Annotated in this window: 64 protein-coding genes and 1 pseudogene (1 of these 65 running past the window's edge); 48 read left to right on the plus strand and 17 right to left on the minus strand. The window is 30.3% G+C overall.

Annotation, left to right across the window (positions count from 1 at the left end; translation table 11 throughout):
* The first annotated feature begins 1,140 nt into the window (after window positions 1-1,140).
* The 7 genes from RR409_RS10910 (at window position 1,141) to RR409_RS10940 (ending at window position 7,218) form a co-directional block, all read left to right on the plus strand.
* A complete protein-coding gene (locus tag RR409_RS10910) occupies window positions 1,141-1,710 on the plus strand; it encodes a rhomboid family intramembrane serine protease (RefSeq protein ID WP_332557784.1) in 570 nt (189 codons plus the stop codon).
* Between the two features lie 505 nt (window positions 1,711-2,215).
* Complete coding sequence (locus tag RR409_RS10915; protein ID WP_332557785.1) at window positions 2,216-2,752, plus strand: hypothetical protein; 537 nt, start codon at window positions 2,216-2,218, stop codon at window positions 2,750-2,752.
* Window positions 2,753-3,007: 255 nt separating this feature from the next.
* Complete coding sequence (locus RR409_RS10920; RefSeq protein ID WP_332557786.1) at window positions 3,008-3,400, plus strand: hypothetical protein; 393 nt, start codon at window positions 3,008-3,010, stop codon at window positions 3,398-3,400.
* A gap of 214 nt (window positions 3,401-3,614) precedes the next feature.
* Entirely contained in the window at window positions 3,615-4,058 is a 444-nt protein-coding gene (locus RR409_RS10925) for a hypothetical protein (protein WP_332557787.1), read from the plus strand.
* 380 nt (window positions 4,059-4,438) lie between these two features.
* A complete protein-coding gene (locus RR409_RS10930; protein ID WP_332557788.1) occupies window positions 4,439-5,923 on the plus strand; it encodes a hypothetical protein in 1,485 nt (494 codons plus the stop codon).
* A 353-nt stretch (window positions 5,924-6,276) separates the two neighbouring features.
* The gene (locus RR409_RS10935) at window positions 6,277-6,489 is read left to right on the plus strand and encodes a hypothetical protein (RefSeq protein WP_332557789.1); all 213 of its coding nucleotides are present in this window, start codon (window positions 6,277-6,279) and stop codon (window positions 6,487-6,489) included.
* Between the two features lie 129 nt (window positions 6,490-6,618).
* Window positions 6,619-7,218: a hypothetical protein gene (locus RR409_RS10940; RefSeq protein ID WP_332557790.1), complete on the plus strand. Its 600-nt coding sequence runs from the start codon at window positions 6,619-6,621 to the stop codon at window positions 7,216-7,218.
* Between the two features lie 286 nt (window positions 7,219-7,504).
* Here the strand turns inward: RR409_RS10940 and RR409_RS10945 are convergent, their stop codons facing one another.
* On the minus strand, window positions 7,505-8,026 hold the full coding sequence (locus tag RR409_RS10945; RefSeq protein WP_332557791.1) for a hypothetical protein: 522 nt from the start codon (window positions 8,024-8,026) through the stop codon (window positions 7,505-7,507).
* Between the two features lie 188 nt (window positions 8,027-8,214).
* Here RR409_RS10945 and RR409_RS10950 point away from each other — a divergent pair, with 188 nt between their 5' ends.
* The 5 genes from RR409_RS10950 (at window position 8,215) to RR409_RS10970 (ending at window position 10,600) form a co-directional block, all read left to right on the plus strand.
* Window positions 8,215-8,553 carry a hypothetical protein gene (locus RR409_RS10950; RefSeq protein WP_332557792.1) on the plus strand — a complete coding sequence of 113 codons (339 nt, stop codon included), beginning with the start codon at window positions 8,215-8,217 and terminating at the stop codon, window positions 8,551-8,553.
* A 32-nt stretch (window positions 8,554-8,585) separates the two neighbouring features.
* Window positions 8,586-8,843 carry a hypothetical protein gene (locus RR409_RS10955; protein ID WP_332557793.1) on the plus strand — a complete coding sequence of 86 codons (258 nt, stop codon included), beginning with the start codon at window positions 8,586-8,588 and terminating at the stop codon, window positions 8,841-8,843.
* A gap of 30 nt (window positions 8,844-8,873) precedes the next feature.
* Window positions 8,874-9,131, plus strand: coding sequence for a hypothetical protein (locus RR409_RS10960; RefSeq protein WP_332557794.1), 258 nt, complete (start codon window positions 8,874-8,876; stop codon window positions 9,129-9,131).
* A gap of 120 nt (window positions 9,132-9,251) precedes the next feature.
* On the plus strand, window positions 9,252-9,794 hold the full coding sequence (locus tag RR409_RS10965) for a DUF4362 domain-containing protein (RefSeq protein WP_332557795.1): 543 nt from the start codon (window positions 9,252-9,254) through the stop codon (window positions 9,792-9,794).
* Window positions 9,795-10,045: 251 nt separating this feature from the next.
* On the plus strand, window positions 10,046-10,600 hold the full coding sequence (locus tag RR409_RS10970) for a DUF4362 domain-containing protein (RefSeq protein ID WP_332557796.1): 555 nt from the start codon (window positions 10,046-10,048) through the stop codon (window positions 10,598-10,600).
* A gap of 62 nt (window positions 10,601-10,662) precedes the next feature.
* On the opposite strand, the gene RR409_RS10975 is transcribed toward RR409_RS10970, so the two are convergent.
* Both RR409_RS10975 and RR409_RS10980 read right to left on the minus strand, forming a co-directional pair.
* Window positions 10,663-10,851, minus strand: a complete 189-nt coding sequence (locus RR409_RS10975; RefSeq protein ID WP_332557797.1) for a YvrJ family protein — start codon at window positions 10,849-10,851, stop codon at window positions 10,663-10,665.
* A gap of 82 nt (window positions 10,852-10,933) precedes the next feature.
* On the minus strand, window positions 10,934-11,434 hold the full coding sequence (locus RR409_RS10980) for a hypothetical protein (protein WP_332557798.1): 501 nt from the start codon (window positions 11,432-11,434) through the stop codon (window positions 10,934-10,936).
* 325 nt (window positions 11,435-11,759) lie between these two features.
* Here RR409_RS10980 and RR409_RS10985 point away from each other — a divergent pair, with 325 nt between their 5' ends.
* From RR409_RS10985 to RR409_RS11060, 16 genes are all read left to right on the plus strand, one after another.
* On the plus strand, window positions 11,760-12,002 hold the full coding sequence (locus RR409_RS10985; RefSeq protein ID WP_332557799.1) for a hypothetical protein: 243 nt from the start codon (window positions 11,760-11,762) through the stop codon (window positions 12,000-12,002).
* 353 nt (window positions 12,003-12,355) lie between these two features.
* Window positions 12,356-13,144 (plus strand): class I SAM-dependent methyltransferase, encoded by a 789-nt coding sequence (locus tag RR409_RS10990; RefSeq protein ID WP_332557800.1) that lies wholly within the window; start codon window positions 12,356-12,358, stop codon window positions 13,142-13,144.
* Between the two features lie 125 nt (window positions 13,145-13,269).
* Window positions 13,270-13,491: a hypothetical protein gene (locus tag RR409_RS10995; protein WP_332557801.1), complete on the plus strand. Its 222-nt coding sequence runs from the start codon at window positions 13,270-13,272 to the stop codon at window positions 13,489-13,491.
* Window positions 13,492-13,545: 54 nt separating this feature from the next.
* A complete protein-coding gene (locus RR409_RS11000; protein ID WP_332557802.1) occupies window positions 13,546-14,172 on the plus strand; it encodes a hypothetical protein in 627 nt (208 codons plus the stop codon).
* A 155-nt stretch (window positions 14,173-14,327) separates the two neighbouring features.
* Entirely contained in the window at window positions 14,328-14,846 is a 519-nt protein-coding gene (locus RR409_RS11005) for a hypothetical protein (protein WP_332557803.1), read from the plus strand.
* 114 nt (window positions 14,847-14,960) lie between these two features.
* A complete protein-coding gene (locus tag RR409_RS11010; protein ID WP_332557804.1) occupies window positions 14,961-15,404 on the plus strand; it encodes a hypothetical protein in 444 nt (147 codons plus the stop codon).
* A 406-nt stretch (window positions 15,405-15,810) separates the two neighbouring features.
* The gene (locus RR409_RS11015; RefSeq protein ID WP_332557805.1) at window positions 15,811-16,350 is read left to right on the plus strand and encodes a hypothetical protein; all 540 of its coding nucleotides are present in this window, start codon (window positions 15,811-15,813) and stop codon (window positions 16,348-16,350) included.
* 112 nt (window positions 16,351-16,462) lie between these two features.
* Window positions 16,463-16,909, plus strand: a complete 447-nt coding sequence (locus tag RR409_RS11020) for a DUF5643 domain-containing protein (protein WP_332557806.1) — start codon at window positions 16,463-16,465, stop codon at window positions 16,907-16,909.
* A complete protein-coding gene (locus RR409_RS11025; protein ID WP_332557807.1) occupies window positions 16,902-17,465 on the plus strand; it encodes a hypothetical protein in 564 nt (187 codons plus the stop codon). Before RR409_RS11020 ends, RR409_RS11025 begins: the two co-directional genes overlap by 8 nt.
* Before the next feature lie 362 nt (window positions 17,466-17,827).
* The gene (locus RR409_RS11030) at window positions 17,828-18,625 is read left to right on the plus strand and encodes a hypothetical protein (RefSeq protein WP_332557808.1); all 798 of its coding nucleotides are present in this window, start codon (window positions 17,828-17,830) and stop codon (window positions 18,623-18,625) included.
* 296 nt (window positions 18,626-18,921) lie between these two features.
* On the plus strand, window positions 18,922-19,596 hold the full coding sequence (locus tag RR409_RS11035; protein WP_332557809.1) for a hypothetical protein: 675 nt from the start codon (window positions 18,922-18,924) through the stop codon (window positions 19,594-19,596).
* Between the two features lie 49 nt (window positions 19,597-19,645).
* On the plus strand, window positions 19,646-19,876 hold the full coding sequence (locus RR409_RS11040; RefSeq protein ID WP_332557810.1) for a hypothetical protein: 231 nt from the start codon (window positions 19,646-19,648) through the stop codon (window positions 19,874-19,876).
* Between the two features lie 56 nt (window positions 19,877-19,932).
* Window positions 19,933-20,964 carry a DUF5700 domain-containing putative Zn-dependent protease gene (locus RR409_RS11045; RefSeq protein WP_332557811.1) on the plus strand — a complete coding sequence of 344 codons (1,032 nt, stop codon included), beginning with the start codon at window positions 19,933-19,935 and terminating at the stop codon, window positions 20,962-20,964.
* An 81-nt stretch (window positions 20,965-21,045) separates the two neighbouring features.
* Complete coding sequence (locus tag RR409_RS11050) at window positions 21,046-21,177, plus strand: hypothetical protein (protein ID WP_332557812.1); 132 nt, start codon at window positions 21,046-21,048, stop codon at window positions 21,175-21,177.
* Window positions 21,178-21,276: 99 nt separating this feature from the next.
* Window positions 21,277-21,558, plus strand: coding sequence for a hypothetical protein (locus RR409_RS11055; RefSeq protein WP_332557813.1), 282 nt, complete (start codon window positions 21,277-21,279; stop codon window positions 21,556-21,558).
* A gap of 61 nt (window positions 21,559-21,619) precedes the next feature.
* Window positions 21,620-21,868 carry a hypothetical protein gene (locus RR409_RS11060; protein ID WP_332557814.1) on the plus strand — a complete coding sequence of 83 codons (249 nt, stop codon included), beginning with the start codon at window positions 21,620-21,622 and terminating at the stop codon, window positions 21,866-21,868.
* Between the two features lie 120 nt (window positions 21,869-21,988).
* On the opposite strand, the gene RR409_RS11065 is transcribed toward RR409_RS11060, so the two are convergent.
* Complete coding sequence (locus RR409_RS11065) at window positions 21,989-22,279, minus strand: hypothetical protein (protein WP_332557815.1); 291 nt, start codon at window positions 22,277-22,279, stop codon at window positions 21,989-21,991.
* Window positions 22,280-22,678: 399 nt separating this feature from the next.
* Here RR409_RS11065 and RR409_RS11070 point away from each other — a divergent pair, with 399 nt between their 5' ends.
* The 8 genes from RR409_RS11070 (at window position 22,679) to RR409_RS11105 (ending at window position 30,835) form a co-directional block, all read left to right on the plus strand.
* On the plus strand, window positions 22,679-23,422 hold the full coding sequence (locus RR409_RS11070; RefSeq protein WP_332557816.1) for an alpha/beta hydrolase: 744 nt from the start codon (window positions 22,679-22,681) through the stop codon (window positions 23,420-23,422).
* A gap of 300 nt (window positions 23,423-23,722) precedes the next feature.
* Window positions 23,723-24,736 (plus strand): aminoglycoside phosphotransferase family protein, encoded by a 1,014-nt coding sequence (locus RR409_RS11075; RefSeq protein WP_332557817.1) that lies wholly within the window; start codon window positions 23,723-23,725, stop codon window positions 24,734-24,736.
* A 468-nt stretch (window positions 24,737-25,204) separates the two neighbouring features.
* Entirely contained in the window at window positions 25,205-25,768 is a 564-nt protein-coding gene (locus tag RR409_RS11080) for a GNAT family N-acetyltransferase (protein ID WP_332557818.1), read from the plus strand.
* A 344-nt stretch (window positions 25,769-26,112) separates the two neighbouring features.
* Window positions 26,113-26,388 (plus strand): nucleotide modification associated domain-containing protein, encoded by a 276-nt coding sequence (locus RR409_RS11085; protein ID WP_332557819.1) that lies wholly within the window; start codon window positions 26,113-26,115, stop codon window positions 26,386-26,388.
* A gap of 244 nt (window positions 26,389-26,632) precedes the next feature.
* Window positions 26,633-27,019, plus strand: a complete 387-nt coding sequence (locus tag RR409_RS11090; RefSeq protein ID WP_332557820.1) for a hypothetical protein — start codon at window positions 26,633-26,635, stop codon at window positions 27,017-27,019.
* A 73-nt stretch (window positions 27,020-27,092) separates the two neighbouring features.
* Entirely contained in the window at window positions 27,093-27,623 is a 531-nt protein-coding gene (locus RR409_RS11095) for a hypothetical protein (RefSeq protein WP_332557821.1), read from the plus strand.
* A 254-nt stretch (window positions 27,624-27,877) separates the two neighbouring features.
* Complete coding sequence (locus RR409_RS11100; RefSeq protein ID WP_332557822.1) at window positions 27,878-29,365, plus strand: hypothetical protein; 1,488 nt, start codon at window positions 27,878-27,880, stop codon at window positions 29,363-29,365.
* A 735-nt stretch (window positions 29,366-30,100) separates the two neighbouring features.
* The gene (locus tag RR409_RS11105) at window positions 30,101-30,835 is read left to right on the plus strand and encodes a hypothetical protein (protein WP_332557823.1); all 735 of its coding nucleotides are present in this window, start codon (window positions 30,101-30,103) and stop codon (window positions 30,833-30,835) included.
* A 1,020-nt stretch (window positions 30,836-31,855) separates the two neighbouring features.
* On the opposite strand, the gene RR409_RS11110 is transcribed toward RR409_RS11105, so the two are convergent.
* From RR409_RS11110 to RR409_RS11140, 7 genes are all read right to left on the minus strand, one after another.
* Window positions 31,856-32,074, minus strand: a complete 219-nt coding sequence (locus RR409_RS11110; RefSeq protein WP_332557824.1) for a DUF2922 domain-containing protein — start codon at window positions 32,072-32,074, stop codon at window positions 31,856-31,858.
* A gap of 64 nt (window positions 32,075-32,138) precedes the next feature.
* A complete protein-coding gene (locus RR409_RS11115; RefSeq protein WP_332557825.1) occupies window positions 32,139-32,366 on the minus strand; it encodes a DUF1659 domain-containing protein in 228 nt (75 codons plus the stop codon).
* Window positions 32,367-32,695: 329 nt separating this feature from the next.
* Window positions 32,696-32,959: an SMI1/KNR4 family protein gene (locus RR409_RS11120; RefSeq protein WP_332557864.1), complete on the minus strand. Its 264-nt coding sequence runs from the start codon at window positions 32,957-32,959 to the stop codon at window positions 32,696-32,698.
* Window positions 32,960-32,970: 11 nt separating this feature from the next.
* Window positions 32,971-33,210, minus strand: coding sequence for an SMI1/KNR4 family protein (locus tag RR409_RS11125; protein WP_332557826.1), 240 nt, complete (start codon window positions 33,208-33,210; stop codon window positions 32,971-32,973).
* Between the two features lie 56 nt (window positions 33,211-33,266).
* Window positions 33,267-33,695, minus strand: a complete 429-nt coding sequence (locus RR409_RS11130; protein ID WP_332557827.1) for a hypothetical protein — start codon at window positions 33,693-33,695, stop codon at window positions 33,267-33,269.
* Between the two features lie 48 nt (window positions 33,696-33,743).
* Complete coding sequence (locus tag RR409_RS11135) at window positions 33,744-33,944, minus strand: hypothetical protein (RefSeq protein ID WP_332557828.1); 201 nt, start codon at window positions 33,942-33,944, stop codon at window positions 33,744-33,746.
* A gap of 186 nt (window positions 33,945-34,130) precedes the next feature.
* On the minus strand, window positions 34,131-34,445 hold the full coding sequence (locus RR409_RS11140) for a hypothetical protein (protein WP_332557829.1): 315 nt from the start codon (window positions 34,443-34,445) through the stop codon (window positions 34,131-34,133).
* Window positions 34,446-35,793: 1,348 nt separating this feature from the next.
* Here RR409_RS11140 and RR409_RS11145 point away from each other — a divergent pair.
* The 5 genes from RR409_RS11145 (at window position 35,794) to RR409_RS11165 (ending at window position 46,434) form a co-directional block, all read left to right on the plus strand.
* On the plus strand, window positions 35,794-42,660 hold the full coding sequence (locus RR409_RS11145) for a DNRLRE domain-containing protein (RefSeq protein WP_332557830.1): 6,867 nt from the start codon (window positions 35,794-35,796) through the stop codon (window positions 42,658-42,660).
* A 50-nt stretch (window positions 42,661-42,710) separates the two neighbouring features.
* Complete coding sequence (locus RR409_RS11150) at window positions 42,711-43,085, plus strand: hypothetical protein (RefSeq protein WP_332557831.1); 375 nt, start codon at window positions 42,711-42,713, stop codon at window positions 43,083-43,085.
* A gap of 628 nt (window positions 43,086-43,713) precedes the next feature.
* A complete protein-coding gene (locus RR409_RS11155) occupies window positions 43,714-44,175 on the plus strand; it encodes a GNAT family N-acetyltransferase (protein ID WP_332557832.1) in 462 nt (153 codons plus the stop codon).
* 71 nt (window positions 44,176-44,246) lie between these two features.
* Entirely contained in the window at window positions 44,247-44,744 is a 498-nt protein-coding gene (locus RR409_RS11160) for a GNAT family N-acetyltransferase (protein ID WP_332557833.1), read from the plus strand.
* A gap of 577 nt (window positions 44,745-45,321) precedes the next feature.
* A complete protein-coding gene (locus tag RR409_RS11165; protein ID WP_332557834.1) occupies window positions 45,322-46,434 on the plus strand; it encodes an ATP-binding protein in 1,113 nt (370 codons plus the stop codon).
* Between the two features lie 93 nt (window positions 46,435-46,527).
* Here the strand turns inward: RR409_RS11165 and RR409_RS11170 are convergent, their stop codons facing one another.
* Complete coding sequence (locus tag RR409_RS11170) at window positions 46,528-47,109, minus strand: sigma-70 family RNA polymerase sigma factor (protein WP_332557835.1); 582 nt, start codon at window positions 47,107-47,109, stop codon at window positions 46,528-46,530.
* Between the two features lie 67 nt (window positions 47,110-47,176).
* Here RR409_RS11170 and RR409_RS11175 point away from each other — a divergent pair, with 67 nt between their 5' ends.
* The 3 genes from RR409_RS11175 (at window position 47,177) to RR409_RS11185 (ending at window position 50,441) form a co-directional block, all read left to right on the plus strand.
* A complete protein-coding gene (locus tag RR409_RS11175) occupies window positions 47,177-47,896 on the plus strand; it encodes an N-acetylmuramoyl-L-alanine amidase (RefSeq protein ID WP_332557836.1) in 720 nt (239 codons plus the stop codon).
* Between the two features lie 816 nt (window positions 47,897-48,712).
* A complete protein-coding gene (locus tag RR409_RS11180; RefSeq protein ID WP_332557837.1) occupies window positions 48,713-49,648 on the plus strand; it encodes a hypothetical protein in 936 nt (311 codons plus the stop codon).
* A 34-nt stretch (window positions 49,649-49,682) separates the two neighbouring features.
* The gene (locus RR409_RS11185) at window positions 49,683-50,441 is read left to right on the plus strand and encodes a hypothetical protein (RefSeq protein WP_332557838.1); all 759 of its coding nucleotides are present in this window, start codon (window positions 49,683-49,685) and stop codon (window positions 50,439-50,441) included.
* Between the two features lie 387 nt (window positions 50,442-50,828).
* Here RR409_RS11185 and RR409_RS11190 read toward each other — a convergent pair whose 3' ends face one another.
* The 5 genes and pseudogenes from RR409_RS11190 to RR409_RS11210 form a co-directional block, all read right to left on the minus strand.
* Window positions 50,829-51,260, minus strand: a complete 432-nt coding sequence (locus tag RR409_RS11190) for a helix-turn-helix transcriptional regulator (RefSeq protein WP_332557865.1) — start codon at window positions 51,258-51,260, stop codon at window positions 50,829-50,831.
* 44 nt (window positions 51,261-51,304) lie between these two features.
* Window positions 51,305-52,297, minus strand: a pseudogene (locus tag RR409_RS11195) (FAD-dependent oxidoreductase); the annotation flags it as partial.
* Window positions 52,298-53,839, minus strand: a complete 1,542-nt coding sequence (locus RR409_RS11200) for a recombinase family protein (RefSeq protein ID WP_332557839.1) — start codon at window positions 53,837-53,839, stop codon at window positions 52,298-52,300.
* A gap of 131 nt (window positions 53,840-53,970) precedes the next feature.
* Window positions 53,971-54,822: a hypothetical protein gene (locus tag RR409_RS11205; RefSeq protein WP_332557840.1), complete on the minus strand. Its 852-nt coding sequence runs from the start codon at window positions 54,820-54,822 to the stop codon at window positions 53,971-53,973.
* A 297-nt stretch (window positions 54,823-55,119) separates the two neighbouring features.
* The gene (locus tag RR409_RS11210; RefSeq protein WP_332557841.1) at window positions 55,120-55,851 is read right to left on the minus strand and encodes a S24 family peptidase; all 732 of its coding nucleotides are present in this window, start codon (window positions 55,849-55,851) and stop codon (window positions 55,120-55,122) included.
* Window positions 55,852-56,005: 154 nt separating this feature from the next.
* On the opposite strand from RR409_RS11210, the gene RR409_RS11215 reads away from it, so the two are divergent.
* The 4 genes from RR409_RS11215 to RR409_RS11230 form a co-directional block, all read left to right on the plus strand.
* Window positions 56,006-56,212: a helix-turn-helix transcriptional regulator gene (locus RR409_RS11215; protein ID WP_332557842.1), complete on the plus strand. Its 207-nt coding sequence runs from the start codon at window positions 56,006-56,008 to the stop codon at window positions 56,210-56,212.
* Window positions 56,213-56,280: 68 nt separating this feature from the next.
* A complete protein-coding gene (locus tag RR409_RS11220) occupies window positions 56,281-56,766 on the plus strand; it encodes a helix-turn-helix transcriptional regulator (RefSeq protein ID WP_332557843.1) in 486 nt (161 codons plus the stop codon).
* Window positions 56,767-56,821: 55 nt separating this feature from the next.
* Window positions 56,822-56,974 carry a hypothetical protein gene (locus RR409_RS11225; RefSeq protein WP_332557844.1) on the plus strand — a complete coding sequence of 51 codons (153 nt, stop codon included), beginning with the start codon at window positions 56,822-56,824 and terminating at the stop codon, window positions 56,972-56,974.
* Window positions 56,975-57,344: 370 nt separating this feature from the next.
* Window positions 57,345-57,671, plus strand: partial view of a replication initiator protein A gene (locus RR409_RS11230; protein ID WP_332557845.1) — the 5' end (the start) only. The gene runs 603 nt beyond the window's last position; the window shows 327 of its 930 coding nt (coding positions 1-327); it begins with the start codon at window positions 57,345-57,347; its stop codon lies off the right edge, out of view.

Genomic DNA, 57,671 nt, shown 5'->3' on the forward strand with positions numbered 1-57,671 from the left:
AGCTTGTCTAAAATTTCCTTTTGAGATATGAAAGTATTTTTAGTGCTGACTGAAATGAAGTGAAACGGAATAAAAGGCAGTGCTATATATACTTTCATATTCTCCCTTTTATTTAATTTCAAAGATTATGTTTTCATTTTCATAATTGTAATGGAATAAGTATTTAATTGAGTTTTAGATTTTACGTGCAACGCACCCCATCGGGTACCCAAAAAAAGGACTAGTCTAATGTTTACAGATACTTAGGAAGTAAAGGGCTTGAAGTAGTGAGAGACCTTTAGGGCCTTAGAAGCTGTTACAGATGACCTGTCCTTTTTTGGGTGATGGAATAGGCGCCAATGAAACTTAAAAAGTAGAGAGGATGTATGTTATGAATTGAAAGAACTACATGGGATTAAAGAGATATAGTATATAGTTGTTAAGTATTTGGGTCTATTCTTTCAGTAAAAGTGTTCTTTTTATAAGCGAAGGGAGAAGCTTAAATAGTTGTAGTTTTACAGGTGGAAAAGAATTACTAAGTGTTTAGGTAGTACACATTTAAGTTAAAAGGAAAGAACTATACTTGCATAGAAGTGAGTTGCAAGATTACTTTTAAGACAGAAGGTTAACATTAGGTACCATGGGATTAAGTTTAATTCAAGGATTATTTTAGACCAATACTGAAGTGTAATGGAAGTTTTGGGCTAAAATAATCTTCCTATTAGTTGCTATCAAAGTATGTTTAGTACTTCCTGGAGCGGAACGAAGTGGAGAGGAAGGAAGGGGTATATATACTTTGATTTGACATGAGTGTATTGATTTAAGGAGCTTCTTGTAAATGAAGTTTAAAAACAATATGATCCAAATTTGGTTGTAATTTATTATTATAAGGATTAATTTTTATATTATTCAGTCAATTTATGGTAAAATGTTGTTAATGGAAGTATTTAGTTCAAATAAGGGGGAAATGTGGGATGGTTAATAGTGTTACTTTTTTATATGCATTAGAAATAATAGAACCATTAATTCGTATATTCACATATATATCAATAATGTGCTTGTCATATTGGGGGATTAGAGCACTTAAAGTATATATCGATAAAAGGTAAAAGTTATATTAATAAGGGGGTATTAATATAATCTATGATAAGTGGCAGGACTATGTTCAATGTTAAGAATTTACCTAAAGTAACTATCATACTTGTTTTAATATACTTGAGTTTATTTATATTTGACAAATCCATATTTCAGGGAAAACTATTTGAATGGGGTTGTGGTAAAAGCTTTAGTAATTTGCAAGGCAATGAATGGTATCGTGTGATTACAGGTTCATTTTTTCATGCAAATATATTTCATCTGTTAGGTAATGCTTTTGCTATCTTTTGCGTTGGTATTATTTTAGAAAACAAAATGGGTAGTTCTTATTTCTTGTCAATTTACTTAATAGGAAATATAGTAGAAAGTATTATTTCAGCTATTAACTCTAATTATATAAGGGGTTGTGGTGCATCACCAGGTATTTATGCAATAATTGCTTGTATTGTTTTTTTATATTTATATAATCCAGGACTTCTAAAACTGAATTTTAACGAATGGTCATGTAATTATACAGTTTGGTATTTTTTCTTAGGCAACTTTATCGGGATACATGGCCTTGTTGCACATTTGATTGGATTTGGATCTGGAATATTTGTTAGTTCAATACTTCTGTTTAGGGGGACACTGAAATAAATAACCATAGGAGTATGTGAGTTATATTTTTTGTTGTTTTGTGAAACGTATCCTTTTTAATAATAGACTAGAAGACAACTTATAATATTCTAATTAAGTGAATTTATAACATTTCATAGGTTTAATAGTTAAAGGAATTTTAATTAAATAAACTAACTTAATAAGCCACTAAGAAAAGATTTCAAGGAGCTAAGCTCCAGGAAACTTTCCAGAGTAGCTTTTATTACATTTATCTTAAAATTTGAACTCATCTAATCTGTAGACAATTTCTAACTAAAGCTTTCACTATGTTCAAGTTTTAGCTGAAAATTGTCTTTTGTTTTTATTTGAAATACAAGAAAGAAGAAACTGCAGGTATATTATTACAGTAATTATATGGTAAAATGTACTTATTATATTGATATAGGAGACTTATTTAAAGTCAGACTAGTAATAAAGTGCGAATTAACCTGATTATATATTATCCCATAATTATCCTATAATAGTAATAAGGAGATGATTTTAAATGCGGAGAATTAGTTGCATATTATTGATTGGCTTCATATTTATGACTTTCAATGGCTGCCAAAATAGTGGGCAGGCCAGCATGCCCTCACAATCTGTGAATAAGGTTGAAAATAGATTAGTTGAAGCAGTTCCAGATGAATCAATGGACACCAAAAGTATGACAAAACTTGATGAATTTTCTTATGATATGGATTTAGATGGTTCAGAAGAAAGGATTGAACTATATACAACAGCAGGACGTGATGGAAAGGGAGAAATGGTGTGGGATGATGGGCAAAACTGGCTATTGGTTGTACGGGATGGAAAAAAGGTTTATCCGCTGTTATCAGAATATGTACAGTTGGGTTCAGTCTACTTTACTGTTTCCAATAACGGTGTTGGTGAAGTTTCAAAGATAAATGTTATTGTAAGTACTGGTGCAGGCTTCAATCTAAAAACCTATATCTTTAATAAGGTTAAGGGTGGATTTGTAGGAGAGACTGTATATAGTTCGAAAGATACTAACTTCGTCCATACTTCAATACCAGGTTATTAATACTTGTTTAAAGAATATTAAGTGGGGTTGATATGCATAATCTTTGGTTGGTTTGTATTAAATAATTCACATTCTTCTTATACTATGTATTAATCACTAAATTATGTTGGATGAACAATAGTAATTAAGGATGAAGAAAATTAGACTTACCAAAAGCTCTAATCGTATTTTAAATATTAAAGGGCTTTTTAAACTATTATGAAATATAGTTGCAAAGGCATAATCATAATTTAATGTGATAGGAGAGTAAATATTTTGAACAGAAATAGGTCATTAATTTTCACAAGAGTTCTTTATATACTATTTGCAATTGAAACTATAATTATAATCTGGATTGCTTATAAAGATATAGACAGTAGCATTGCTTTCAAATTTGGAATTGGATATATATTATTAACTTTATTTTTGCTTTTGTATATTCCTTTAATTGCCATTTTTAATTTAAGAAAGTTTAAATGGGCTGAGATAAAGAAAAGGGTGGCAAAATTTATTGCTTTGTTTATTTTATTTAGCACTATAAATTATATTTCAAGTTATGTTATTAGAGATACAAACAAAGATTTATTAAATGTATTTTCTGGAGCATTGGGTCTAGCTTTTGGTCTTTCTTTTATTGACGTTATTTTGTTAAAAAAGAAAGATAATTAGATTAATATAAGACACAACTTTCTTAAGTTAGGTCATAAAAGTAATTTATTGTGAATCAACACAATGTAATTAATCATTATACAAGAATAATAGATTTTAAAGAAATAGAAACAATATCTGTTTAGTACATACATTTTATTGGATTAATATTATAATTGTTATATACACATCCATTATTTTACATGCAAGTCAAAACTATTTTTTGGAGGGTGCGATGGAAAAGATAAAACTACTATTAATAGCTCTATCACCAATTTTAATAGGTTTTCTATTCAATAATCTCTTAATCTTTCTTCCATTATTTATCAATGTTGCTCCATTTTTAATGATGGCTTATTGGTTTTGGGTGGGAACACAATTTGCAGAGAATGTTAAGAGTCCAGTAAAAGCAATAGTGTTGGCTAACTCTATCGGAATAATATCACTTCTATTATATTACTGGCAATTTGTTATGGTAGCAGATAATCAGAGAAATTTAGTATTAGCAGGTTTTTCTCAAATGTTTACTATTTCTTTAATTTATATAACAGCAAAAATTGGATTGATTTTTCCGCAAACACCTAATGAAATAATTCAAATTACTGGATTGATATTAATGCTAATAGTATTTACCAGTGGGTATTTTTATAAGAAAAAACTTTTAAAACAACATAGTTGATTTGTTTCTTGTAAAATATGATTTTAGGGAAGCCATTATCGGCTACTCTAAAATTCGAGTATTATTCACACTATATTTAAACATATTCTATTTTCAACAAATAAGGATATGTTAATGTAATGATAACTAAGTCACAACGTTCTTAAAGCCTGTCACAAGTGCAATTTACTATTCATTAGCATTATGTCCTAATAGTAGTTTTTGGAGAGATGTTATTTGAAAATCACTGATGATAAGGAGTTGCAATAACTGTAAGAAGAAGATACACAAATTTCACCATATATACAATATTGGAAAAATCATTACATTGAAAGTTATTTTTACCCCTGATAAAATTTACGTAGATTCGTAACAAAAGTTTAAAATTAGGGGGAACCATCGTGCAATCTAAAAAAATAACAGCTTTATTATTATCTCTTTCCATCACTGCTTCACTAGCAACAATACCTAGTTATAAGGTAAGCGCATCAACAGAGAACACTGAAATCATCACAACTTCAGAAGTGGTAGTAGAAAATCCACAAACAGAAGGCCAGCAAGAAAACGTTACCAACACTGAAGAGCAAACAGAAGAAGTACAAGCAGACACTTCTAATGGTGCAGAGCAAGGAACTGTACAAGAGGGAACAGGATCAAGTAATACTGAGGAAACAAATGAAACTAACACAGTACCTCAAAAATATTTTAGTATATTAGATGTTAAAATTGATAAGACTGTAGCAAACCTAGGTGAAAGTGTTAAAGTAGAATTTGATGTTTTTATTCCAGAGGGAAAAGTTGTCTCTGAGTTTAAAGCAAATTATAAGATGCCGTCTGGTACCACTCATACAATAATATTAAACCAAGTGTCACCAAATAAATTTCAAGGAGAAGTGAGTATTCCTTACGGGATTGATTATGTAGGAACTTGGATCCTTGACACTATAAAGTGTGATTTCGTTAATGATATGGGTGATTATGGTGGTGCTTATTTATATCCTAAGTTAGTAAATGGTAACTTTGTAGCTGAGAATCCTGATAAAACTCCACCAGTAATGGAAAACTTTTATATCAGTGATACTGTTCTATTTCTAAATGAAGAATTTGAAATTAGAGCAACGGTAAAGGATAATGTACAAGTTAATAAGGTTATTGTGGTGCTTCAATCTCCAGTTACAAAAGAAAATTATGCTATGGAGTTAGCTCCTTCTGACTTAAATAATGGTGAATTTTTAGCAACATTATATTTTAATGAGGGGTTAGATTATGGAACTTGGAAAGTACTTGGAGTCTACGTAGAGGATGGTGCTGGGAACTATACAGAGTATTTAAACGATGGAAATCAGGTATCCCCACTATTAAAAAATGCTAAACTTGAGCTTGTTAAGGATGTTAAGGCAGGTTGGAATAACATTAATGGAACTTGGTATTTTTATAATGGTAATATAGCTACAGGATTAACACAACATCGTGGTTGGTTAGCTAATGGTGGCAAGTGGTATTATATGAATAATTTTGGCCAAATGCAAACTGGCTGGCTTAATGATAACAATAAGTGGTATTTCATGGATGGAAGCGGTGCTATGAAAACAGGCTGGCTTCAAAATGGTGGCAAATGGTATTTATTAAATAGCTCAGGTGAAAGAAAAATTGGTTGGGTGCAAAATGGTGGTAAGTGGTACTATTTTGCTAACAATGGCCAAATGCATGCAGGTTGGCTATTACTAAATGGACAATGGTATCTACTAGATGGAAGTGGAGCTATGAGAACTGGATGGGTACAATCTAGTGGTAAGTGGTACTATCTTTACGGAAGTGGACAAATGGCTAAGAGTACAACAATTGGTGGTTATAAATTAGATGCAAGCGGTGCTTGGATTAAATAGAAAAACAACAGAAATTCTAAAGAAATTTAATTGAAATTAATAAACCAAGATATGAAGCCATTGGGCAAAAGTATCCAAGTGTAAAGCCTTGGACGCTTTTCTCAATGGCTTTTATTACATTTACTTAGAATTTAAACGCAACTAATCTGTTGACAATTTCTAGCTAGAGCTTTCAGTGTGTTCAAGTCTTAGCTGGGGAATGTCTTTTTATTTTAGCTTGAACTTCAAGTAATTGGGAGCAATAGGCATATAATTACAGTAAATATATGGTATAATTCTATTGATGGAGAAATCCAGAGGATTTAATTAAGTCAAACTAGTAAAATATGCTGAATTAAATGGGGGGGAGTTTAATGGATAAGAAATTGCCAAAACCAAACTTATGGTCTTTGATAAATGTAACACTATGTATTTTAATGTTTCTTACTTTTACAATTGTTGCACTATTTCAAAGAAAATATATTATTGGTATTATGTCGCTGTGCCTTAGTATATTTTTAATAAGAGGATTTATTCGCATTTATAAGGTGTATAACTCTAATAAAAAAGTGGCTTCTAATAAATGACTGCTTGACCATATTCTTTTAAAATACAATCATCCTAGAAATGTGATTAATGAATATTAGTAAATTATTCCGAACTTCTAATAAATTAATTCCTTATTGCTAATACTACATTGCAAAAGGAGTAATTTTATGAAGAAATTAATTATTTTAATGTTAGTAATAAAGTGGTTGGTTCCTAAGAGTGTCTCTTTCAATAATAATATTTATACCATTATTGAGCATGGCACTATTCAGCAAGAATTATATAATAGTGTTCAAACTAGCACTGAAAAAGTAATAAAAGAAGTAAGTAAAGTATTTAATAATTATCAAAATACTGAAGAAGAAGAAAAAAGAGTTAAATTATATATAGCTGTCATGAGAGATGCATTCAAAATGCAAAATGGTGGAAATAGGTTTATTGCGATAAAAAAAGATTCACTGGTAGGTCTTGATGAAAAATCAAAGGAAAAAGTATTAGACGGATTTAAAGATTTATCACCAAATCTATATTGGTTTGAAGACGTTAAGGACAACAAGTCATTTTTTATCCTTGATAAACATGGTCTGTTAGGAAAAACAATTAAAGGAACATTTCTTTATATAAATCTAATAGAATTTAAGGATAATGAAGCAGTAATTGAAGCAACTTCTTGGTATGGTAATTTAGGGGGAGTTATACCAATGTACAAAGCTGTATACAAAAATGGGCAATGGGAATTAAGAAATATAGGTACAGGTATAGCATAAAAACTAAACAGAAATTGGAAAGAAACTATAAGTAAAATGATTTTGTAATTGTCGTAATGTTCTTAAAGTGCGGCCTTTTGATAAGATTCTCTTAAATAAAAACATACTTGTAAATAGATAAATGTCTATAAACTCAAGTGAACAAAGTTAGTAATTTAATAATCATAAAGAAGGTTGTACTAAGATTATATTTTATCTTAGTGCAACCTTTTAAAATTAGTTTTATAATTATATATTTCTCTTATAAAGAGCCTCATTAACAACTAACTAGAATCTAACTGCCATATTAAGCCACATACAGTAATTTTGAATTTTTCAGTTGCCACTTTTCATCTTTAAATATTATTGTACTTATAAATCCTTTCCCAGCTATAGGGGTTTCATAGCAGTCCCCTTGTATCTGAACTTCATTTTCCGAGATAAAAGATACCTTCCATATACGTAATATCAATCCGCGTTTAACAACAGTTTCATTTTGACTCACATTTACATTTCCATAATTATCGGCTAAGCCTTTCTGCTTTAACCCTTCAAGGGAATCTGTCACAAGTGTTTTCCCATACTTTTTAAGACTGCCTAGTATTTCTTCTCTGCCATTAATAGAAATATTGTCATAATACTGTGTGCTCATATCCACTGATATATAACTTATATGGTCTAAAGTATATTGGTCCAGTATAAAGGAGTTCAGTGCTATGGAATATATTTCAGTAAGATCCTTCTCGGTTATAGTTTCGCTCACATAACCTAAAACAGGTATTGTTGATATCTGTATTATTAATAATATTAGCACTATAAACTTTCTCATAGATATAACCTCTCTTCAGTAATAAATCCGCTGAGATTATTTTGTTTCAAAGTAAATCTAATATACTTTTATCCCGGCTTTATGCACTCTTGTATTAACAAAATCGCCAACTATTGACATTATATAGATTTTTGATAAAATAAAAATATGCGAACATATGTTTGAGAATGCTGAAATGAGGGATAATAATGGAGGAGAAAATTTATAAAAAGGCTATAGATCTAGTATTTGATCCAGAAGGTTTTAAGGATTTAAGAAACCTTAATGATAATATCGTTGCTTATGGTGAGTTAGAACAACTTCATGGGCGGTATATAGGAAAGCTTAATAAATTAGGTAACTTGTGCAATGAAGAGGATGACTCAAGGGGACTTATAGAGCTTAAGGAAGAGTTGAAAAAACATTTTTCAAAGGACTCAACTGAAGAATTAAGCTTATCTTTAAAGACATGGTTAGTGGGCTTGCTTATAGTCTTAGTTCACAATGATAATAAGAAAAATAACAAATATGGTATCAATATTTCATAAGATTCTTTTATTATTATTTGGGTGGTGTAATTATGAAGGTTATTGCAAAACCAGTTTCTATGGTGGCTTGGTTTGACTCTAAAGGTGTGCCACATCCAGTGAGATTTAGAATTGAGGAAGAAGAGGAAGTGGTGATTAAGGTTGGTAGGGTTATAACACAGGATAAGGAGAAGATCGCAGGAAATCCTATGCTGATTTTTAATTGTCAGAGCATTATTAATGGAGTGGAGAAACCTTATCAATTGAAGTATGAGCTAAGCACCTGTAAGTGGATTTTGTTTAAGATTTAGAATTTAAGTTAAGTTTAAGGGGGCAAGTTTATGGGGAGTAAAGGGGATACTAAGAGAAGAGCATGTAAACCAGAGGGAATTCATAGAAGAAGAAACATTATGAAAGCAATAAATGATTACATAGATAGAAAAGGATATCCACCTTCTTTAAGTGAGATTGGAGAAAGTGTAAATCTTTCATCAAAATCATCTATACATGCACATATGCAAAGATTAATAGAAAAGGGTTATATTTCTATGGAGAAGGGAATTCCTAGAAGTATTAAAGTTTTAAAGGATTTTGATTAGTGGATGAAAGGTAAAATGTTATGGTGAGGATATAAGCTATATTTAATAAGAATGATAAATCATAATTGTATAAAGAATAGGTCAAAATACGCATATAATAATGTGTTGGAGGATGAAACAATGAGAAAAGTTGTTGCTATTCTTATAATTTTCACTATTTCATTTTTACCTTTAGGATTTTCTTTTAAAACATCTAGTATAGTAAAAGTAAAGCCAACGGAAGCTATTGAAAACAGTGAAAAGCCTATATCAAATCTTTATTTAGATTTAGATAAGTTACCAGAGGATTACAATCATGAGTTAGCAATTAAGAATGGAGATGTAGTAGGTCTTCATGGTCTGGGTTATAATGTTTACAAGCTCGATGATTTCATAGAAGGATTTAAAAACAACACATTAACACTTGGTGATATGGTAAGAGTCACAAGATATACAATAGAAGGTGACCCAGTAATATTTGATTTAATTATTAGTGATGATGGTTCAAGTTTAGTAATTGACCATACAAGGGGGAAATTCATAAGTCCCGCAGATAAAAAAAGGGTCTATTATAAGGTAAAGGACATATTCATTAAAAGGGAGAATAAGCGTACATATTATAAAATAATCACTGATACAGGTGAAGAACTACCTATAGCTACATTCAAGGATGGTTATTTTTAGTTTATTCCTGAAACTTATGAATTTAAAATGATCATAAATCACTTTAAATTTAATCTATACATGCACATATGCAAAGATTAATAGAAAAGGGGATTCCTAGAAGTATTAGAGTGCTGAAGGATTTTGATTAGTGGATGAAAAGTAAAATACTATAGTGTGGATATAAGCTATATTTAATAAAAATGATAAATCATAATTGTATAAAGAATAGGGCAAAATACGCATATAATAATGTGTCGGAGGATGAAACAATGAGAAAAATTGCTGCTATTCTTATAATTTTCACTATTTCATTTTTTACTTCAGGATTTTCCTTTACAGCATCTAACATAGTAAAAGTAAAGGCAAAACCAACAGAAGCTATTGAAAATAGTGAAAACCCAATAACGAATTCTTATATAGATTTAGATAAGTTACCAGAGGATTATAGTTATGAGTTAGCTATCAAGAATGGAGATGTTGTAAATTTTTTTCATAAAAACTATAATGTTGAAAAGTTTATTGAATTTATGGCAGCCTTTGAAAGTAAAAAGTTAAACCCTGGTGATATGATAAGAATTACTTTCTATACAGTTGAGGGAGATGCTATAATAAGTGATTTGATTTTTACTGAGGATGGAATAAAATTAGTAAGAGATAATACAAGGGATAAATATGCAAGCCAAGCAAATAGAAAAAGAACAACTTATAATGTTGTAGATATTCGCACTATAAAAGCAGAGGATCGGACCTTCTACAGAGCAATTACGGATACAGGGGAAGAAATACCCATATTTGCTTTTAAAAATGATTACCTTGAGCATTAAATAAGCTGTTTCAAAAGTAATTCAATACTTTTGAAACAGCTCTTTTAATAAGTAAATCTTGGTTATGCAACCTTATTGTCATTACCATTTTCTATAACAACTCCAAGCTTAGTGGAAATTATAGTATTAAGTTTATTTATAGATAAAGTTAAACCAGCTATGTTCTTTTCTAATCTTATTAAAATATAAGCACTTATAGCCACCGGAAAACCAACGTTACCAAATAAATTAACAAGTTCATTTACTTCCATAGAAATCACCTCCTTTTCATAAAAGATATATGCTTAAGGAAGTGATTTTTCTGTTATTATCATAAATTTTGTTGAAGAAATCTTACTGTTGGGTAGAACCATCATCTTTTAAGGTAAGATTGTAGTAATAAGTTATAGCTGCATCAAGTATTGTACTTAAATAAACATTAACATCAGGATGAGCTGCTTTTAATTCATTAAGCTTTCTAATAGTAGATTTACGTAGAGCATAGGTTCTTTTTATATCAAAGGGCTCTCCATCTATTGGTGGTGTAACGCCATTGGGTGTTGGTTTACCTATTCGGTTATCCATGAGTTCATTAGAAGTATTAACTTTCCATTGAGGTGCAGCTTGAGAATTTAATTGATGAATGTGAGGTTGATTTTTATTAACTGGGTTAGGTGCAGTTGAAGTTATAAAGTCAGTTGATCCTTGGATAATTTCATCTTCAGTTTTGATACCAAAGCTGAAACTTGCTACTGGTGTACCCACTATGACCTCATCAAAACTATCTTCTTCAACTCCATAATCATAAGAAATTTCATCTATATTCATAGCTTTTTTAGAATTTTTTTTTGCCATTTAAAGATCTCCTTTTAAGTTTATTTCATAAAATTTATTTCATTATAAATATATGGGATTGCAAGGAGTTTTTAGTGTGGAGAAATGAGTTATTTTTAGTGGAAACCTCTGAAAACCGCATGGATACTATATATTGTTATATTTTTTTATTTTTATAAATATAACAACATAACAATATGTATTCTTGTAAATATATATTTATCCTTTTGAAAGGGCTTTATAAAAAGTTGTAGTCACCGTAATTATTTTCTTTGAGCATATATATTTATTGTTGGATCCTGAGTTTAAGGGATGGACCAATAAATATAATAAATGAGGTGTTTACATGATTAGTGATAAGATTATGAAATCAAGCAATGAAAATGAAAATTTTGATAAGATGCAAATAGCTCTTGCTTTAAGGAATTCTACCTTGGAGGATGGTTTAAACTGCTCCTTATTAGACAGTAATATTATTGATTGCTGCAATGTGTGTAATTTAGAATGTATTTGTGAGAAGTTGAAAGCCATAGCTGAGGAATATATTCATAGTAAAACTACTGTAATTAATACATTTAGCTTTAAATAAAAATAAGATACTAGAAATAAGTGCACGCTGAGATAATAAGAAAACAAACTGCCACTAAGAAATTTATCCAAGGAGCAATTAAGCTCTGGGCAATTTCTCAGTGGCTTTAATTATATTTCTCATAAAATTAAAAATCAACTAAGGGATAGACAATTTCCAGCTATAGCTTTCACTATGTTCAAGTATTAGCTGGAAATTGTCTTTTATTTTATCATTTATTACAAGCAATAAGAAGTTTCGATTATATCACAATGTAATTATATGGTAGAATGGAGTTATAAGGGAATTTCAGAAGTTTTGTTTAAAGACAAATTAGTAATTTATTGCGAAGTAAAAGGGGGTTGAGAAAAGTTATGGATGAACTTAAATTTTTGACTGAGTATTATAATAATTATGATGAAGAGGGGCGTCTTACATCAAAACATGGCCAGGTGGAATTTCTTACTACGATGAGGTATATAAAAAAGTTTCTGAAAAAAGGAATGCGTGTTTTAGAAGTAGGTGCAGGGACAGGCAGATATTCACTTACAATTGCAGAAAAAGGATTTCAAGTTGATGCAGTTGAACTTATACAACATAATATTGATATTCTCAAAAGCAAGATTACAGAAAATTGCAATATAGATGTCAGACAAGGCAATGCGATAGACTTGTCATGTTATGAGGATGAAACTTTTGATATTACGTTAGTTCTTGGACCTTTATACCATTTGTTCAATGATGATGATAAAAAACAAGCCATCAGTGAAGCTATCAGAGTTACAAAAAAAGGCGGGGTTGTGTTTGTTTCGTATTGTATGAACGAGGCAACAATTGTAAGTTGGGGTTTCCAGAAAGGTAATATACTTGAGGGGATTCAAAATGGTATTGTTGACGGAGATACATTTAAATGTCTGTCAAATCCATCCTTACTGTTTGAAATGTATAGGAAAGACGAAATCGATGAATTAATGGAAAGATATAATATTGAACGCCTTCATTTTGTTGCTACTGACTTGTTGACAAATCATATGCGTAATACAATTGATGAAATGGATGAAAAAATGTTTGAAGCTTACTTAAAATATCATTTTTTTATATGTGAACGTACTGATTTGGTCGGAATAACGCATCACAGTTTAGATGTTTTTAGAAAAAAGTAATTTATATTAAGTAAACAATCTTCTAAAAGGTTGCATTAATCGCAAGTATATGATTAATGCATAACTGAAAAAAAGTGTGTAACATGAGTTGAAACAGATAGATAGTAGTTTGAGGGAGGAAGATGATGAAGAAAAAGCTAATCAGAACAGCCATTATTATTATAGCTTTGATTTTGCTGTTTCCAATTCCATTACGCTTTAAAGACGGTGGAACTGTTAAATATCAAGCAGTCTTGTACAGCATAACAGATTATCATGCGCTTAGAGCAGTAGATGGTTACGATACAGGGATTGAAATAAAGATTCTTGGTATAACAGTATACGAAAATACGACATTTGGGCTGTAAATTAAAATTTGTAAAAGATGATGGTATCTATAAGGAAGAGAGGTGCTTAATAATATGATAAATCTACATAATCTAATAAGTTTATTAAAGAATAGTAGAAGCCTATTCCATTCAGAGGCTGACTTCCAATTTGCATTGGCATGGGAGATACAGAAATTATATCCAAAAGCAAATATACGGTTAGAATATTGTCCAGCAAAATTTCCTAATATGCATCTTGATATTCTTGTTGAATTAGAAGGTAAGTTTTTTCCAATTGAACTAAAATATAAGACTTTGAAGATGAATACAGAAATTGGTGGGGAGTATTTTAATCTTAAAAACCATGGTGCTCAAGATTTAGGAAGATATGATTTCTGGGTTGATGTTTCCCGTATAGAGCAATTAAAACAAACCATTGATAATTATGAGAAAGGCTTTGTAATTATGTTATCTAACGATCCGTCCTACTGGGTTAATCCTAGAAGTAATAAAGAAACTGTCTGCGACTTTTTCAGAATTCATGATGGCAGTAATAATAGTGGTATTTTGTCTTGGATAGGCAGCCCCAGTGAAGGAACAATAAAAAATAGGGAAAAATCAATTGAGTTAAATAGCGGTTACATATTAAAATGGGATACTTTCAGTACCTTATCTGATGCAAGAAATGGTACATTTAAGTACTTGCTGCTGGAAATATAGACAACATGGATGGAATAAAAAATGAATAATAAGATTTCGTATAAAAATATATATCATGGAGAATATGTAAAATTGGCAAAAATTATGACTTCCGCGTTTAATAAAGATACATAATTGTAATTTAACGCGAAATAAAAATTGATTCGAGGTTTATTATGGGAAAACAGATTGAGTATTATATGGAATTAGAATCATATAAATTACTTGTTAAAAAAGCATTTGATTTTGGTTTCAAGGTAATAGAAGGACAAAATAATTCAAGAATATGTTGTTGCTTTGAAGAAGTAACATTTTCACAACATGGAATGTACTTTTACTTGGAAGAATTAGGGCAACCTATAGTTAAAGAAAATGGCTACATAGATTTATTAAGAAGTCCATTGGTAGAGTCTGGTTTTTCTTATATTAATGAAAGGAAAAAGGAAATTTCAAACTCTCGTCTATGGGTTTCAACTGGATTTTGGAACAATAGTGAAGAATTTATTCATATAGATGAAATATTAGATAAAAAATATTCATCACTTATGAGATTTGTTAAAAAGTTAGCTATTTATACGGAAGTTGGAGTAAAAGCACAAAATCCAATGTATGATGGCAAGAAATTTATCAGAAAAGTATATATAACACCATTCTTACTAAAAAAAATAGAAACAGGCGAATACGATTGCATTTAAAAATAAATATAAACTGGTGAAGAAAATAGAGAAATGCTTAGGTAGATTAGTTCGGAATCTTCTTAAGTTGTGTCCTAAGAGTAAAGTAAAACAAATTAATGTGGGAGGGGTACTATGTTGAAAAAGCTATCACTAACACTTATTTCACTTGTGTTTTTAACTTCTCTATTAATTGGATGCACTGGATCAGAGTACAAGGAACAAAAAATAAATGAAGTTGCAATTATTAAGTATAATGAAATAACAAAAATAACATTTTCAGATGGCAGAGGGGGCATAAATAAGCCATTTACTATTGATGATAAGCAGAAAATAAGCGAGTTTCTGGGACTTTTAGATAAGTATGTTATAAAGAAAGAGAAGAAACATGAGGATTTTGTTGGTTGGATACACATGGCAAATTTCTATAATGGAGAGAAAAAGTTAATGAGAATTACATTTACCAATCCGCTACAGATTGATGAAACATACTACGATATAGTTAAAGGTGAATTAAGTACTAAAGATATTGACAATTTTATAAAATCAGTAAATCCTACTTGGAAAACACCACAGTAATACTTTATTATGAAGAGAATTAATTACCAACTTCAATATTTGTTCTTTAATTAATTTAGTTAAAAACTGAGCCACTAAGAAAATTCCCCAAGGAGCTGCAGCTCTGGATGAATTTTCTCAGTGGCTTTTATTACGTTCGTCTTAGAATTTAAAAACAACTAATCGGTAGGCAATTTCTAGCTAAAGCTTTCACTATGTTCAAGTATTAGCTGGAAATTGTCTTTTATTACTGCTTGAAGCTCAGGTAAATGGAAGTTATAGGTATATTATTGCAGTAATTATATGGTAAAATAGTATTAATGGGGAAATACTGAGGATTTACTTAAGGTCAAACTAGTAATTTATTGTGACAAAATCTGAAAAACATGAATCAACATGTTTTCATAGAAAGGGTAGGGTTACTGTAGTGAATATGATATCTTTTAGAAAGTTTATGAACAATATTATGAAAAATAAAAGATTAACTGTTATAATTATTGCTTTATTATTATCTATTATTTACATGGCAACATTTGTAACCCCAAATGTATACATTACAACACAAATACAAGATATAACAGATAAGGGCTATGATGCATTTGTTAAGAATAGCAAAGTTCCTTTAGAAAAGAAGACTCGGGATAACTGCAGGTTTATATCTATAAATATGAAGGTAACAAAACCAATTTTATTCATAAAAAATGTAAAAATTGAAAAAGTCACTCTTAATGAATATTTAGATGAAATACAGTATTTTAATAATGAAACTAATGAATTTAAACATCTAGGAAGTCATTTTTCAAGTAGTAACAATAAATTTTTTGATGGAATTGATGTTTATTCCGATGGTATTACTGATGAGAAATTAAAAGATTTCTTTAAAGATTATAAAGTTGAAATTACATGGACTAATGTTTTAACTGGTAAGAACAAAGAAGTTTACTATTTAAAAGATTATTTTCAATAAAACCTTTTGATTACAATCTTTCTATGTTGTGGCATAACAGTAATTAAGACGCATTAAAATATTAATTAATGGGGGAGTGATTTAAATAAAAAAGTTAAGAAGAGCAATAATAATGATTTGTTTACTCTTACTGGCTTTTAGTGGGTTCCTTAGTTTACCAGAAAGTAAGTACTATAGCGAAGAGCTTAAGGGATTAGTTAAGTCTAAGGAAGCACAAGTGATTGAAGTAGGAAAAAGTATGAAAATAGATAATGATACTTTATATATTAAGAGAATAATTAATACTCAGGATGAAACCTTTATAAGATACGTTTTACTCAGGTTTGAACAAGGGTGGTCTTTTTCAGAAGGTGCTTTAAAGATATCTGATGATAGCGGTAGGGAATATCAGAGTATAGGAGGGGGTTCCTCAGGCAAATCATGGGGACAAGAAGGTTTAATTAAGCTTGATAGGATAAATAAAGATTCAAAACAAATAACTCTGAAACTTGATTGGTATGATAGGAAAGGTGAATTAACAATTTCTCTTAAGAAAGATGGTGAAATTAATGATGATTAGAGAGAAGTATAGAGGTATTATAGAGTGGATTGTAGCCATAGTACTCATAGTGGTATCACTTAAGTTTTCTATTTTATCCTATGGGAGCTTCTCTCCAGTAAAAGCTCATGAACAGTCAGAGAGAACTTATCATTATGGTCCTTCTAAGATAATAAAAACCATAGACTTGGATGGAGAAAAAATATACTTATGCAGATATAAGGACTGGTTTTCAGCAAATACAGTAAAAAAAGGAGTAATTAAATGGTATCCTGGCAATCAGGTAGCTGGGTATCCTATTGATTATTCCAAGCAAGTGTCATTCACTTGGAGCGGTTCAACTAATAAAAAAGGTGTATCTATAACGAAGATCTATGGATACGTAGAGGATTCTGAAATAACTACAATACTGTTAGTAGATGAGAATGAGGAAAATGTATTCAAATATGCTTTAGATGAAAATAGATTATTTATTTTTCATTGGACACAAGGTGAAGATAACTACAAACCAATATATTTAAAAGGTTTAAATAAAAACGGAGAAACTATCTACAAAGAGCAGGCTTTTTACTATTAATATTTCAACGAGTGGGCCTAAGCTTCCTGATAAAGGATGTTATTTGGTTTTGAAAGCTTCTCAAGGAAAGTACATTATATGTCATGAAAATAGAGCATCAAGTTCCTAATGATGTAGAAGCTTTATTCGAAGATAAAGTTACTCTCAAAAGGAAATTAATAGATATTATAAATAGAAGTTTGACAACCAAAAATAATTAGAAAATAAATATACTTTACAAGTAAAATTGTAGAAATATATATTTGATAGGAGTGCCTTTATTATTACTTTGGGACATACCTGTAAAATAATATGAACCAGTGGTTCATATAGGGAACGATATATTATTAGAATCTAAATAGGGCAAAATTGGGGGAATATAAGTGCATAAAGAAGAAAAAAAGCAATTTATAGAAAATCAAATAATTTCATTAAGGAAGATTAATGAATTGCAGAAACAACTAAATGACATTGATGATTCATTAGCAAAGCTTTATCCAGTAGCAATTGTTAAAGATGATGTTTTCTTTATTTTTGACTTGGATTCCACTGGTGAAAAATATGAATTTAAATTAGAATATCCAACACCAATGCATTTTGGGAAGAAAATTTTAGCAGCTTTCCCATTGGAGTTTTATAATATGAAAGCATCTGCAATAGTGACAGAGGACGTATTTGATAGTCTAGAGGGGTATGCTTTTATTTTTCATGAATTTGTACACTGTTTTCAATGGGAAACCAGTGAGAGTGAAATAAGAAAAATCTTGGAAATCGAAAAAAAATCAAAAGAAAGCAATAATTTTATGTGGGAAATAACTCATCCTTTTCCTTATGAGAATTCTATTTTTATACAGAAAACAATAGAGTTAAGAAATTACCTTAACTTAAGGGACTACTTAAGTGTTTCAAATTATTATAAGGAGATTAAGGAATGCTTAAAGGAAATTGATTATGAATATATGATATGGCAGGAATGGAAAGAGGGATTTGCAAGATATATTGAAAATTTAGTGAGACATAGGTTAGGTATCAGTAAACATTCCGATAACTTACGCCCATCTTTTGATAGGGTATGTTTTTATGAAATAGGAAGTAAATATATAGATTTATTAATAGAGAAGGATAAAAGTTTGAAATATAACTTAAAGGAACTATATTTTAGAATGTTTAACCCAATATAACAAAGGTAGATTGCTACACCATCTTCCTTAGTGTGTCATATAGGAGCGTAATTTTTGATAGATAAATTAAAACTAGGCAAGGAAAAGAAAATTATTACACTGATTATCCTGATGTTGGTTTTAGTTTTTGCTTTTAATAGACGTTATAAAAACTATAGGTTTTATAAAAACGCGCTTAATTGGACAACCTATTCTACTATTAATTCCTAGAGGACAACAAGTATTGAATTTTATTTAGTTAAACTATAATGGAATATTAAGTTCTGAGAATACCAAGGGAGTAAGGAGGTAGAAATGTGAGAAAAGTTTATAAGATTATGCTTATTATATTTATTACTTTAATCATATTACTTGGACTATATTATGTACAGTATCCAATAAGGGTAGACAGAGTAAGTTTAGAAATGGAAATACAAGATTTTGAACCAGAGAAAGATATAACTGTACAAAATGTGAAAATAATAGACAATAAAATATTAGCTTTATATACATATAGCGATGGAATGGGATATGCAACATTTAATAAAGGATTTAATGGGAGATGTTTACTTGTCTCTACGAATAATATCAACGGCAATTCTTTTTTAATTGGATTTATTGATACAAATAAAGATAATTATAAGATTTTTGCTGGTAAAAATTATGATAATAAGATTAAATCAGTAGAGTTTATTGCTGCAAAGGAAAAAAACTTTGTAGCAGATATCTCAAAGGAAAATTATTATATATTACCTATAAGTGATCCTACTGGAGAATTTTCCTTTTTAGATTTTGCCTTATATGATGAAAATGGTAAAAATATAAAACAAGAGATTGTTTCAAAATATTTTAGTAAAAATTCAGGGGAATATGCAAAGTCTAAGGTTGAACTTGCGTTCTTTAATTTATGGTATGTGCTTGTAACTTTAGTTAGTGGAAACGCTATTTATTTTGAATGCAGAACAAATAAAAAGAATAGTATAGAAATGTAAGAACTAAGTCAGTATTGCTTAAACTTTTTGGGGAGATAAAATGTATACTATGTCAAGTTTTATACAGATTTTATTTTATTTAATTGTTATTTCACTTATAGTAGCTGGTATTTTATCAAAGGTGAGGACTACAACTGTAAAGATTATGTTATTTGGTATAGCATTGATAGTTTTTTCAAACTCGGTTTTTAAAGGGGCAATTGAGTATGGTATGGATGATTTAATTTCTATAATTGGGTTAAGTTTTTGCATTGTTGGATTCCTAAAAAGGGATAATTAACTCGGTAGTTTAGTACGAAATAGTAAATTAATGCGAAATAAATGGGGGGAAGTATTATGGGTTTTTCAATTCGATTTTCAAGTATAAATAATATGCTTGAACTTTGCAAAAGTCTTATAAATGGAGATGTTAAAAAAATAGATATAGAGAACCTAATAGACCATGAAGATTATAAATTTGAATTTGAACGTTATAAAGGCAGAATATCAAAGGATGAGTATGTTGATTACTTATTTCAGTTAAACAATATAAATGAAACCGATATTACAAATAATGATTTAAAGATTCACCACATGTACTATAAAGATTTAATAAATAATCTGGATTTATATGTAGAAAAGTTTCATGAATTAGAAAGAGCATTAACACCAAATCTATTTGAAGAACAAATTTCAGTTGCATTAAGAGGATTGCCAGATGATATTATACTTCCAGATATAAATTTTATTTTTACGATTGGTATAGGACAAAGTTTTGGATATGCTTATCAAAATGGTACACATTTTGATTTTTTGCAATTAGCAAGAGATAAATCTATTAATGATTTCTGTTCAACTATTGCTCACGAAGTACATCATGTTGGGATAAATGCAATTCATGAACAAATTGATTTAGAACACATATCTATTGAAGCATTATTTTATCTCTATTTTTCTGGAGAAGGACTGGCGGTAAAGTATTGTAACAATGCTGAAGGTGTATTATCAAAGAGTATATACAATAGTGCGAAAAATAAGGGTTTGGATGGCTTTACATGGAAGTATCTAAATAATGATTTCTATGATACAATGGCACATTTTAGAAAAACTATAAGTGATATAAGAAATAAAAATATTAAATCTGTTGATGAATTAGACAAGCATGTACGGGAATATTGGATGAATCCATATACTGAAGAGCAGGATAAAAGTCAAATTCCAAAACTAAAACATTTTAGGTTATACAGTTTTGGAAATGATATTTGGGGAGTAATACACGACTGTTTTGGGGAAAATTCGGTTTTTGAAACATTAAGGAATCCAGAAAGTTTTCCTGTAATATTTAATAAATGTTTAGATAAAATTGGATACGGGCAATTTAAAATTTAATTCGTACTCTTCTTAAGTTGTGTCTCTAGTGTAAAAAAATATGAAACAGTAAATTATAGGGAATTAAAGATGGGAAAATTAATGAAACGTGTTTTAATGATAAATGATGAATTGAAAACAAAAATATTGAACTTTCTTTATGAAGATGAATTGTTCAATGTGTTTCTAATTCATTTTGTTGAAAATCAAATTAAAGATGTAGGTTCGGTTTAATCAATATAATATTTACTAATAGGTCCTTTGAACAAGACAATACTTGGATAAATGTGTATCTTAAGAGTGAAGGGAATAGATTAAAAAGGTGGAGAGTTCATGTTTGAAAAATTAATGGAAAATGCAGTAAAAACTTTACTCATCATTTGGAATCTATTGTTAGCTCTTTGTTTTTACGGTATTGTTGCTTTTCTGGGTTCAAAAGTAACTGACTATTTTTTAAAAAATTTAATATTTTTAGTTTTGTTTTTGTCATTTAATAAATTTATTTTGAATAAAGAACACAATAATAACTCGATTAAAAATCATGTATACCTAATAAAATATGTACCTTTCTTACTTATATCTTTAGGATATATTTTAATAAGAATAGCCAATTAAAATAGATTGCAAAGTGACAGAACAGTAAAATGTTACGAACTAATGTATAGGGGGAATGAATTTGAGGGATATATTAAGAGAATTTCCTGTTATATCACCAATACTAAGGGTACTTACTTCTTGTATAATACTTTGGGGATTGACAATAAAGGTTATGGAAAGGTTAAAAAAGCTGAAGAATCATGATGACACAGAAATAGTTAATAAGAAAACTTTAGACAAACTTAAGACAGCAAATATATTAATTGCAATTGGGTTTATTGTACAATTAGTTTTCGGAATAATTGAGGTATTAATTAGCATTGAATAATTTGAAAACTTATAAAGTATATATTTCACAACTTTCTAAACTTACGACAATATATTAAAACCTTTAATGAGTGATGAATATTTTTATATTATCAAGGTATAAGATGGACATAAATTAAAGTTAATTAAAAATTGGAGTGGTTATATTGAGAAAAAAATACGGATTACTGTCTATAGTAGTTTTAATTATTCTTCTTCTATTGTTCGCATTAAGATTTATGGGATTTATGGATATGAGTAATCCCCCTTTATTTGCATTCACCAGCATTGCATCTTTAATTGGTATTTTGGGTGCTTGGAATAGACTCTCGCCTAAACAAGCTGCAATTATTATAGTTGCATTTTCAGCTTTTCTAATTTTTGTTTTTTTATGGACATTTAATATAATTCCAAGAGTTTTCAATCCAATCATATTGCTTGTATTTCTTTCACTTGTACTAATAGCTACTGTCTCAATTCTTGCTTTTAAAATTATAAAAAACCTACTTATTTATTGCAAAAAAAGATAAAGTGGAAGAGTGGTAAAGTAAAATAATAAAATATCTGCATAGTAACAGGAGAGACATGCCACATGGATGCCTGTCTTAAAGAGTGAAGGAAAAGTATTGAAATTATAGAGTTAAAAAATGAGAGTATACTTGATATAAGTTAGGTCGTATCTTTCTTATTTTATGTCCCAAAAGGTAAATAAGAACGAGGTACTTCTTAACTAATGAATTTAAAAGTCTCAACAAAAATCTTTGGCTACTTAATGATATGTATAAATTGATACTAATGCACAACATGGATAAAATGTATAAAGGGGGATTCAATGTTTATAGAAATAGAAATAGAAAAAGAGAAATCACTGAAGGTATATACAAGTTGTTATGGAGAAGGTGAGGCAACTGTGGTATTTGAATCAGGTCTAGGTTGTACTCATGATGACTGGAAGGTTATACAAGATGAAATTTCAAAACAAACAAGAACATTTTCTTATGATAGATTAGGCCTTGGAAATAGTGATAAAGCTGACTTATCAAGAACTAGCTTAGACCAAGTTCATGAGTTACATACTGTTTTAAATGGGGCAAATGTTAAAGCACCATACATTATAGTGGCTCATTCAATCGGAGGCTATAATGCAAGATTATTCGCAGGTACATATCCAGAAGATGTATACGGTATTATATTTGTTGATTGTTCACATGAAAATCAATTTGAAGATAGGGTGAAACGTTCTTCTTCAAAAGAAATAGAAATTGTGAAAAGCCAATTGATTGATGAAGAGCAAACTTTCGATGAATTATTAGCCAGTGGTAATCAAGTAAAGAAACTAAGAAAAAAGGATGCATTAAGAGATATACCAATAATTATCCTAACTGCTGACCATAAAGGTGAAGAATCTGCTGCAATTACACAAGAAACCTGGTTAAACTATCAAAGAGACTTAGTAACATTATCAGATTATAGCAGGCACATTATTGTTGAGGATTGCAGTCATTATATACAGAAGGATAAGCCACAGGTAGTAATTGATTCAATCAAAGAGATAGTTAGTGGAATTAGTAAATAGGTTGAGTAGTAGAAAAGATCAATAATTTTTTAAAACACCTCATTATTCAGACGTAAATTTTTATGATAGGTAAAATACATAAGTGATATAAACAACATATGGATTTATAAAATAAAGGTGAAGCTTACGACATTCGTTTAGTAAACATAGTGTTGTTTGAAATTTTAGGGCTATAGAAGTTTAAGTTTACGCAGTTAGTAGATTTATTAAAAATAATATAAAAAATAAGCAAAAATGATAGTATAAGGTGAGAAATTGAAGTTTTATATAATTCATATAAAACTTTAAGAGGGTAAAAAAATGAGTGAAATACTGTATAACTTTCAATTTAGCAAATTATGCAATACTTTGAAACTTGGTGAGCTAGTAGGTGTGCCTGAAGCGATATCGGGAGGGTTTTTACACAGAATGTATGCTATTGAAACCACACAAGGGAAATATGCAATTAAAGCATTAAACCCTCAGATAATGCTTAGGCCTGTGGCAATGCAGCATTTTATCGATTCAGAACGAATTGCCAATATTGCATTTAACAATATACCTGCTCTTCCAGCAAAGAAATTTAATGGCACTTCTGTACAAGAAATAGACAAGCAATTTTATCTTGTGTTTGATTGGATAGATGGTGAAAGTCTGAGGCCTAATGAGACTACTATAGTTCATTGTGAAAAAATAGGTGCTATTTTAGCGGATCTACATAGGATGGATTTTTCAAAGTTAGGAATAATTAATCATTGGTCAGATAATGAACAGTTAACAGATTGGAATTACTATTTGCAAAAGGGGCGAGAAAATAATACAGTGTGGTTTAAACTTCTGCTTGAAATCATTGATAAGCTTTATGACTGGAATGTTCAGGCAAATGATGCTGCGACACATCTTGCATTAGATATGGTTATTGGACACAGGGATTTAGATTCTAAAAATGTTATGTGGAATCAAAACAATCCAATTATTATTGATTGGGAGTCAGCAGGCTATACAAATCCTATGCAGGAATTAATAGAAACAGCTATTTATTGGTCTGAAAATAAACTTGGAGACATTGACAAAGAAAGATTTTTGACCTTTATAAATGGATATAAAAAGAAATATGGAACACTAAAAGCAAACTGGAGAATGGTGTTAGAAAATGGTTTTTCAAGCAAATTAGGCTGGCTAGAATATAATTTGAAGCGATCTTTATGGATTGAATGTACAGATGAAGCGGAACAGCAAATTGGTACTGTTCAAGTAACAGAAACAATAAACGCCATTAGACGTTATGCCGATATGATTTTTGAATTAGAAAAGTGGCTATATAGTGATATTTAATTACAACGGTAAGAGAGTTAGTCAAAATAGGGTTAATCTGCCATAGAAAACAAAAGACCAGAAACGTAAAGTAATACTACACCCAAGTCCAATTTGGTGAACTGTGGTGAATACTAAGACGAAGGCAAACCACATTCCTTAACCAAGAAAATTTGGCTAGGTTAAGAAACGTTTTGAGTCCGAGATGTAAAAATATTATGAAATTCTCTAATTAAGTGACTCTATAACATTTTATAGACATAAAAATTAAAGGCCTTTAATCAAAGTAAATAAAATAAATCAAAGAAAGATACTATAAAGAGCAAAAACCTATAGGTCTAATCTCATACATCTCATATTGATTGAAAATTAAAGGATTTTAAAGTTAGAGAAGCAATTTACGTGTAATTGTGCTAAATATTTGAAATTATAAAAAAATATGCTATATAATTATATGAAAGTTATATATAAAGATGGGGGTATCCAATAATGAGTAATATTAATCCATTTGATAAGTGTCCAGTTTATGAAACCAATAACTTAATATTTACAAAAGTTAAAGAGGAAGACTCAATAGACTTATTTGAGTGCTATTCTGATCCCATTACTAAAAACCGAATGAATAATGATAATTGTGGCGGTGTATGGGATACACGGAATATTGACGCTGTAGTAAAGGGTATTAAGGGATGGGAGCAAGAATTTGACGATAGATTTTATATCAGATGGAGTATTAATGATAAGCAGACAAATAAGATAGTAGGAACTATCGAAATAGCACCTATTCCTAATACAACAAGATTTTGGGACGGTGCTTGTCAGACTGGTATATTAAGAATAGACATCATTTCATCCCTTGAAAATAAAATAGTTTTATCTGAAATTTTAAGAATGGTTTCTGATAATTTCTATACAGATTTTGATATTAAAAACATCATCATTAAAGCAACAAAAGACGATGAAGAAAGAGTTGTAGCCTTGGAGAATAATAGTTTTGACAAATTAGAGAACAACACCTTTCCTTATAGTGATTATTTTATAAAAAGAAAATAATATATAATGGCTTATATATACTTCATCTAATAACACAAAATTTTAAGAGATAAATATAGGGAAATAATTCAAAAATTCCCTAAAATATATATCATTATCACCACTTTTCTTGAACATATCCTTAAATTAAAATTTAACTAATCGTTAGACAATTTAAAGCTAAAGCTTTCACTGTGTTCAAGTCTTAGCTTTAGATTGTCTTTTGGTTTTTCTAATATGAATAGAAAGTTACAGGTATATTATTACAGTAATAATATGGTAAAATAAATTTATTAGAATAAGTATGGGATTAGTCTAAAGTGAACTAGTAAAAAATGACGAATCAAACGAAAGGAGTATTTTATATGGAAAAAATTGAACGACATAAGGAAATATGTGAAGAATTAAATAAGATATATACCGCAAAGAATAAAGATTATGGAGATAGTTTTAGCGAGGGATATCAAGAGTATGGTCTTATTATGCCTGCAATTAGATTAGAAGATAAATTGCGAAGATATAAGCAATTAATTAAGCAGGCTGCTGAAGTAAAAGACGAGAGCATTATAGACACGCTATTAGATTTAGCCAATTACTCTATCATGACTATTATTGAAATAGAAAATAGAGATAAAGAGTAATAATCAACAATACTCAAAAATCATGAAATCAATAAATTTTAAATAGTTTATTCATAATACCATATTATTCAACGATAATATGTGGTATTTTTTATATCACAATTCAAATAAAAGTTAGCTTAAATATATGGTAAATCAATGTAATAAAGTGGTAATAGTTATACGCTTTTCTTATAAGTTAAGACATAGTTGTCATATATGGCGAATAAGTTAAGTTAAAATTTGCATAACTAGGAGGAAAGTTATGTTACATAAAAAGGACATAATTAAAATACTTAGGGATATGAATTTGCCTTTGGGTGAATATTGGATAACCTCTGGTGCTGCATTGGTGATTCATGGAGTTAAAGAAACTACAAGAGATATTGATTTGGGATGTACAACAAATTTAGTTGAACAATATTTAAGAAAAGGTTGTAAATATATAGTAGCTGATGATGACACAAAAATAGTAGAAGTAAGCGACAAAATTGAAATGCTGGAAAACTGGTTTGTAGATGAAATTGAATTCATAGATGGATTACCCGTAGGTAGTCTAGAAAGTATTAAAAAGCAAAAATCAGAACTTGGAAGAGAGAAGGACATTAACGATATCAAGCTTATAGATGAATATATTAAAAATAAAAAGTAATTCGCAATCTGCTAAAGATGTGTCGCAAGAGTAAATTAATACAAACCCAAAAATATAATCTGGGAGGGTTAAAATGAATAAAAAAAATGTTATTTGCTTATTTTTGCTAATCTTAGTAGGGCTGCTTACTTCATGTATTAGTGAAGAGTCGAGCTTAAAGTATTCTGCTCCATCTAAATCACAAGTAAGCGAATTCATTTCTAAAAACTATATAAATGCACTATCAATTAAAGAAACAAGTGATTTTACTATTGTTCTATTTGAAAATGGACAAGAAAGCGGACATTACATTTTGTATAAAGACCAAAATAACAAATTATATAGTTCTTGGGTAAAAGGAATTAGTGACCCAAAAGAAAGCCCAATTTTTTTAGGTGGAGTTGCTTCTGGGAAAATACCTTTTGTTACAGTTATTATTAATGATGCCGACATATTACAAAGAGCAAAAGAAATAGATGTGACTTTTTCAGATGGAGGCGTAGCGAAAGAAATAGTTACTGGCAAAGGAACAATAATCACGTATAAAAACGAAAAAAATGAGAAACCAATATTATACTCTAAATTAGTAATCTACGATAAGGAAATGAAAAAGTTATATGAATAGTAATTCGCAATCTTCTTAAATCCCGTCACAAGTGCAATATACTATTCATTAGCATTATGTACTTAATAGTAATTTTGGGAGGGCTGTTATTTGAAAATCATTGATGATATGGAGTTGCAATAACTGTATGAAGAAGATACACAGATTTCATCATATATACAATATTGGAAAAATCATTACATTGAAAGTTATTTTTACCCCTGATAAAATTTACGTAGATTCGTAACAAAAGTTTAAAATTAGGGGGAACCATCGTGCAATCTAAAAAAATAACAGCTTTATTATTATCTCTTTCCATCACTGCTTCACTAGCAACAATACCTAGTTATAAGGTAAGTGCATCAACAGAGAACACTGAAATCACCTCAACTTCAGAAGCGGTAGTAGAAAATCCAGAAACAGAAGGCCAACAAGAAAACGTTACCAACACTGAAGAGCAAACAGAAGAAGTACAAGCAGATACTTCTAATGACATAGAACAAGGAACGGTACAAGAGGGAACAGGGTCAAGTAATACAGGGGAAACAGAAGTTAAAGAAGTGACTAATAATGAACAAAAAACTTATGATGTAGTTAATATAAGTCTTGATAAAAATGTAGTAAGTTTAGGAGATACTTTAAAAATAGAGATAGAAATTGCTGCTCCTGAGGGAGAAGTTGATAAACTGGAGCTTATCTATATAAAACCAGGTGGTTTCCGTGAACATATAATGTTAAAAAAGGTGTCAGAGAATAAGTTTCAAGGAGAGCTAAAAGTTGGTGGCGACACAAATTTAATAGGGGACTGGTTGGTAAATTTACTAGTGTTTAGAAAGGCTGATGGAGGCCCTATTACAAGTGGCTATTCTGGTGAGTTTCCAGTATTAGAATTTGGCAATTTCGAAGTGGAAAATGATAATGTATCCCCAGTGATGGATAACTTTTATATCAGTGACACAGTTCTCTTTCATAATGAAGAGTTTGAGGTCAGAGCTAAAGTAAGAGATAATCTGCAAGTTAGCAAGGTTATTGTGGTGTTTCAATCTCCAGTTACAAAACAAAATTATGCTATGGAGTTAGCTCCTTCTGACTTAAATAATGGTGAATTTTTAGCAACATTATATTTTAATGAGGGGTTAGATTATGGAACTTGGAAAGTACTTGGAGTCTACGTAGAGGATGGTGCTGGGAACTATACAGAGTATTTAAACGATGGAAATCAGGTATCCCCACTATTAAAAAATGCTAAACTTGAGCTTGTTAAGGATGTTAAGGCAGGTTGGAATAATATTAATGGAACTTGGTATTTTTATAATGGTAATATCGCTATAGGATTAACACAACACCGTGGTTGGTTAGCTAATGGTGGCAAGTGGTATTATATGAATAATTTTGGACAAATGCAAACTGGCTGGGTTAATGATAACAACAAGTGGTACTTTATGGATGGAAGCGGTGCTATGAAAACAGGCTGGCTTCAAAATGGTGGCAAGTGGTATTTATTAAATAGCTCAGGTGAAAGAAAAATTGGTTGGGTGCAAAATGGTGGTAAGTGGTACTATTTTGCTAACAATGGCCAAATGCATGCAGGTTGGCTATTACTAAATGGACAATGGTATCTACTAGATGGAAGTGGAGCTATGAGAACTGGATGGGTACAATCTAGTGGTAAGTGGTACTATCTTTACGGAAGTGGACAAATGGCTAAGAGTACAACAATTGGTGGTTATAAATTAGATGCAAGTGGTGCTTGGATCAAATAGACAGACAAGAGAAATTCTAAAGAAATTTAATTAAAGTTAATAAACTAAGATGATATAAAACCATTGGGCAAAAGTATCCAAGTGTAAAGCTTTGGGTACTTTTCTCAATGGCTTTTATTACATTCGTCATAAAATTTAAACTCAGCTAATCTGTAGTCAATTTAAAACTATAGCTTTCACTAATTTTGGGGGAATATTTCAAGCTATAGTATGGTTAGATGGAATATGGTGGTACATGAAATAAAATACTTTCTAAGATGTTAATCATATAAGTTTATATAAATCACGGTTACATGATTAGTTCAGTCTTTTAAAATTTAAAATATTTAAAAAGAAGAAAGAATTAAATGTATACAATAAAAAGAAATTCTTCTTTTAAAAGCAAATAGTGTAATTATAAGATACTTTTAAAAATTTTCTTTACAAATACTTTACAACGTACTATAAATTCGTAAGCGAATGTGACCTTTAAAAGATTAAAAATATGTGATGTATCCATCCTGCTTATTGTAAATTACAATAAGCAGTTTATTTAAACTCTATTGCTATATACAGTGGTTGTATTATGGATTTAATGTTCTTACTGTAGTTTTGAAGAGCAGTTGCTCATGAATCTGATTCTTATGGGAAAATAATCTACTATTATCGCTATAAATAAGTTGTTATAATGAATAAACAAGGTTATTAAATTAACTGAGGAATAAAAGTGCAATATACAAAAAAGGGGTGTGAAATTTGTTTAGACAAATTTATGAAAGGGAGCTTAGCATCAGTGAATTTTTTTCAGCTGCTTGGAAGTTTTATACTAAGCATTTCAACAATATTTTACCTATAATTCTTTTAATCTATATTCCAGCAAATATCTTGTTATATTTTATTTCAGGCTCAGCTATAATTGCAGAAGACTTTGATTCTTATACGGATATTATTAACATAATTGAAACCCTATGGGGGACAATTGCCACTATTGGTATAATATTTTTAGTTGAAAAAGGCACATTTGAGCAGGAGTTTGAAGAAGCAAATTGGCGTGAGGGGTTAAGTAGAGCTTTTTCACGATGGGGCAGTTCCATTGGAACAAGCATCTTAGCCGGGTTAATAATTCTAGGCATGACTTTATTATTAATTGTTCCAGGGGTTATCTGGTCAGTGTATTATTCATTTTTTATATATGTAGTTGCAATCAGAAATCTTGGCGGTAAAAAAGCCTTAAACTACAGTAAGTCACTTGTAAAAGGACAATGGTGGAAGGTCTTTGGAGTATTGTTTTTATTCAACATTATAAACATAATCATAGGCTTTATCCTTGGCTTTATTTCAGGATTCTTGCCTGAAATCATTGGAATCTTTACAAATACATTGATAGACCTTGTAGGAGCGTACTTCACAGTATTAACAGCCATGTTCTTCTTAAATCTTGATTTTTTAAAGAGAAGAGATGAGATTCCAGAACTATCAACTGATTTTTAGATGAATAGGTTTAAAGTAAAAGATTACTAACAATACTAAGTTGGCAAAAGTATAATAAATATGTAGAATACCAAATAAAAGCGAGGATATCCCTTGCTTTTATTTGATAGAAGGTTTTTCAGAAAATAAACTTTGATATCGAGTGACACAAAAGTTATTGCATAAGAGAATTGGATTCAAAGGAATGTTCAGTCCAAAAGTAATTAGAAATGCTAGAAATTCCAATGAAAGATAAAAATTAATTAACTTACTTATTTTTGTAAAGTTACACACAGTCACTAAATAAAAGTATCAAAGGAGCTAAGCTCTGGTGCACCTTTCTCAGTGGCTTTCATTGTATTCGTCATAAAATTTAAACTCAGCTAATCTGTAGACTATTTTGGATTAAAGCTTTCACCACCTTCAAGTATTAATCCAAAATAGTCTCTTAATTTATTTAAGCCTTTGATATAAGCATTTTCTTAAAAATAAAAAAGGCTTTGCAAACTCCATCTTCTTTTAAACTTCATCTTAAAATCTAATAGAACATAAACTTATCATAGTTACTCCAGTTGGAGAAATCAAAGTATATATACCCATTCCTTTCTTTTTGCTGTGCTGCATTCCAGGAATGGATAAACATACTTTGATAATCCATAAGGAAATTTTAGACAAGCAGTTCAACTGAAGCCACCTAATCTTAAGGATACAATTAAAATCAGTTCAAAAGCTTGTCTAAAATCTTTAATTGCATAGACTCCCCAAGAGATTATAGTTAATCTTTGGTATTATAGATTTCACATTTCTTTACAGTGTTATTCCTTCAATAAATATAAGATGTATAATATTTTAAGGACATCCATAGCTCCTCCTCGATATTTTTCTTGCCGCCCACCCACCCCTAGGAAAAATACCGATGGTAGCATACTAAAGATTTTCTATAATTAAAATAACGGTAGTATAGAATCAATATAATAAACTAATTAATACATTAAAAAAATTCCAAACATATAAAAAGAGGTGCCAAAGCACCTCTCTATATTAAAGATCTTCATATTTAGTTTTAGTTGTTTCAACTAAAGTTGCATATTCTTTCTTTTGAAGTACACTATTCTTTCCATAGAATAACTGTGATGCTATGATTGTATCCATAAGACCAGTAACTTCTTCTTGAGTTATAACTTCCTTTACATTTTTAAGTATCAAGTTGGATTTTTCACCAACTATATCTGAAAATGTCATAACCAAATCCTTTACCATATTAATACCTCCTTTTTATTATTTAATTTAAAATTCAGTGGATATTTGCAGCTTTCTAAATTAGCTAAGCTACTTCTACTATGCTGAAATCATCAATCTTTCTTAGATCATCTAAAGTGTAATCTAAAAGACTTTCCATTGCAGTTCCAACAGTATGAAGTTGCTCAATTGTAGCATCATTATTAATCTTAGAAAACTTTTGGGATACAAACACATCCTTACCCTCTTGGTTCACCCCAATTTTATAAGTTATTACTAATGCTGTTGAGTTTTTTACTGAACTGATTGCCATACTATCAACTCCTTTCATATAGTAAATATGCTTTGGAGTGAATTATTTAGGATGCATCTTGTTAACAAATTGTTAACAATAAATAGTGGGATTTTCAGAATATGTAACTGGGATTGAAGGATTAATTTGAATTAGAGTAATTAATTGTTCAAGAGGGAAGATAGAACCACTATTCAACTTTGTTAATTACAATTCTTTAAGTTTGAAAATATTGAATTAATTTTAAGGGTGGAATGTTTAAATGTAATATTAAAATTTACGTAAATTAAGAGGGTGATTTATTATCACCCTCTAAGTCGCTTATTGAGAATACTGTGAAGAAATTATATTTAATTTAGCCAAAACTTTGCACCTTCATTCAGTACAAGCAGTTCTAACCACTTATCAAAGTCCTCTGATATTACTGACCATGATTGAGGCAATTCTTCATGAAAACAATCCAATACCTTGTATTTATTATTTCTTCTGTCAAATCCCAAGTAATTTCCTTCTCCTATAAGTTCACAGAATATCAAAATGTCATTTATCCAGTACTCTTCATAACCACTGGCTACCTCTTTATTAATTAGTTTTATATCTTTAGTTCCAAGCAGTTTAAAGCCATCTAGACCTTATAATCATATATTCTTCCACCATCAAAATTTAGTAGGAATTCTCTATATGAATATGGAAACTTAAATTGCATTTCTTTTTCAACTTTAAGTATTTTCTCTTCTGAAGCAGGTTTATTCATCTCAAATTCAACTATTATTTCATTTCGTGTACCATCTTGCTTAAACAGTGAATTATCATTGAGATTACAGATTAAATCTATTAATATTTCTAAGCCAGTTAAATTCACCATCTCATCTCCTTTAATATATATCAGAGTTACACTTAATTACAGTTACGAAATATCATTTATTTGATTTCTTTAGGAATGTCCATGGTATATCTTCTTAGTAATCCTTTTAAAAAGTTCTTTTCTTCCATTGTCATAGGATAAGAGTAGTATAAATATAAATTCATTCCATATCCTTTTACTTCTATGTATGAAGGCATTGTATAAATAGCATTAAAAAACATATTTTCATCTGTTCCATTATAAAAAGTAGGACTTTTACCTAAATTCATCTCTCTAATATCCACACTTACTCTCTGATTGTTTAACTCTTTTTCCTTATTGAAATTGATTAATAAATCCTCAATCAATAGATATGCTTTTTCCATTGGGCTACATTCTGTCCATTCATCACTAAAGCAATTATCAGGTTCAGAATATCTATATATTTCTTGTGGTACTGAAAAGATAATTTTACTGACCTCATCTAACATTTCAGATTTATCCAATTAATTCACCTCCAATTATTTTAGCTTATATTTATTCCCATTGGGAATTCATTCAGAAATTTGAAATCCAGTTTTCAATGCTTCTTCTTTATTGTAAAATAAAACAATTCCTACATCTTTCTTACTAATTTTCTGACTTGAAAATCCGCCTCCCTTATTGTGAGGAATAAATTTACGTTTAGCAGTGTATCCTGCCAATAAAACATCTTCATCTAAAAGCCAAGCTTCTCTTTTATAAACTTTTTTCATAGTTTAAATGTCTCCTTAGTATTTTAATACCATTGTTCATCCATCTTAAATCCAGGATAAATACATATTATATGAACATTTTGTACTATACTAAATAAATACTATACAGAATTTTTGACTTTTTTAGGTAACAAACCTTTACTCGACTCCTCAACTTGATATTAATCTCTAATGTGCTTTTCAATGCTAACTTTTTTCCTTTTTAAGGATAAATTCTATCTCATGATAATTTTTCGATCCTAACCAATCAAATTTTCGTGGATACAATCCAAATAACTCTAATTCCTCACACTTATTGTCTTGCTTAACCAAGTCTATAACTATCAATATTATTCCTTTGAAACTGTATATTAGAACTATTGGAAGTAGTATAGCGTAAAATACCCCCAAAAACTTCATGTATATGGGAAATAATATAAACACTATACCCAAAGTAAACCATCCTAAATCCTCAATAAGAAACGGTTTAATTGTTTTTAATTGAAATCTTTCATCAACCATAAATTTATCCTCTCAAAGTATACTTTCTTGTATAGCAAATTTTTACAACTACATACTATCTATAACTGTATTCTTGTTCACATTATATTATATAATGTATAACTTTATTTCAAATTATCAAAATAATAACAAAGCCTAATGCAGTTAATATACAATATTATTTTAACTTTATTTCACAACGGAATTCTATAAATTAATATCTCATGCTAAATCAAAGTATATATAGCCCTTCCTTTCCCTCCACTTCGTTTCACTCCAGGAAGCTCTAAACATACTTTGATAGGTATTAATAGGTAGATTATTTTAAACCAAAACTTTCATTTCATTGCAGTATTGGTCTAAAATAATCCTTGTAATTTAGCAAATCCCTTTTTAATTTAAACTTGCTTGAATTTAACTAAATAAATGCACTTTGAGAGAAATTAACCTTTTAAAGGCTACATTATCTAAATACAACAAGCTTTGACTGATAATAAAAAATTCTTACAAAAAACTTCTAAGAAGAACCTTCTAAAACCTTAAAGTACAAGTACCTTCTTCTAAAATCATACCTAAAGCTATTCAACTAATATTACCCTGTAAGTTTCCATTATGGCATTTTTTTAATTGGGCACCTATTCCATCACCCAAAAAAGAACAGGCCATCAGTAACAGATTCTAAGGCTATAAAGGTCTTTCAATTCTTCAAGCCCTTTATAACCCAAGAATCTGTAAACATTAGGCTAATCCTTTCTTTGGGTACCCGATGGGGTGCATATCCATAAAATCCAAAACTCATAGATTGTTTTTTCCATTACAATTAAGAAATAAGAAAAATAATCTTTGAAATAGAGTGATAGGGAGATATAAAAGTATATATAGCATTGCTCTAAACCTCCATTCCACTTCGCTTCATGTCACTTCAGGCAGCACTAAAAATACTTTCATATCTCAAAAAGGAAATTTTAGACAAGCTGTTCAGCTGCAGATATCTTAACTTAAAGATAGCCATTTAAAGGCAGCACAAAAGCTTGTCTAAAATAGTTTATTTTATTAATAGTACCCTTTGGTATGTATTGGTACAACTGAGAATAAAGCTTTCATGAAAGTACAATTAGAATTTTAGCACTATGTAGAAGATTATAAGCCATAATATGCTGAATAGTCTTTATCAATTTATTCCTATGAACTCAAGTTAGGTATTACAAATTTACAATCATAATGTTCCTTTATCCCCTAAACTTTACTAACCTACATATAACTTCCTATATTCCCACTAACCCCTCACTATCAATTCATACAATATCTATTTAAAATTAACATTGTAAAACAACTATTAACAAATAAAATTATTTTTAAGAGGTGGATTATGCGGAAATACAAAAGATTTATTGCACTTGTTTTAACTATCTTATTTTTAAGCACCACAATCCCAAAAGAGGTCTTAGCAGAAAGCTTACACTTTTCCCTCGAAGCTATAAATGAAAACACATCTACTAATGAGCTAGGCCCACACACCCAAGGAAATGAAGAAAATAAAAAAGATCCGTTAATTATTAGTGAAATTAAGGAGAAGCGTGATAGGAATGTAAAATACTTTTTAAAAGAGGATTTTTCCTATGAAATGGCTATTTATCCAGAGGATGTTCACTACTATGAAGATGGACAGTGGAAGGATATTGATAATAGCTTAGAAGAAGCCACTGTAACAGAACAAGACGAAACTGGAAAAACCAATATAGAAGAAGTTATAAAAAATAAAAATAATGACTTTAAAGTGAAATTAGCAAAACACAGTGATTCAAAGAATTTAGTTAGGGTGTCTAAGGGAAAATATGAAATCTCCTGGAGCTTTAATAATCTAAATAAAGTTAAAGGTGAACAAAAGGCCTTAGAAACACCAAATCTACAAGGGCTTTCAGAAAATGAAGCAAAACAGATAGTTAAAAATACAGCATCTCAAGTAAACTTTTACAATGCCTATGAAAATATTGATTTACAGTACAACATAATAGGACAGAAGTTAAAAGAGAATTTTATAATCAATAAGAAAACTACAGTTCCAGAAATTCAATTCCAAGTTGAAATGAAGAACTTGACCTATAAGTTAAATGAAAATAATAGTATTACCTTTTTTGATGAGGTAAGCAATGAAAAGGTTTTCCAAATAGATCCACCAATAATGTATGATGCTGCTGGAGAAGTGAGTACAGATGTTAAATTTGCTGTAACAGAAGGTGAAATTAATAATTCAACAACAAATAATACACAAACATCACAAGACGCTGTCACAGAAAATACTGAAGCTAATAACACCAATGATAATGTTATCAATGATGAAGTTACCAATATTACCGACATTAATAATAACAATGAAAATAAAGAAGTAATTACTGAAAGCGATGCTACAGTAGATAGCAATGATATACAAGATGATTCAGAAGAAGAAAACAAAACAGTTGACACTCAAACTACTGACCTTGAGCCTAAGGCTACTGAAGGCATAGATGCAAGTAAAGTTGAAGAAAGTGAAATAAATGACTCAACAAATGTGCAAAGCAGTAATAACAACAGTAAAAAGAAGAACACTCTTAATATTGCTATGAAACTTAATAGTGACTGGATTAATAGTGAATCAAGGGTCTATCCAATTACTATAGATCCAACTATAGGGACTTCTATTGATACAAATAAGATACAAGATACTTTTGTTTTGCAAAATAGTCCCACAGCTAACAGATGGAATACAGAGTTTTTAGCTACAGGTAATGGAGCTACTTCTGGAATAAACAGAAGTTTATTAAAATTTGATTTACCAGCATTAACTTCTTCTGACATGGTGGTTGGAGCAAGTTTAAATATTCCATTATGGGAAAGTGACAGCACTGTAACTCAGGTAAATGTTCACAAAATAACAAAATGGTGGGATCCATTAAACACAACTTGGAGTAATCAGCCATCCTTTGATCCTGTTATTGAAGATTACGATATGGTTACTGGAAATTATTTTACCTATCATCAGTGGGATATAACGAAAACAGTAAAGGAATGGTATACTACAGGGTTAAATTATGGAATAATGTTAAAAAATAATAACGAAGGAGAAACCTATAATGCTTTCGTTTCTTCAGATTCTGCACCAGCATATGCAGGATATAGGCCAATAATTGGAATTCAGTATGTGAGTAATTCTGGTCTTGAAAGTTACTGGACTTACCACTCTCAATCGGTAGGAAGAGCTGGTAATGGCTACGTAAATGATTATAACGGAAATGTAGTTCACATTCATAATGATATAGCAATGACAGGTAGCAGGAATCCAATAAACATTAACCACGTTTATAACAGTAATAATCTTGGCTATGATCCAGCTAAGCCTTGGATGGGAAGAGGTTGGAATCTTAATGTTTATCAATGGCTAGTTAGTGAAAAGATAAGTGGACAGTGGTACTATAAGTATACTGACAGTGACGGGACAAATATTTACTTCAAAGATAACGGAACTAGTGAAATTAAAGATGATTTAAATCAGGGATATACTCTAACCATAGAAAGTGGAGGATATTGGAAAAATATTAAAGATAAAAATGATAACAAAATAAGATTTTTTGGAGATGTTACTGGTTCTGTTGAGAGCTTTACAGATAGAAATGGTAATAAAACCACTGTAAAATGGGAACAGTCCACTGGAAATAATGTATGGATGATTACTGCTTTAACAGATGCAGCAAGCAGAACAGTAAAGCTTCGCTACAACAGTAGTGGATATCTTACAGAAATGGAAGACGCCAGCGGCTTAATTACTAAGTTTATCCTTGACCCAGCAAGTAATTATAATAACTTAACTCAAATTACTTATCCTGATGGGAAGTCTTCTAAGTTTAATTATTATCCAAACTATAATCTTCACGGAGTAACAAATATAGATAATTTCTCTATTTGGTACGAGTACACTTCCAGTGCTCCGTATAGAGCGAAAAGAGTCTATGAATGGAATAATAATCTCTATGGAAATGAAATTACTATGGAATATGGAAATAATACCACAACCTTTACAGATACAAAGGGAAGAAAAGAAATTTATCAATTTGATAATAGTGGACAAACCATAAGCATAAAGGATTCAGAGGATAAAGCGCAGCATTATAAGTACAATCAGAGCGACAATAAAAGTAAATTAAATCAAAGTTCAAAACTTCAAAGCACAGTGGTAAACCAATTAGTTAATCATAATGCAGAACTAACTGGAGGATGGACACCGTTAAATGCATCAGCAACAGTTACCACAGAAGATAAATATTTAGGAAGCAAAGCCTTAAAACTATATAATGCAGCTCAATCTTACACATATTTTTCACAGTATATAAAGCTCACGAAGGGAAAAACCTATACTCTCTCTGGTTATGTAAAAACTAAAGGAGTTACCAGCGGTGAGAATCTAGGGGCAACCCTTGCCATATCCTACAAAGATGCTGCAGGTCAGTGGCAATATGTAAGAGAATATATTAATGGTACTACTGATTGGACAAGATATGAAAAAAGTTTTACCCTGCCAAGTAATATTTCTGATGAAAATATATGGATTGCAGTAGAGATGCTTAATGCTACTGGAACTGCATACTTTGATAGTCTTCAACTGGAAGAAGGACAATTTGCAAATAGATATAATCTTATAGAAAACTCAGACTTTACACTATGGGATAATACTACTTGGAAACCGCTGTATTGGACTTCTAATACTGGAATTGATGCTACTGACTATGTAGCTTACGATAATAGCACCCACCCTATGGGAATGAATACTTTGTCCATGAGGATAAATGGAAATGCCAAAGTTAACAAAGGAATATATCAAAATGTTAATATTGCTGGTAAAAAAGATGATGTTTACGTATTAGGAGGATGGGCTAAAGTAGATTCTTCCCCTATAAAAGAGTCTAGACTATTTCAAATGGATATTGGGTTTGTGAAATATGATGGAACAATTTTATGGAAGACTATAACCTTTAATGATGATGTTTCTCAGTGGCAGTATGCTTCTGGAGAAGTAATAGCACCTGAGGATTATAAAAGCCTTCAAGTTTACATTAGCTACTATCAAAATACAAGCACTGTGAACTTTGATGGAATACAGCTGTATAAAGAGGAATTTGGTACAAGTTATCAATATGACTCTAAAGGTAATGTAGTTTCCACTCAGGACCTTGCAAAGCAAAATTCTAATTTTCAGTATGATGGAAACAATGACTTAATAAATAGTGTTGATCCAAAGGGAAATAGTTTTGTATATGAATATGATAAGGGGGATATTACAGCAAAGAAGCATAACCTTACAAAGGCAACTTCAGCAGAAAACGTAGTTTACTCCTTTGACTACGACGACAGCGGAAACCCTACCATGGCTATGGTAGAAGGAGATGGATTGTTTATAAAATCCACTGCTAAATACACTTCCAGTGGAAACTACATCGACAACATTACGGACTCTTTAGGCAATGTGGTAGATTACGAAATTGATGAAATAAAGGGGAATGTAAACAAGGTCACTGATGCAAAGGGTCACGTTACAAGCTATAGTTATGATGATAAGTTAAATTATTTAAAAGACGTTTCAAAAGTGACAGATGGACAAACTATAAAAAATAGTTATAGCTATACAAATGACAGAATCAGTGCTATAAATCATAATAATTTTAGTTACGACTTCCAATATGACGAGTTTGGGAATAATAAATCTGTAAATGTTCAGGGAGTAAATTCTTCAGGGCAGCAAGAGTCAAAAAACTTGATAACAAATACCTATGAAACTAGAAATGGCAATCTAAAAGAATCTGCCTATGGTAACGAACAAAAAGTGACCAATATATATGATGCTTTTGATAGAGTAGTAGGCAAAAAGTTTGGTGCAGAAGAAAGGTTCAGATACCAATATGATGGTAATAGCAATCTAGCCCTCCAGGAGGATCTAGTTAACAAGAAAAATTATAGATACACTTATGATTTAGCTGATAGGTTAAATAAAATTACAGAAATTGATAGAAATACATCAAAAACTTCAAGTGAAATAAAATATAGTTTTGACTTAAACAATAACGTAGCTGAAATAAATGAAAAGATAAAAGACAATAATTACAAAACAAGTTATGGTTATAATAAAGATAATAAAAATACAACTACCATTTATGGCAGGAATTATACTAATAAAATTGCTGTAGATTATAGAATAGAAAAAATCTTTGACAAACTTGGAAGAGTAAAAGAGTCAAAAATAAATGAGAACTATAACACTCAGTATCAATATAAGGCTGGGTTTGAAGCAAACAGTACCACAAGCCAAATTGAGAAAATAATAAACAGTGGCAAGGAAATAGCCTACACCTACGATAAAAATGGAAACATTGAAACTATTGTAGAAAATGGCAAAACCATAAAGTATTATTATAATGAGCTTAATGAAGTTATTAGAGAGGATAACGGAATTTTAGGTAAAACTATAGTCTATAGTTATGACGCAGGTGGGAATATTCTAAACAAAAAAGAGTATGAGCCTATAGAGGGTGAAGTTACTGCAGTTCACTCCCCTACAAAAGTAACTAATTATACTTATGAGGATGCAATTTGGAAGGACAAATTAAGCTCCTATAATGGGAAAGCTATAACTTATGACCAAATAGGTAATCCACTAACCTACGATGGATACAATTTCACCTGGGAAATGGGAAGACAGCTAAAGAACATTAATGGAAACGGGAAAAATATATCTTACAAGTATAACGATAGTGGTATAAGAACAGAAAAAACAGTAGATGGAGTTACCACAAATTATCATCTTGTAGGAGATAAGGTAACCTTTGAAGGAAGTGGCAGTGATAAGATATACTATACTTATGATGCTAGCGGTAAGCTAGTAAGCATGAGCTTAAATTCTATTGAGACTGTTAATGAAGTTGAAGGTAAGAGTGAAATAGGTATATTTGAAGGTTCCACTAACAAAAGCGGTATGGAATATGTAAATGCTACAATCCCAGGCACAGAAAATACAGTAAGAGCTATAAAGCTAAACAAAGGTCAAAGCATTCCAAATATCTGGTCACCGCTAATTGCACTAAAACCTAGCACTAACTACGTGTTGGAGTTTGACTACTGGTCGGAGGAACAAGAGGTACAATTCAATGTAGACTTATTCCCAGATACGCTGCCAGAAAGATACCCAGTAGCAAAAACTACTGTTCAAAAGTTTAAAGAAACAATAAGTTCTGCTTCACCAGACATGACAGCATCAAGCTTAAGATTCTTTAATAACTTAAGTAATCCAAATCCAGCTAATATTTATATAACAAACATAAGGGTATATGAAGAAGGAAAAACAAGTGAAGTAAACAAAGAATACTTCTATGTAAGAAATGCTCAAGGGGATATAATATCCTTAGTAGATAAATATGGCCATGAAGTTGTAAACTATACTTATGACACTTGGGGTAAACTTATATCCATAGAAGGTACTCTTAAAGATTCTCTTGGAGTTAAAAATCCATACAGATATAGAGGGTATAGGTATGATACCGAGACTGGGTTGTATTATCTACAATCAAGGTATTATAATCCTGAATGGGGAAGGTTTATTAATGCAGATGCTATCGCAGGTAGCTTGGGAGAATTATTAGGGCATAACATTTTTGCGTACACTAAAAATAATCCTATAATGGCAAAAGACCCATCAGGTTTTAGATCTGTATATACGATGGATGAAGAAACTGATGAAATGAGAGAAGCTTCTTATGCTGCTATGAATAATGCAAAAAGAAATCAACCTGCATATAAAGAACCAACGGCTTTGGGTATTGATACATCGCAAGGTAAAGCATTATCGAAAGGGTTGCTAGTATCTTTTGTAGATGAACTTGCTGAAATGCATATTCTTGATAATATTTCTAATCAAGTGCTGGTAGTCTTTAATAGAGCACAAGCAAGACATTCTTATCCATTAATGATTCCAGCACCTACATCAGTGAAATATCTAAAAGGAGGACTAAAGGCACTTGGGGTTATTGGAATTTTTATGACAGTTGGAGGAGTTATAGATAACTATAAAGAATATGGATTTGGTGAGGCAACAGCTAGGTCAGGAATAGATTTAGTAGCAGCAGTAGGGGGAATTTTGGGTGGCCCGGTAGGTGGTGTTGCAGCAAGTTATGGAGCAGAATTGTTTAAGAACTATTTATTTAAAAGAGAATAAAAATATAAGTTTAAGTATATAGAGAAATAAAACAGGCAAGGAGGACGTTTATGGGTAAAAAAGAACTACTAATAAGTTCTTCAGGAATTATTGCAGTAGTATTAACTAGAAAGATTCTCGAGTTTGTAGGGTTGGATAACATTGATTTGCAAACAAAGATATTTTTATTTATTACTATACTAGTGATATATGTGATAAAGTCTATAAGAGAGAAGGATAAAGATGTAAGGAAATATTCTATAATCTCAAGCATAATATTCTTTATATTTGGTATTTTTTTATCTATAGGAATGGTTTTAAAAGAAGGGTTTCCACAAGTAGATAATGTTGTTAGAAAACCACTAGGTGTAGTTTTATTTATTTTGTTTGCATCAAATTTGATACCGTTGTATGCAGCATACAATGCTAGAAAACAACAAAGTTGATATTTTAAAACAATTGATGCTATAGCTTGTAGAAATAATTTAGAATTAGTTGAAAAATATTTAAAAAGTTACTCAATATATATATAATTAATAAAATAAAATATAATATAAATGAGTAAACAGATAGAGTAGAACTAATTAGTTAGAATAACCATAATAGTTAACATAAGACTATATTAAATCAAATAAATACCATATAAAATTTATAAATTTTATGGGAATTGAAATATTTTGCAAAAACTACCCTTAAATCCTACTTATATAGTGTATGAGTAAAAATATGATTATTAATTCTTTAAATTATTTGAGAGAGCAGAGATTATCTGCTCTTTTTTTGTTGGCTTTAATTCAAAATTATTGAACAAAAGAAATTTTTAGTCAAGCTATTCAGCTGTAGGATTCTTAACTTTAAGAAATCAATAAAGGAAGCACAAAAGCTTGTCTAAAATAATGTATTATAATAATACACATTGTTAAGCAATGCTTCATATAAAACATGACTTTCAGGATAATACGTTTAAATACCTTTAGCTCTATGAATCAGGTCATAAAGGATGACATACCTGGAATATATATACACTAAGTAAACCACGGATTATATATAAATTTTTACTTTGTGAGGTTAAATATGAGTATACATTTCAATCCCATTACACCAGATAATTGGCGAGTTTTTAACTCTTTAAAGGTTAAAGAACATCAGAAAAAGTTTGTTGCTTCAAACGTCACAATACTAGCAAAGGCATATGCATATAGAAATTACAACAGTAGGGTACATGGTATTTATAGCCATGATGTGCCAATAGGGATGATTATGCAGCGAGAATTTGTAAAGAATGAAAAGCTATACTGTGTCCTTGATCAATTTATGATTGATGAGGAATATCAAGGAAAGGGTTATGGGAAGACAGCTATGGAGCTTTGGCTATCAATGATAAAGAAGGAAGAAAAATATGAATCAATATTCCTTTGTTATATAGAAGGGGATGAGCCAGCACGGAATTTATATCTCAACATGGGATTTCACCATACAGGTGAAGTAGATGAAGATGAAATAACTATGGAGTATAAACTGAAAAATATAGGGTAGTTAGTGCTTAAACCACGTAGGTATTTATATATGTGTTAGGGAAAGTGAGATGGAATTCAATAGGAGGAATTATGAGTTTAATATCTATTAGGAGAATTAGAGTAGAAGATATAAGTAAAAATTTAATGGAGCAATTATCTACAGTTTTAACATATGAGGAACCTCAAAACTTTGGGAATTGTTTTAAATGGTGGGAAACATGGTTTTCTCACGAGATTCCTGGAGATAAGATTACAATTATTGCTGAAAAAGAAGATAGTATTGTAGGGGTTGTTAGGTTTTGGAGAACGCCCTTTTGCAATAATAAATGGTTAATTGAGGGTTTGGAAGTAATTTCACCTGAGAGAAAAAAAGGAATAGGCAAATCAATGGTTTTAGAAGGCATTGACATGTTAAGAAATACAACCAATGAGGAGATATTTGTGCATATCGCAAATAAAAACACAGCATCAATAAAGCTTCATGAAAGCATAGGTTTTAAGAAAGTAAGTACTGGATCAATTAATAGCTATGGGTATTTTAGGGCACATGTAGATGAATATTTACTTGAGACTTTCGCACAAACCTAAAGTATCCATATGTAACTTATTAAAAGATTCTATATTCGAATAATGAAGATATTTAAGTAAATTGTTAAGTAAATATATATTAAAGAAATTAAGAGGATAACGGCATGTTATCCTCTTAATTTTTTCTATTTAAGGTATTTAATGATGGTAGAGAAAACTAAGGGTAAAACCAAAGCGTATATAAGTAATTCTTCATTTGCTTTCACTACATTTTTAGAATGATTAAATGACTTAGCTGCTATAATGAAATTCAGCTGCAGGTTTCTTAACTTCAAGAATTTCATTAAAGGCAGCATAAAAGCTTGTCCCCAAAATTATCTTATCAGATCCAGTAAAACTAAGAATTTGAAATAATTGAGTTCTACTTTACAAATCCTTTTCGATACCTTTCGTTCCGCCCACCCAACCCCTTCGAAAGCTAACGAAAAGGGGATCACACCTGGGCTCGATATTTTTCGAACCACCCACCCTATCCCCTACGAAAAACAACGACCCCAGGTAAATTTAAACATATAGTTGCATATTGGTACTTTGTATTAAATATAATAGTATGAAAGTAATTTATTTGAGTGGAAGTATGACAAATAAAAAAGTATCAGCAGGACCAACTAAACTTTATATTATTAACACGATCACTGGAGATATAAGAGTTGAAGCTGCAATATTTGATTTAATAGATAATTCTATTAATGCAGCCGAAACTAGCAAATACCCGAAAAGATTAAGCGAGTTCTATGTTAATTTAAGAATTGATAAATCTACATTTGCGATCACAGATAATTGTGGAGGAATATCAAAAGAAAAGGCATTGGGAGATGCATTTAAGATTGGGTCTTCACTGGAAGATGAAGGAGGACATGGCATAGGTCTTAAGAGGGCATTTCTAAAGTTTGGTAAAGATATAAAAATTTCTTCTAATAGAAATGATTATTCCTTCAGTGTAACAATGGATGTAGAACGATGGGGAAAAGAAAATAATTGGGATTTACTTATTAATGAAGTAAAGTATAATGAGGTTAGTGCAAATGGTGTGACGATTTCAGTTAAACATTTTTATGATAATATATCTAGAGATTTTTCGAGAGCTGGTTTTATAGAAAATCTTAAAAATGAAATTGCGGTTAGATATAGATTTAAATTGAAATCAGGATTTGTTATCAAAGTAAATGATGAGGAAATAAAACCAATATTTGTAGAAGGGGATAAAGTAGCAGAGTCACCTACCTATATTAAGAATGGCATGAATATTAAAGTAATACTTTATAACAACGTAGATACAAAGGCTAATGGATGGGATATTATTATTAATGGTAGAGTAATACTTCATAGAGATAAGAGTCAGAAAACCTTATGGAGAAAGAAATTAATAAAAACAGGTTGTAGCTACGAAAGCTTTGTTGGAGAAGTCTTAATTAACAGTGATAATATCAAGAATTTACCTGTTTTATCTACCAAGGATGATATAGTTACAAGTTCAAAAGCTTATAGTGATATATTAGACTGCATGTATTCCTTTATAGATAAACATAGGGATAAATTTAAAAAATCAGAAGTTACTATACAATATAGTCGCCCTTGGGATAAAGTTGAAAAGTTAAAGGATCTATTTAATGTGGATACTGCAAAGGAAACTGGTGAACGTAGTTTTGACAATATGGTTATTTATATGGTGAAGGATAAGGAAAAATAAAAAATGGACAAGAATAAGTGATATTAAATTGGCAGTTCTAAAGTTTTATTTAAAACTCTACGAACTGCCTTTTAGTATTAAAGAGAGCTAATTTTACATAAGATAATCTTCTCTTTTCATATTTCTCTTCATTTTATTAAGCACATTAAACTTCATTGTAATAGCTCTGTTATAGGAAATCCCCGTAAAAGTTGCATAACCCTTCAAAGTATAACCCTTAAAAAATACATAAACTATAAGTTGTTGTTCATCATTGGTAAGTTGGTTAATTGCAGTTATTAGATTTCTATTAAATGCAGTTTTACATAGCTTGTCATCAATAAAATCCATATCACAGAAAAGCACATGCTCTAGTGTATCATCTAAGGTTAAAGTCTTTGGTCCTTCACTATCATCTCGTCTAATAGATACTCTTATTAAATGATTTATATTATTTTTAATTGCATTGGTAGCATAGGCAACAAATCTATGTCTGTCTGGATTATAAAGTTGTACGCATTTAAAGAGAGTCTTGTAACATTCATTTTTTAGGTCTTCAAACTCAAAGCCATTTACATAAGACTTTTTTGATAGATTTAAGATAAATGGAGTAAAGGCTCCGACTAATTCTTCCTTGGCTTCTGTGTCACCTTTCTTTGATAGAATTACTAAGTTTTCGATTTTACTAAAATTCATAAAATTACTCCTTTCAACACGAATTAATGCTGTAATGGCATATATCTTTGCTGAGGAGGTTGATCACATGAGTAACATAATAAAATTGGCTATTGATATAGGCCATAATGTTAAATTTGATAGTGGAGCTGTAGGAATAAAAAGAGAAGATTCCTTAAACTTTGAGGTGGGCTCAAAGCTTATGAAAAAATGCAGCTCTGTAGGAATAATAGTTATAGACTGTACACCCAAAAATCCTATAAGTCACGGAGATTCTTTGAGTAAGAGGGTTTTAGCTGCTAATAATGGTGGTGCTGATTATTTCATATCTATTCATCACAATGCATGCTCAGGGGGATATGGTACCGAGATACTTTGTTATCCTGAAGAAAGAGCAGAAAACTTTGCGAAGACGATTCTACCTGAAATTGTGAAGCTTGGTTTTAGAAATAGGGGAGTGAAGTTTCGACGCGACTTGTATGTGCTTAATAAAACAAAAATGCCAGCCATATTAATTGAATGTGCTTTCTGTGATAGTGAAATTGATATGAAAAACTATAATATGAAAAGCATGGCAGAGGCTATATTTGTTGGGATTTGTAAAGCCTTAAATATTAAGGTTACATCTGAGGTAACTGTAGCTAAAGAAGAAGTTGCAGATAATGGTATATATCATACTGTGGTGGCAGGGGATACCATATGGGCTTTAACTAGAAAGTATGGGGTTACACTCCACAGGATTATTGAGTTAAATAACATTAAGGATCCAAACATTATTTATCCAGGGCAAAGGCTAAGAGTGAAGTAGTAATTACAAATTAATACCTAGTGTAATTATTAGGCGTTATTATTAAATAGGGGTTTGGGAGGGAGTTTAAGCAAATTCAAAAAACTAAGTAAGATGGAATGGGCTTATATTTAGTAGGAGTTATATATAGCGAGTTTATAGCAGAAGGAGTTTAAAAGAAAGAAAAAATTTCATTGGTAAAATCACATAAATATATACCAATAAATAACTTCATAAAAAAGCTTTCTTTAAAGTCAATGGAGGGTAGCTCTAGGGTGCGAGCATATTGACTTTAAAGAATTTCCCCTATAGGTAGGCAATCGGCGATGGAAGAAATAGTTTAAATTAAACTTTCTTCATCGCCTTATTTATTTTATAGGGGAAAACGCTATATTGCCTTGGGTGATAGGCTCCTGAAGAAATAAATATGGAATGTGGAATAAGATTTTCGATGGAAAAGCTAATTATTTTCTATACTTATAATTATAAAGTAAAAACATGGAAAATACAAACAAAGGTTTGTATTTTTGTGAGCTTTTATTGATGTTTCTTTTAATATTTCTGTTGTAAAGTGTATATTTGCAATTAGAAGTAGAAGGGTTTTTCAATTAATTTCTTTCGGTTGCTTAACCACGCCTTGAGGCAAGAGGTTGTTCAAGGTGGACTTGCCCTGGGCATGTCCAAGTGGCTTCATTTAATGTTTCTAGTAATTCTGTTGTAAAAGAAGGAATATGTAAAATATTGTAGAATTATAATTTGTATATTTTGTTTTTAATTAATATCAAGATATTAATATTTTAAGGGTTTATTTTGATAGTTACGAGGGGATGAAAAAGATTGAATGAGAAACAAGTTAGTTTAGCTAATTTCAATTGTACTTTTGGCGTTAAAGAAGAACCTATGCTTAATTATTTAGAGGAATTTGTATTACCAGCTTTTACGAGTGGCATTGTTCGTGAAATTAGCGAGGATACAGAGTTTTTTCTTGAGAACGTAAAATTAATTGAGTTTGAGCCAGAGAAGTTTGCATTAGCTGGTTTAATTGTTAAAAGCACAGTTCTAGAAGTGAAATCAAAGCGTGAAGACGGAAAATTAAAATTAACTGATTTTAAATACCCAGCAGATCCTTTTTCTATTTTTATAATATTTCTAGAAAATCACAGAATGGTTTTGGTTAAAAATCAAAAGGGGAGTCCTGATCTAAGAAGTTTTAGTGCAACAGTAAAGTATATTATGAGAAAATATCAAGTTACCGAGAATGGACAAAGAGAAAAAGAAAATAAATTACCCTTTGCGCGACTTAATGTAGTAGATTTACCATCCTTAGACTCAATCGCTAAAAAACTAGAAGATGTTAAAAAAATTAAAAGGCTTATTATGAAAATTTATCCAACTAATGGTGATTTTGATTTCAATGATACAATTGATGGGTTACTTGAACAGTTGGAAAATGTAGGGGGAAATACAAGTAGTTATATTATAAATTCACCAACTCAGATTAATAATGTTGGACAATTAATCAGTGATACTCAAGGAATAGTTAAATCTAAGTTGGAGGTAGTCTATAAGAGTGGTAGTACTGGTAACATAACTAACAAAGGATTTAGTGATAATTTTAAAATGAAGTTTGAACTGGAAAATAATATTGAGAAAGACTCTTCAAAAATAATTGAATTAGTGAAGTTTAAGGACCAGTTATTTAAAGTAAGTCCAGATAATAGTGGAAATTATAAAAGGAAAATACCGTTTTTAAAACAGTTTATAAATAAATAGAGCATTTTATTATTTAGAATGAGGGAGGAAGTTTATGTCCAAAGTAAAATCTATTAAAGAAGGTTGTAGTGAACTTGGTAAAGAAAAAAAGTTTAAGGACATATTAAAATTAATTGTTAAGCCTTCTGTCCCTTCAGCCAGTATGATTATTATATTAGTAATAACATATTGTGCCTTTTTAATTTTTTTCAATAATATTATGATTGCTGAGAACTCCTGCGAAATTACTAAAGAATTATTGGAATTTACATTAAATATAACTTTAGCATTATTTGGAATAGTTTTTACTGGGTATGCACTTTTTCAAGCTTTAACTAGCAAGGAAATGGTTACAATTTTACTTACCAATAAAACAAATGACATTTCATTGTTTAAAGCTTATAATTTACATTTTTTAAAGCTTTCATTAGTTTACTTGAGTATAATAATTAGTAGTTTTATATTTACGATTGTTATAAAAAGTAACTTTGTTATTTTTTTGAAACAATTGGAAGTTGGTGTAAAAGTATTGCTTATTAGTACATACTTTTTAATAGTTTTTTATTCATATATAGAAATTAAAAGTTTTCTTTTTAATATATATCAATGCTTTTCAGTATATGGAATATCAATGGGAATTGAAACTATTAATGAAATTAAGAAAAAAGAAGAAGAAAAGGAAAAATGTGAATTAAACGATAGGAAGGATAGAATTACTGTCGAAATAGAATGCGGGTGTTGTCATGGAAGTAGCTCTACTTCATCAGTAACAAATGATTTAAATAAAAGGTGGTTCTTTGAAGACGGTATATAAGTAATTTGCAAATTAATATTATAAGTTCTCTAAATAAAAATTTATAATATTGATATTGATTCGAAATATTAGCTAAAAAAGACTGGCAAATTTTCATATTGTCAGTTCGGTGCCAATCTACATAAAAACACTACTTTTTATGTATATTAAAATGGTTAACCATATGATTGAGTATAAAGATTTGAACGGGTTTATATATGCTTTGTCAAATACAGAACTCGGCTTATAGGGTTGCCCATTTGAAAAGATTAGATTGCGACTAGATTTTTTAATTTTTCATAAAATTCAAAGGCTAAATTCATTTTACCGTTAAAATACCTTCCAATAGATTCCTCCTTATTTGTATTAGATTTATTCTGGAGCAATTCATGATATTTAAAAGGCAGGTTAATCCCTGCCTTTTATAATTTCATTCAATTTATCTCTAATTTTATAATATGTTTTTCTACTAATATTATATGTAGAGCTTTCCCAAGACTGATAACTACTTTGATCTACACCAAGAATTCTAGCTGCAGCCCTTAGACTTAAATTATTTTCACTTCTCCATTTTTTTAATTTACTAACATAATCGGATAGTAAAAATTCAATATACTCATCATTACTAATGATAAAGTTTTTATCTACTATATTAAGAAGCTTTTTCAAAATATCTTTAGAAGGTTCGCAAGTATTTCTTTCATAATTATTTATAGCACTTTCAGTTGTACCAATTATATTAGATAAGGATTTCTGACTATAACATAATCTAAGTCTTTCTGATTTAATTCTTCCACCTAGAGTAGTATAATCTATGGCTTTTGGGGTATATTTAGAAATGGAAGTTGAAAAACTTCTATTTAATGTTGCACTTTGATTTGACGAGCTTCAGTGTGTCCTACAAATAGGCCACTCTTCTCTCCTGCGCAGAATAAGTTATCTAGTCCGAGAACTCTCAAATCATCTGTTCTAGGTGCAACTGAAAGATATCTAATGGAGTTTCCTTTCCCTCCAGCATAAGGATCTACAAATTTTGCATCTTCAAGTCCAGAAATTTTTCTTAATTTTTCCAATGGGTAATATGAGGTCATAAGTTTAGCGTGGCCTGTATCTAATAGAACAATATTTTCAGCAAATTCTTTTAGAGCATACTGTTGGCAAACTTTTTGTTTTAATTTATCTAAATTTATATCCTCAATTGGAACTTTAAGAACAACAACTCCAGTGTCATTTAATTGCATGGCAAGGTCATCAGAGAGAGTTTCTTTTGCTAACTTACAGGAACCGCTAAAAGCTCCATATATGTCTTCATCTCTTTCTCCTTTAATATCTTCGATACCTGCTCTATAACTAACACTTATTCTTGGACCAAAGGAAGGACATCTTAGCACACACATTGAGCAACCATTTCCATACCTCAAGCAATTGCCCATAGGACCAGTGGAACCTGTGGTCTCGATAAAAACATCCCCTTCAACGAAAGATCCATCTGATAAGTAGATTCCTTTTAATTTATTTCCTTCTCTTTCTACATCAACCACCCTTGTTACCATTTGCAAATTTATACCTAGGTTAACTAGATGTCTCCTCACTGCAGGTTCTATCTTATTTACATCATATAACCATGCATGCTCATGCCCTGGAAAATCAACATTTTTATGTCTTGTATTCGAATCTGTAATATTAATTAAATCTCCTGCACCTAAAGCAATTAATTCTTCAGATGCAGTATATCTACCATTGTTTCTCATTATTCCACCAACGTTACCTAGTCCTAATAATAAATCTGTTTTTTCTATAAGCTCTACCTGTGCACCAGCCTTTTTAGCTGTAATGGCAGCAGCACAAGCGGTACAGTTAGAGTTACTGCACTTAATTTAAGTGAGTAACTCTACTTTCAATTCTTCTGTATCACTATCCCAAATCATTGATTTTACTATGGTTTTAAGGGTTTTCTTCTTGTCTTCAAAATCCATATCGGAGTAGAGAAAGTGATTAATATTTTCATGTAAAATATTAATATTATCTGAATCTCTTTGCTCAAAGAGCTTTTCTCTTTCAAAATTTAAAAGTTCTTCCTTAAGTTTATTGTTCTTAATTGAAAGGTCCTCAATCTTTTTAGTTACAGCTGAAGCTGCAGCATCGATGGTTATTAAGGTGAGTCTATCTATAAGGTTATTAATTCCTTGGTCATTAGTTTGAATTTGTTTGTTAATTTCTTTAATTTGTTTTGAAACATCCTTAACATCAGAATTGGTATCAACATATTTATTTAAATTATCAATATCAGAAAACATTTCTAAAAATTTATAGATACCTGCCTCAGCATCTTTAACATTTAGGAACTTACTATAACATTCACTTCCTTTAGTTCTTCTACTGATACATCTAAAATAATTACTACGAGTACCATCTTTTCTTAAATGCCCTTGATTAACGCACATAGAGGCCCCACACTTACATTTTATGAGTCCAGAGAGATAAGTTACCTCACTAGCTCTATCTTTAATATAATCCTTATTACGCGCATTTAAAACCTCTTGTACTCTTACCCAAAGAGGAAGGTCAATAATACCTTCATGTTTTGATACCCCAACAAACTTACTCTTATCATTCCAGCTCTTTGAACTTTTAGTTCTCGGTCTGCGATTGTAGGGGAGATAGCCATTCCCATTAGTCTCACCAAAAACAGTGTAGCCCATAGAGTTTAGATATCTAGATGCTTCACCAGAGGAAATTAAGTAAGTAGGGTTTAAGATAATATTATAAATAGTTTTCTCAGGGTAGATAATATTATATTTCTCTTTTAAATACTTACTAATAGCATAGGTAGATAAACCCTCAGCATATTTTCTGAAGCATTCCTTAACATAATAGGCCTCAGTATCAACTAACTTTAAGTAGGTAACTTTCTTACCATTTTCAATAACCTTTTCTGTGATATATCCTTTGGGTGGAGTACCGCCACTCCATCTTCCCATTTTAGCAAGTTCCTTCATGTTATCCTTAACACGCTGAGCAATGTTCATTCTCTCCATTTCAGCAAAAGAGGCGAGAAGGAGCATCATCATTCTACCAGCAGGAGTTGAAGGATCAAAACCTTCAGTAATACTAACTAGCTGCACATTGAAGTTCTCAAGTTCATCAAAGATATTTACAAAGTCAACTATGTTACGAGCTATTCTATCTATTTTATAAACTGCAACTACATCGAATTGCTTAAGTTTAATTAATTCCATCATACGCTTAAAAGAAGGTCTCTCAATGTTACCACCACTGAAACCTTCATCTTCAAATATCTCGAATCTACATTCTCCATGACGCTGAAAGTATTCCTTACAAAATTTAATTTGATTCTTTATACTTTCTCCAGTATCTGTTTCCACAGACTTACGAGAATAAATAGCAATTCTTTTCATGTAATCACCTCATTTAAATTCTCCTACAATATTAAAGTGAATATTAATATATAGCAATAATTTTTTTTATCGAGTTGTTCTTTTTAGATTGTTAACAATACATATTGAACAATTGAATTTATTGAAATAGTCTATAATAGTTGAATTGAGTTAATTATTGCAGTATGCTCATTTAGGTCTCTTTGATCTTCGGGAATTACTATCCTTAAGTGGTAATAATAATTTTCACTTTCAAAAAATTTAACAAACATAAGATATTTTTTGCTATATATATTTATTGGAATTTCAAATAAATATGTATAAGGCTTATTTGATGTACAGCTCTTTATATCTTTAACTTCTATTCCATCAATAGAGTTAATACAGTGAATTACATTATTAATGTAATTCTCGAGATTAGCCGATTCACTGTAACGGGACTTTTTATCAGAATACACATAACACGCTTTATCAGACATTTTATCATCAAAGGCCATAATGAGATTTAATTCATTATTGATTGCACACTCTTTCCAATAATTCGGTATCTTTATTATTAGGTTGAAAGCCCTATTTTTATAAGATCTGAAACGACTTGGAAATATGGTTTTTGTTGCAGCTGAAATGGCAGTTAAAATTACAGCTATTCCGCTAACAAAGATCGCACCTTCAAAAAGAATTATTTTTGTTGAACTATTTGAAGTATCAAAAAAATGAGACAATATATCAAAGCCTAAAAATTGTGTTATTAATAAAAGAGTTAAATTTTTTGCGAAATTCCATATTTTTGATATAAACGAGTGGGATTGACGAGATAGGAGGTTAAAAAATCGCATACTATCATTGAACTCTTTTTGAATAATTTGTTCAAATAAGTAATTAATAACTCCTAAAACGATAATGATAATTATGGTAGTTATATCTACAGTTATAAATGAAAAAAGTATAAGAAAGCTCATTATGGATGCGATAATTAACAAAAGAATATTTAACAAGTTATTCATAGTTCCCCCAAGGTTTTAGCGTTTTTTTATATATTGCATATTTTTGTATAAAAATAGTAATACTGCTTCTGAAATGTCACAGTATTACTGTTTTAAACAATTAAAGATTCCAAATGTCTTTATATGTTAGAGTAGCAGACATTTAGTTCTGTCGTTATGTCAGTAGCGGTCCATTCAATTGTTTCCCCCTGATGAAGGCAAAATATCTTTACATTTCAAATTTTGAGTCTTTATATTCTTTTATTTCTAATGAATTGAAAATAACAGAATAAGTATGTAAAGCAATTTAAATAAAATTTATTTAAATTGCTTTACCATATGTGAAAAAAGCTCAATTAATTGGATTACTTGTTTACTATCTAGACCATATCTCAGTGCTATTTCTATAACATCTTGCCAACCTGTATTTAAAAAATCCTTTTCTACTAAAAAATTCTTATAGGTTAATATTGATGGTGGTTGCTTCAGAACACTTACAAGCTTTCCTATAATTCTATGCTCAGGTGTAAACTCAATGTCTTTATAACTAGGATTAGCAGCTCTCAACAGAAAAGTATTGTTTTCTTTTAAAAAAAATTTAAGTGTAGCACACCAGTCTCCATCGTTCACTCCAGCTGCAACTATATCTCCAGTATTTGCGATATTAGTTTGACAAAGTAAAGCTAAATCTCCTTCATGTATACCAATCCAGGACATAGAATCACCCTCAATTCTTAGTGCAAAGTCTGCATTAATATCGGTTGAAATTTCAACTTGAGATTCCCAATTGCTTTCAGCTAAAAGAGGAATTCCAGCGCGTATTTTACCTAATATGGGAATCATTCTTGTTTTTTTATCTGGTAGACCAAGTAAAAAATCAACTGTAACATTGAAAAATTTAGCAAACTTAATTAATGTCTCATAATCTGGCTCTCTGCTATTTGATTCATATAAACTAATTGTTTGTTGAGTAAGACTGAGTTTTTCCGCAAGATCCTTTTGTAAAATTCCTTTTTCATTTCTTAATAATTTCAAACGATTTCCAATCATTACAAATACTCCTAACTTTTAACTTAATTAAAGTATACAACAAAATGTGATGAATTAAATAAATATTGCAAAATGTGATATTAATATTGACATACAACGGAATGCAATGTAATATAAGTCGTATAAACAACATATTGTGATGTGGAGGATTAATATGAAAGAACGACGATTATTAATTCAGATGCGAGAGCTAAAGGGATTAAAGCAAGAAGAAATAGCTAAATTATTGAGAACGACTCAGCAAAACATTTCTATGATTGAAAATGCAAGAAGAAAGCCTACAGCATATCAAGCTAAAAAATTAGAAGTGCTATTTAATACACCTATGGAAAATCTATTTCCAGATATTTTTTTAATGTGATAAACAACATATTGCAATGTATAGGGTGCTATTTACTAATATTATCACTGATAAAGGAGGTTATATAAATGGCTAAAACAGTCACGAAAGCATCAGGTAATGTGTATTGCCAAGCAAGATTGGCAGCAGCTAAATTTAATGATTCTTTCAATAGCAGGGAAGGAGCTTCTGAACATTTAGGAATTTCTAAAGATGCACTCACCAAATATGAACTTGGTTTATGCAAGATAGTTCCTGTAGATGCAGTAGTTATGATGGCAGAGATTTATAACGCTCCAGAATTATTAAACCTTTATTGTACAAAAGAATGTCCAATTGGAGCGGTAGGTATGGTTTCAGCAACAGAAGTTAAGTCGATAGAGCTCATAACATTAAGGATGCTTAATACTCTTAAAGATGTTGAGAAATCAAAAGATGAGTTACTTGAAATAGTTCAAGACGGAATTATTGAAGAAGAAGAAAAGCCCCAATTAAAGGAGATTATAAAATTCTTTGAGCAAGTAGAGCAAACTGTTGGTGAACTAAAGTTGTGGGCTTATAAAAATCTAAAGTAACAAAGTTTAGTGGTTTTGAATAATATAAAGTGATTACTAATTTGAGGTGAATAAGATGGCTAAAAACATAAAAGTTGTGATAGTTAATCCAGAGGCTATACCAAGGGCAAAAGAGGTTTTTACAAAGGCATTATATGATTGCTATGTTAAGAGTCAATGCAAGAAAGAAAGTCAAAAGGCACAGGAGAATTGCACATCTGTAAGTTAACATACATAGGAAGAATAGGCTGAATAGCCTATTTAAAAACAGATGTTTTTATAAAAATGCAAATAGCTTCCTAGGATATTATATGCAGGAACCTATTGAGTGTTCATGGTCTAAATAATTAATTTTAAGGAGGACTTGAAAGATTATTGAAAATATATTCTAATTACACAAAAAAAGATAAGAGCCTCTGACAAGGCTCTTGGGTTAAAAGTATCTAATTAGGATGTAATGAAGCCGTGATAACTTCATTTTTAAATTATACCCATTTTATGGATATTATACAATGAAATATTGAAATTTAAAGTTGTAATTTTATATAAAATCACATGATAGAAGTTATATTTTAAAAGAAAATTTTAGGAGGGTTCACATGGAAAAGGATAATGATTTTAGATTTTATTCCAGAAAAGATTTAGATAAGTTTAAGTTTTACCAATTACCAAAAGAGCTTTATTCACTTCAAAGATATGCGAACCTATCAAATAATGCTTGCGTTTTATATGCAATGCTAAAGGATAGATTGGAGCTTAGCATTGATAATGATTGGATAGATGAAGATGGAAATATATATTTTATATTTTCTAGAGAATCTGCAGCACAAATGATTAGGGTATCTTCTAGAACTATAGTTCCAGTGTTTAAAGAGTTGGTAGAAGCAAATCTGTTGTTTGAAAAACGTGTTGATAGAACTAGTCCT

The organism is Clostridium sp., from assembly GCF_036642255.1.
Classification (GTDB): domain Bacteria; phylum Bacillota; class Clostridia; order Clostridiales; family Clostridiaceae; genus Clostridium_J.

Excerpts from the sequence above, each read along its gene's own strand:
- RR409_RS10910 (WP_332557784.1), top strand. The coding sequence starts at position 1,141 with ATGTTCAATGTTAAGAATTTACCTAAAGTAACTATCATACTTGTTTTA.
- RR409_RS10915 (WP_332557785.1), top strand. The coding sequence starts at position 2,216 with ATGCGGAGAATTAGTTGCATATTATTGATTGGCTTCATATTTATGACT.
- RR409_RS10925 (WP_332557787.1), top strand. The coding sequence starts at position 3,615 with ATGGAAAAGATAAAACTACTATTAATAGCTCTATCACCAATTTTAATA.
- RR409_RS10935 (WP_332557789.1), top strand. The coding sequence starts at position 6,277 with ATGGATAAGAAATTGCCAAAACCAAACTTATGGTCTTTGATAAATGTA.
- RR409_RS10940 (WP_332557790.1), top strand. The coding sequence starts at position 6,619 with ATGAAGAAATTAATTATTTTAATGTTAGTAATAAAGTGGTTGGTTCCT.
- RR409_RS10945 (WP_332557791.1), bottom strand. The coding sequence starts at position 8,026 with ATGAGAAAGTTTATAGTGCTAATATTATTAATAATACAGATATCAACA.
- RR409_RS10950 (WP_332557792.1), top strand. The coding sequence starts at position 8,215 with ATGGAGGAGAAAATTTATAAAAAGGCTATAGATCTAGTATTTGATCCA.
- RR409_RS10955 (WP_332557793.1), top strand. The coding sequence starts at position 8,586 with ATGAAGGTTATTGCAAAACCAGTTTCTATGGTGGCTTGGTTTGACTCT.
- RR409_RS10960 (WP_332557794.1), top strand. The coding sequence starts at position 8,874 with ATGGGGAGTAAAGGGGATACTAAGAGAAGAGCATGTAAACCAGAGGGA.
- RR409_RS10965 (WP_332557795.1), top strand. The coding sequence starts at position 9,252 with ATGAGAAAAGTTGTTGCTATTCTTATAATTTTCACTATTTCATTTTTA.
- RR409_RS10970 (WP_332557796.1), top strand. The coding sequence starts at position 10,046 with ATGAGAAAAATTGCTGCTATTCTTATAATTTTCACTATTTCATTTTTT.
- RR409_RS10975 (WP_332557797.1), bottom strand. The coding sequence starts at position 10,851 with ATGGAAGTAAATGAACTTGTTAATTTATTTGGTAACGTTGGTTTTCCG.
- RR409_RS10980 (WP_332557798.1), bottom strand. The coding sequence starts at position 11,434 with ATGGCAAAAAAAAATTCTAAAAAAGCTATGAATATAGATGAAATTTCT.
- RR409_RS10985 (WP_332557799.1), top strand. The coding sequence starts at position 11,760 with ATGATTAGTGATAAGATTATGAAATCAAGCAATGAAAATGAAAATTTT.
- RR409_RS10990 (WP_332557800.1), top strand. The coding sequence starts at position 12,356 with ATGGATGAACTTAAATTTTTGACTGAGTATTATAATAATTATGATGAA.
- RR409_RS10995 (WP_332557801.1), top strand. The coding sequence starts at position 13,270 with ATGAAGAAAAAGCTAATCAGAACAGCCATTATTATTATAGCTTTGATT.
- RR409_RS11000 (WP_332557802.1), top strand. The coding sequence starts at position 13,546 with ATGATAAATCTACATAATCTAATAAGTTTATTAAAGAATAGTAGAAGC.
- RR409_RS11005 (WP_332557803.1), top strand. The coding sequence starts at position 14,328 with ATGGGAAAACAGATTGAGTATTATATGGAATTAGAATCATATAAATTA.
- RR409_RS11010 (WP_332557804.1), top strand. The coding sequence starts at position 14,961 with ATGTTGAAAAAGCTATCACTAACACTTATTTCACTTGTGTTTTTAACT.
- RR409_RS11020 (WP_332557806.1), top strand. The coding sequence starts at position 16,463 with ATGATTTGTTTACTCTTACTGGCTTTTAGTGGGTTCCTTAGTTTACCA.
- RR409_RS11025 (WP_332557807.1), top strand. The coding sequence starts at position 16,902 with ATGATTAGAGAGAAGTATAGAGGTATTATAGAGTGGATTGTAGCCATA.
- RR409_RS11040 (WP_332557810.1), top strand. The coding sequence starts at position 19,646 with ATGTCAAGTTTTATACAGATTTTATTTTATTTAATTGTTATTTCACTT.
- RR409_RS11045 (WP_332557811.1), top strand. The coding sequence starts at position 19,933 with ATGGGTTTTTCAATTCGATTTTCAAGTATAAATAATATGCTTGAACTT.
- RR409_RS11050 (WP_332557812.1), top strand. The coding sequence starts at position 21,046 with ATGAAACGTGTTTTAATGATAAATGATGAATTGAAAACAAAAATATTG.
- RR409_RS11055 (WP_332557813.1), top strand. The coding sequence starts at position 21,277 with ATGTTTGAAAAATTAATGGAAAATGCAGTAAAAACTTTACTCATCATT.
- RR409_RS11065 (WP_332557815.1), bottom strand. The coding sequence starts at position 22,279 with ATGATTGGATTGAAAACTCTTGGAATTATATTAAATGTCCATAAAAAA.
- RR409_RS11070 (WP_332557816.1), top strand. The coding sequence starts at position 22,679 with ATGTTTATAGAAATAGAAATAGAAAAAGAGAAATCACTGAAGGTATAT.
- RR409_RS11075 (WP_332557817.1), top strand. The coding sequence starts at position 23,723 with ATGAGTGAAATACTGTATAACTTTCAATTTAGCAAATTATGCAATACT.
- RR409_RS11080 (WP_332557818.1), top strand. The coding sequence starts at position 25,205 with ATGAGTAATATTAATCCATTTGATAAGTGTCCAGTTTATGAAACCAAT.
- RR409_RS11085 (WP_332557819.1), top strand. The coding sequence starts at position 26,113 with ATGGAAAAAATTGAACGACATAAGGAAATATGTGAAGAATTAAATAAG.
- RR409_RS11090 (WP_332557820.1), top strand. The coding sequence starts at position 26,633 with ATGTTACATAAAAAGGACATAATTAAAATACTTAGGGATATGAATTTG.
- RR409_RS11095 (WP_332557821.1), top strand. The coding sequence starts at position 27,093 with ATGAATAAAAAAAATGTTATTTGCTTATTTTTGCTAATCTTAGTAGGG.
- RR409_RS11110 (WP_332557824.1), bottom strand. The coding sequence starts at position 32,074 with ATGGTAAAGGATTTGGTTATGACATTTTCAGATATAGTTGGTGAAAAA.
- RR409_RS11115 (WP_332557825.1), bottom strand. The coding sequence starts at position 32,366 with ATGGCAATCAGTTCAGTAAAAAACTCAACAGCATTAGTAATAACTTAT.
- RR409_RS11125 (WP_332557826.1), bottom strand. The coding sequence starts at position 33,210 with ATGGTGAATTTAACTGGCTTAGAAATATTAATAGATTTAATCTGTAAT.
- RR409_RS11135 (WP_332557828.1), bottom strand. The coding sequence starts at position 33,944 with ATGAAAAAAGTTTATAAAAGAGAAGCTTGGCTTTTAGATGAAGATGTT.
- RR409_RS11140 (WP_332557829.1), bottom strand. The coding sequence starts at position 34,445 with ATGGTTGATGAAAGATTTCAATTAAAAACAATTAAACCGTTTCTTATT.
- RR409_RS11145 (WP_332557830.1), top strand. The coding sequence starts at position 35,794 with ATGCGGAAATACAAAAGATTTATTGCACTTGTTTTAACTATCTTATTT.
- RR409_RS11150 (WP_332557831.1), top strand. The coding sequence starts at position 42,711 with ATGGGTAAAAAAGAACTACTAATAAGTTCTTCAGGAATTATTGCAGTA.
- RR409_RS11155 (WP_332557832.1), top strand. The coding sequence starts at position 43,714 with ATGAGTATACATTTCAATCCCATTACACCAGATAATTGGCGAGTTTTT.
- RR409_RS11160 (WP_332557833.1), top strand. The coding sequence starts at position 44,247 with ATGAGTTTAATATCTATTAGGAGAATTAGAGTAGAAGATATAAGTAAA.
- RR409_RS11165 (WP_332557834.1), top strand. The coding sequence starts at position 45,322 with ATGACAAATAAAAAAGTATCAGCAGGACCAACTAAACTTTATATTATT.
- RR409_RS11170 (WP_332557835.1), bottom strand. The coding sequence starts at position 47,109 with ATGAATTTTAGTAAAATCGAAAACTTAGTAATTCTATCAAAGAAAGGT.
- RR409_RS11175 (WP_332557836.1), top strand. The coding sequence starts at position 47,177 with ATGAGTAACATAATAAAATTGGCTATTGATATAGGCCATAATGTTAAA.
- RR409_RS11185 (WP_332557838.1), top strand. The coding sequence starts at position 49,683 with ATGTCCAAAGTAAAATCTATTAAAGAAGGTTGTAGTGAACTTGGTAAA.
- RR409_RS11200 (WP_332557839.1), bottom strand. The coding sequence starts at position 53,839 with ATGAAAAGAATTGCTATTTATTCTCGTAAGTCTGTGGAAACAGATACT.
- RR409_RS11205 (WP_332557840.1), bottom strand. The coding sequence starts at position 54,822 with ATGAATAACTTGTTAAATATTCTTTTGTTAATTATCGCATCCATAATG.
- RR409_RS11210 (WP_332557841.1), bottom strand. The coding sequence starts at position 55,851 with ATGATTGGAAATCGTTTGAAATTATTAAGAAATGAAAAAGGAATTTTA.
- RR409_RS11215 (WP_332557842.1), top strand. The coding sequence starts at position 56,006 with ATGAAAGAACGACGATTATTAATTCAGATGCGAGAGCTAAAGGGATTA.
- RR409_RS11220 (WP_332557843.1), top strand. The coding sequence starts at position 56,281 with ATGGCTAAAACAGTCACGAAAGCATCAGGTAATGTGTATTGCCAAGCA.
- RR409_RS11225 (WP_332557844.1), top strand. The coding sequence starts at position 56,822 with ATGGCTAAAAACATAAAAGTTGTGATAGTTAATCCAGAGGCTATACCA.